Source organism: Bradyrhizobium viridifuturi (assembly GCF_001238275.1).
Lineage (GTDB): Bacteria > Pseudomonadota > Alphaproteobacteria > Rhizobiales > Xanthobacteraceae > Bradyrhizobium > Bradyrhizobium viridifuturi.
Map to the genome: position 1 here is coordinate 229,517 of NZ_LGTB01000004.1, position 57,671 is coordinate 287,187.

At 63.7% G+C, this 57,671-nt stretch carries 46 protein-coding genes, 1 tRNA gene and 4 pseudogenes (2 of these 51 running past the window's edge); 25 read left to right on the forward strand and 26 right to left on the reverse strand.

Annotated features, from left to right (window positions below; translation table 11 throughout):
• The 7 genes and pseudogenes from ntrC to mgtE all read left to right on the forward strand — a co-directional run.
• Window positions 1-1,379 carry the 3' portion of a nitrogen regulation protein NR(I) gene (ntrC, locus tag ALC15_RS06075; protein ID WP_021079341.1) on the forward strand. 64 nt of this gene lie to the left of the window's left edge, so 1,379 of the gene's 1,443 nt are visible here — the last part of the coding sequence; its start codon lies off the left edge, out of view; it ends in the stop codon at window positions 1,377-1,379.
• A 186-nt stretch (window positions 1,380-1,565) separates the two neighbouring features.
• Window positions 1,566-4,013 (forward strand): sensor histidine kinase NtrY-like, encoded by a 2,448-nt coding sequence (locus tag ALC15_RS06080; protein ID WP_050626485.1) that lies wholly within the window; start codon window positions 1,566-1,568, stop codon window positions 4,011-4,013.
• 17 nt (window positions 4,014-4,030) lie between these two features.
• A pseudogene (ntrX, locus tag ALC15_RS06085) lies at window positions 4,031-5,400 on the forward strand (nitrogen assimilation response regulator NtrX).
• A 369-nt stretch (window positions 5,401-5,769) separates the two neighbouring features.
• Window positions 5,770-6,018, forward strand: a complete 249-nt coding sequence (hfq, locus tag ALC15_RS06090) for an RNA chaperone Hfq (protein WP_006020546.1) — start codon at window positions 5,770-5,772, stop codon at window positions 6,016-6,018.
• A 91-nt stretch (window positions 6,019-6,109) separates the two neighbouring features.
• Complete coding sequence (gene hflX, locus ALC15_RS06095) at window positions 6,110-7,423, forward strand: GTPase HflX (RefSeq protein WP_050626486.1); 1,314 nt, start codon at window positions 6,110-6,112, stop codon at window positions 7,421-7,423.
• Between the two features lie 33 nt (window positions 7,424-7,456).
• A complete protein-coding gene (locus ALC15_RS06100) occupies window positions 7,457-8,632 on the forward strand; it encodes an FAD-dependent oxidoreductase (protein WP_050626487.1) in 1,176 nt (391 codons plus the stop codon).
• Between the two features lie 235 nt (window positions 8,633-8,867).
• Window positions 8,868-10,160, forward strand: a pseudogene (gene mgtE / locus ALC15_RS06105) (magnesium transporter); the annotation flags it as partial.
• 169 nt (window positions 10,161-10,329) lie between these two features.
• On the opposite strand, the gene mazG reads toward mgtE, so the two are convergent.
• Window positions 10,330-11,175 carry a nucleoside triphosphate pyrophosphohydrolase gene (mazG, locus tag ALC15_RS06110; RefSeq protein ID WP_050626488.1) on the reverse strand — a complete coding sequence of 282 codons (846 nt, stop codon included), beginning with the start codon at window positions 11,173-11,175 and terminating at the stop codon, window positions 10,330-10,332.
• A gap of 128 nt (window positions 11,176-11,303) precedes the next feature.
• On the opposite strand from mazG, the gene queC reads away from it, so the two are divergent.
• A complete protein-coding gene (gene queC, locus ALC15_RS06115) occupies window positions 11,304-12,032 on the forward strand; it encodes a 7-cyano-7-deazaguanine synthase QueC (RefSeq protein ID WP_050626489.1) in 729 nt (242 codons plus the stop codon).
• Window positions 12,033-12,312: 280 nt separating this feature from the next.
• Here queC and ALC15_RS06120 read toward each other — a convergent pair whose 3' ends face one another.
• Genes ALC15_RS06120 through nthA form a run of 3 tightly spaced genes read right to left on the reverse strand, consistent with a single transcriptional unit; the run spans window position 12,313 to window position 13,975 of the window.
• On the reverse strand, window positions 12,313-12,690 hold the full coding sequence (locus ALC15_RS06120) for a nitrile hydratase accessory protein (RefSeq protein WP_050626490.1): 378 nt from the start codon (window positions 12,688-12,690) through the stop codon (window positions 12,313-12,315).
• Window positions 12,690-13,349: a nitrile hydratase subunit beta gene (gene nthB / locus ALC15_RS06125; RefSeq protein WP_050626491.1), complete on the reverse strand. Its 660-nt coding sequence runs from the start codon at window positions 13,347-13,349 to the stop codon at window positions 12,690-12,692. The genes ALC15_RS06120 and nthB overlap by 1 nt, the downstream gene beginning before the upstream one ends.
• Window positions 13,346-13,975, reverse strand: coding sequence for a nitrile hydratase subunit alpha (gene nthA, locus ALC15_RS06130; RefSeq protein WP_050626492.1), 630 nt, complete (start codon window positions 13,973-13,975; stop codon window positions 13,346-13,348). Before nthA ends, nthB begins: the two co-directional genes overlap by 4 nt.
• Window positions 13,976-14,049: 74 nt before the next feature.
• On the opposite strand from nthA, the gene ALC15_RS06135 reads away from it, so the two are divergent.
• A complete protein-coding gene (locus ALC15_RS06135; RefSeq protein WP_050626539.1) occupies window positions 14,050-14,856 on the forward strand; it encodes an enoyl-CoA hydratase/isomerase family protein in 807 nt (268 codons plus the stop codon).
• 6 nt (window positions 14,857-14,862) lie between these two features.
• Here the strand turns inward: ALC15_RS06135 and ALC15_RS06140 are convergent.
• A pseudogene (locus ALC15_RS06140) lies at window positions 14,863-16,109 on the reverse strand (DUF763 domain-containing protein).
• A gap of 708 nt (window positions 16,110-16,817) precedes the next feature.
• Here ALC15_RS06140 and ALC15_RS06145 point away from each other — a divergent pair.
• The 9 genes from ALC15_RS06145 (at window position 16,818) to ALC15_RS06185 (ending at window position 25,905) form a co-directional block, all read left to right on the forward strand.
• Window positions 16,818-17,666: a hypothetical protein gene (locus ALC15_RS06145; protein ID WP_050626493.1), complete on the forward strand. Its 849-nt coding sequence runs from the start codon at window positions 16,818-16,820 to the stop codon at window positions 17,664-17,666.
• Window positions 17,667-17,699: 33 nt separating this feature from the next.
• Window positions 17,700-17,921 carry a hypothetical protein gene (locus tag ALC15_RS06150; RefSeq protein ID WP_050626540.1) on the forward strand — a complete coding sequence of 74 codons (222 nt, stop codon included), beginning with the start codon at window positions 17,700-17,702 and terminating at the stop codon, window positions 17,919-17,921.
• Between the two features lie 4 nt (window positions 17,922-17,925).
• Window positions 17,926-18,369, forward strand: coding sequence for a hypothetical protein (locus ALC15_RS06155; protein ID WP_244485946.1), 444 nt, complete (start codon window positions 17,926-17,928; stop codon window positions 18,367-18,369).
• 60 nt (window positions 18,370-18,429) lie between these two features.
• Window positions 18,430-19,290, forward strand: a complete 861-nt coding sequence (locus ALC15_RS06160; RefSeq protein ID WP_244485947.1) for a mechanosensitive ion channel family protein — start codon at window positions 18,430-18,432, stop codon at window positions 19,288-19,290.
• Between the two features lie 67 nt (window positions 19,291-19,357).
• Window positions 19,358-19,861: a hypothetical protein gene (locus ALC15_RS06165; protein ID WP_094193691.1), complete on the forward strand. Its 504-nt coding sequence runs from the start codon at window positions 19,358-19,360 to the stop codon at window positions 19,859-19,861.
• A 2-nt stretch (window positions 19,862-19,863) separates the two neighbouring features.
• A complete protein-coding gene (locus ALC15_RS06170; RefSeq protein WP_050626496.1) occupies window positions 19,864-20,946 on the forward strand; it encodes a YihY/virulence factor BrkB family protein in 1,083 nt (360 codons plus the stop codon).
• A gap of 340 nt (window positions 20,947-21,286) precedes the next feature.
• Window positions 21,287-22,306, forward strand: a complete 1,020-nt coding sequence (locus ALC15_RS06175) for a TRAP transporter substrate-binding protein (RefSeq protein ID WP_050626497.1) — start codon at window positions 21,287-21,289, stop codon at window positions 22,304-22,306.
• Between the two features lie 37 nt (window positions 22,307-22,343).
• The gene (locus tag ALC15_RS06180; RefSeq protein WP_050626498.1) at window positions 22,344-24,230 is read left to right on the forward strand and encodes a TRAP transporter large permease; all 1,887 of its coding nucleotides are present in this window, start codon (window positions 22,344-22,346) and stop codon (window positions 24,228-24,230) included.
• Between the two features lie 25 nt (window positions 24,231-24,255).
• Window positions 24,256-25,905, forward strand: coding sequence for an acyl-CoA synthetase (locus ALC15_RS06185; RefSeq protein ID WP_050626499.1), 1,650 nt, complete (start codon window positions 24,256-24,258; stop codon window positions 25,903-25,905).
• Window positions 25,906-25,917: 12 nt separating this feature from the next.
• Here the strand turns inward: ALC15_RS06185 and ALC15_RS06190 are convergent, their stop codons facing one another.
• The 8 genes and pseudogenes from ALC15_RS06190 to ALC15_RS06225 form a co-directional block, all read right to left on the reverse strand.
• On the reverse strand, window positions 25,918-26,388 hold the full coding sequence (locus ALC15_RS06190; RefSeq protein ID WP_050626500.1) for a MarR family winged helix-turn-helix transcriptional regulator: 471 nt from the start codon (window positions 26,386-26,388) through the stop codon (window positions 25,918-25,920).
• Window positions 26,369-27,115: a nitroreductase family protein gene (locus ALC15_RS06195; protein WP_050626501.1), complete on the reverse strand. Its 747-nt coding sequence runs from the start codon at window positions 27,113-27,115 to the stop codon at window positions 26,369-26,371. Before ALC15_RS06195 ends, ALC15_RS06190 begins: the two co-directional genes overlap by 20 nt.
• Before the next feature lie 153 nt (window positions 27,116-27,268).
• Window positions 27,269-28,075: an MBL fold metallo-hydrolase gene (locus tag ALC15_RS06200; protein WP_050626502.1), complete on the reverse strand. Its 807-nt coding sequence runs from the start codon at window positions 28,073-28,075 to the stop codon at window positions 27,269-27,271.
• Window positions 28,072-28,863 (reverse strand): TatD family hydrolase, encoded by a 792-nt coding sequence (locus tag ALC15_RS06205; RefSeq protein ID WP_050626542.1) that lies wholly within the window; start codon window positions 28,861-28,863, stop codon window positions 28,072-28,074. Before ALC15_RS06205 ends, ALC15_RS06200 begins: the two co-directional genes overlap by 4 nt.
• Window positions 28,864-28,877: 14 nt before the next feature.
• On the reverse strand, window positions 28,878-30,857 hold the full coding sequence (metG, locus tag ALC15_RS06210) for a methionine--tRNA ligase (RefSeq protein WP_094193692.1): 1,980 nt from the start codon (window positions 30,855-30,857) through the stop codon (window positions 28,878-28,880).
• Between the two features lie 89 nt (window positions 30,858-30,946).
• Window positions 30,947-31,987 (reverse strand): DNA polymerase III subunit delta', encoded by a 1,041-nt coding sequence (locus ALC15_RS06215; protein WP_050626503.1) that lies wholly within the window; start codon window positions 31,985-31,987, stop codon window positions 30,947-30,949.
• The gene (tmk, locus tag ALC15_RS06220; protein ID WP_050626504.1) at window positions 31,984-32,670 is read right to left on the reverse strand and encodes a dTMP kinase; all 687 of its coding nucleotides are present in this window, start codon (window positions 32,668-32,670) and stop codon (window positions 31,984-31,986) included. Before tmk ends, ALC15_RS06215 begins: the two co-directional genes overlap by 4 nt.
• A 1-nt stretch (window position 32,671) precedes the next feature.
• Window positions 32,672-33,930: pseudogene (locus tag ALC15_RS06225) on the reverse strand (D-alanyl-D-alanine carboxypeptidase family protein).
• A 175-nt stretch (window positions 33,931-34,105) separates the two neighbouring features.
• Between ALC15_RS06225 and ALC15_RS06230 the strand changes: the two are divergent.
• The gene (locus tag ALC15_RS06230; RefSeq protein ID WP_050626505.1) at window positions 34,106-35,041 is read left to right on the forward strand and encodes an alpha/beta fold hydrolase; all 936 of its coding nucleotides are present in this window, start codon (window positions 34,106-34,108) and stop codon (window positions 35,039-35,041) included.
• Between the two features lie 33 nt (window positions 35,042-35,074).
• Here the strand turns inward: ALC15_RS06230 and ALC15_RS06235 are convergent, their stop codons facing one another.
• On the reverse strand, window positions 35,075-36,007 hold the full coding sequence (locus ALC15_RS06235) for a septal ring lytic transglycosylase RlpA family protein (protein ID WP_094193693.1): 933 nt from the start codon (window positions 36,005-36,007) through the stop codon (window positions 35,075-35,077).
• A gap of 867 nt (window positions 36,008-36,874) precedes the next feature.
• Between ALC15_RS06235 and ALC15_RS06240 the strand changes: the two genes are divergently transcribed.
• Window positions 36,875-37,309, forward strand: coding sequence for an NUDIX domain-containing protein (locus ALC15_RS06240; protein WP_050626507.1), 435 nt, complete (start codon window positions 36,875-36,877; stop codon window positions 37,307-37,309).
• Here ALC15_RS06240 and ALC15_RS06245 read toward each other — a convergent pair.
• Window positions 37,302-37,742: an arsenate-mycothiol transferase ArsC gene (locus ALC15_RS06245; protein WP_094193694.1), complete on the reverse strand. Its 441-nt coding sequence runs from the start codon at window positions 37,740-37,742 to the stop codon at window positions 37,302-37,304. The genes ALC15_RS06240 and ALC15_RS06245 overlap by 8 nt on opposite strands.
• Before the next feature lie 92 nt (window positions 37,743-37,834).
• Complete coding sequence (locus ALC15_RS06250) at window positions 37,835-38,698, reverse strand: outer membrane protein (RefSeq protein ID WP_094193695.1); 864 nt, start codon at window positions 38,696-38,698, stop codon at window positions 37,835-37,837.
• A 240-nt stretch (window positions 38,699-38,938) separates the two neighbouring features.
• Between ALC15_RS06250 and ALC15_RS06255 the strand changes: the two genes are divergently transcribed.
• Window positions 38,939-39,028, forward strand: a tRNA-Ser gene (locus ALC15_RS06255).
• 116 nt (window positions 39,029-39,144) lie between these two features.
• Here the strand turns inward: ALC15_RS06255 and ALC15_RS06260 are convergent.
• The 8 genes from ALC15_RS06260 to ALC15_RS06290 all read right to left on the reverse strand — a co-directional run bounded on the left by ALC15_RS06260 (window position 39,145) and on the right by ALC15_RS06290 (window position 48,807).
• Window positions 39,145-40,917 (reverse strand): tetratricopeptide repeat protein, encoded by a 1,773-nt coding sequence (locus ALC15_RS06260; protein WP_050626510.1) that lies wholly within the window; start codon window positions 40,915-40,917, stop codon window positions 39,145-39,147.
• Between the two features lie 39 nt (window positions 40,918-40,956).
• Entirely contained in the window at window positions 40,957-42,357 is a 1,401-nt protein-coding gene (locus tag ALC15_RS06265) for an HlyD family type I secretion periplasmic adaptor subunit (protein WP_050626511.1), read from the reverse strand.
• Entirely contained in the window at window positions 42,354-45,227 is a 2,874-nt protein-coding gene (locus ALC15_RS06270) for a peptidase domain-containing ABC transporter (RefSeq protein WP_244485948.1), read from the reverse strand. The genes ALC15_RS06265 and ALC15_RS06270 overlap by 4 nt, the downstream gene beginning before the upstream one ends.
• Before the next feature lie 126 nt (window positions 45,228-45,353).
• Window positions 45,354-45,845, reverse strand: coding sequence for a hypothetical protein (locus tag ALC15_RS06275; RefSeq protein WP_050626512.1), 492 nt, complete (start codon window positions 45,843-45,845; stop codon window positions 45,354-45,356).
• A gap of 59 nt (window positions 45,846-45,904) precedes the next feature.
• On the reverse strand, window positions 45,905-46,141 hold the full coding sequence (locus ALC15_RS06280; RefSeq protein ID WP_128089437.1) for a hypothetical protein: 237 nt from the start codon (window positions 46,139-46,141) through the stop codon (window positions 45,905-45,907).
• A gap of 135 nt (window positions 46,142-46,276) precedes the next feature.
• Window positions 46,277-47,197: a hypothetical protein gene (locus ALC15_RS45120; RefSeq protein WP_050626514.1), complete on the reverse strand. Its 921-nt coding sequence runs from the start codon at window positions 47,195-47,197 to the stop codon at window positions 46,277-46,279.
• The gene (locus tag ALC15_RS45125; RefSeq protein WP_200914646.1) at window positions 47,194-48,312 is read right to left on the reverse strand and encodes a DUF4347 domain-containing protein; all 1,119 of its coding nucleotides are present in this window, start codon (window positions 48,310-48,312) and stop codon (window positions 47,194-47,196) included. Before ALC15_RS45125 ends, ALC15_RS45120 begins: the two co-directional genes overlap by 4 nt.
• 90 nt (window positions 48,313-48,402) lie before the next feature.
• On the reverse strand, window positions 48,403-48,807 hold the full coding sequence (locus ALC15_RS06290) for a hypothetical protein (RefSeq protein WP_050626515.1): 405 nt from the start codon (window positions 48,805-48,807) through the stop codon (window positions 48,403-48,405).
• A gap of 433 nt (window positions 48,808-49,240) precedes the next feature.
• Here ALC15_RS06290 and ALC15_RS06295 point away from each other — a divergent pair, with 433 nt between their 5' ends.
• The 3 genes from ALC15_RS06295 to ALC15_RS06305 all read left to right on the forward strand — a co-directional run bounded on the left by ALC15_RS06295 (window position 49,241) and on the right by ALC15_RS06305 (window position 56,113).
• Window positions 49,241-53,539: an FkbM family methyltransferase gene (locus tag ALC15_RS06295; protein ID WP_128089438.1), complete on the forward strand. Its 4,299-nt coding sequence runs from the start codon at window positions 49,241-49,243 to the stop codon at window positions 53,537-53,539.
• A gap of 67 nt (window positions 53,540-53,606) precedes the next feature.
• Complete coding sequence (locus tag ALC15_RS06300; RefSeq protein ID WP_050626517.1) at window positions 53,607-54,692, forward strand: tetratricopeptide repeat-containing glycosyltransferase; 1,086 nt, start codon at window positions 53,607-53,609, stop codon at window positions 54,690-54,692.
• Window positions 54,689-56,113, forward strand: coding sequence for a glycosyltransferase family 1 protein (locus ALC15_RS06305; RefSeq protein ID WP_128089439.1), 1,425 nt, complete (start codon window positions 54,689-54,691; stop codon window positions 56,111-56,113). The genes ALC15_RS06300 and ALC15_RS06305 overlap by 4 nt, the downstream gene beginning before the upstream one ends.
• Window positions 56,114-56,279: 166 nt before the next feature.
• Here ALC15_RS06305 and ALC15_RS43105 read toward each other — a convergent pair whose 3' ends face one another.
• Entirely contained in the window at window positions 56,280-56,462 is a 183-nt protein-coding gene (locus ALC15_RS43105) for a hypothetical protein (protein ID WP_128089440.1), read from the reverse strand.
• 461 nt (window positions 56,463-56,923) lie between these two features.
• Between ALC15_RS43105 and ALC15_RS06310 the strand changes: the two genes are divergently transcribed.
• A complete protein-coding gene (locus ALC15_RS06310; protein ID WP_244485949.1) occupies window positions 56,924-57,211 on the forward strand; it encodes a DUF5658 family protein in 288 nt (95 codons plus the stop codon).
• A gap of 126 nt (window positions 57,212-57,337) precedes the next feature.
• Here ALC15_RS06310 and ALC15_RS06315 read toward each other — a convergent pair whose 3' ends face one another.
• Window positions 57,338-57,671, reverse strand: partial view of an alpha/beta fold hydrolase gene (locus ALC15_RS06315; protein ID WP_050626519.1) — the final stretch only. The gene runs 587 nt beyond the window's last position; only the last 334 of its 921 coding nucleotides appear in the window; its start codon lies beyond the right edge, outside the window; it ends in the stop codon at window positions 57,338-57,340.

The window sequence follows — 57,671 nt, forward strand, 5'->3', positions numbered from 1 at the left end:
CGCTGTCGCGCGCCGGCTATGAGGTGCGCCTGACCGGCAACGCCGCAACGCTGTGGCGCTGGGTCAGTCAGGGCGAGGGCGATCTTGTCATCACCGACGTGGTGATGCCCGACGAGAACGCATTCGATCTGCTGCCGCGGATCAAGAAGATGCGGCCCAATCTGCCGGTCATCGTGATGAGCGCGCAGAACACCTTCATGACCGCGATCCGCGCCTCCGAGCGCGGCGCCTATGAATATCTGCCGAAGCCGTTCGACCTGAAGGAGCTGATCACCATCGTCGGCCGCGCGCTTGCCGAGCCGAAGGAGCGGGTCTCAAGTCCCGCCGATGACGGCGAGTTCGACTCGATCCCGCTGGTCGGCCGCTCGCCGGCGATGCAGGAAATCTACCGCGTGCTGGCGCGGTTGATGCAGACCGATCTCACCGTGATGATCTCCGGCGAGTCTGGCACCGGCAAGGAGCTGGTCGCCCGTGCGCTGCACGATTACGGCCGGCGCCGCAACGGCCCGTTCGTCGCGGTCAACATGGCGGCGATCCCGCGCGACCTGATTGAATCCGAATTGTTCGGCCACGAGCGCGGCGCGTTCACCGGCGCCAATACCCGCGCCTCCGGCCGCTTCGAGCAGGCCGAGGGCGGCACGCTGTTCCTCGACGAGATCGGCGACATGCCGATGGAGGCGCAGACCCGTCTGCTCCGCGTGCTGCAGCAGGGCGAATACACCACCGTCGGCGGCCGTACCCCGATCAAGACCGACGTGCGCATCGTCGCGGCCTCCAACAAGGACCTGCGCATCCTGATCCAGCAGGGCCTGTTCCGCGAGGACCTGTTCTTCCGCCTCAACGTGGTGCCGCTGCGGCTGCCGCCGCTGCGCGAGCGCATCGAGGATCTGCCCGACCTGATCCGGCACTTCTTCTCCCTTGCCGAGAAGGACGGCCTGCCGCCGAAGAAGCTCGATGCCCAGGCGCTGGAGCGGCTCAAGCAGCACCGCTGGCCGGGCAACGTCCGCGAGCTGGAGAACCTCGCCCGGCGGCTCGCCGCGCTCTATCCGCAGGACGTCATCACCGCCTCGGTGATCGATGGCGAACTGGCGCCGCCGGCAGTCACCTCGGGCAGCACCGCGACCGTCGGCGTCGACAATCTCGGCGGCGCGGTCGAGGCCTACCTGTCCTCGCACTTCTCCGGCTTCCCGAACGGCGTGCCGCCGCCGGGCCTCTACCACCGGATCCTCAAGGAGATCGAGATCCCCTTGTTGACCGCTGCGTTGGCGGCAACCCGCGGCAACCAGATCCGGGCCGCCGACCTGCTCGGACTGAACCGCAACACGCTGCGCAAGAAGATCCGCGACCTCGATATTCAGGTCTACCGGAGCGGCGGCTAGGGACAGGGGCGGGGCGCCAAGCCCCGCTGCAAGCCTCTACCGTTATTGAGTAGTCACAAATGGTTTTGAGGACACGGCGCCGCACGGCGGTTTGCGCCGCGGAAATGTCGCAATTCGGCAACATTGTGATATGATTGCATCAGTTCGCAATTCCAGCGGGCGATCGCTCTCAGCTCAATTGCCGGTATGACCAGCGCAGACACCACCGCCTCAACATTACACGCGCCCCCGGCCGAGCCCACCGCAAAGGCGCGGGGCTTTCCGCTGCGGCGCTGGCTGGCGCCGTTCGCCGTGGCCATCGCGCTGCTGTCTGCCTTCCTCACCTTTGTGGTGCTGACCGGCCTGACCCCGATCGAGCCGACCTCGGACGTCGTCCGTTCCTTCCTGATGATCAACGCCGGCACGATCCTGCTGCTGGTCGGGATCATCGTCCGGGAAGTCTGGCAGATGGTGCAGGCGAGGCGGCGGGGCCGGGCGGCGGCACGGCTGCACGTCCAGATCGTCGGCCTGTTCTCGGTGATCGCGGTGCTGCCCGCGGTGCTGGTGTCGATCGTCGCCAACGTCACCATCGAGCGGGGCCTCGACCGGCTGTTCTCAGGCCCGACCAAGCAGGTGATCCAGAACTCGCTGACGATCGCCAGTGCCTACATGCAGGAGCACGCCCAGCTCATCAACGGCGACACGCTGGCGATGGCCAACGACCTTGCCCATGCGCGGCCGCTCTACGACCAGGACCGCATGACGTTCCTGCAGCTGATGACGGCCGGCGCCGAGGCGCGGAACCTGCCGGTCGCGGTGCTGATGGACAAGGACGGCAAGATCGTCGCCAGCGCCGAAACCGGCGTTCGGCTGAACTACGAGGCGCCGCCGCCCGACATCCTGAAGGACATCAACGAGACCGAGCCGAAGATCTCGGTGTTCCCGGAAAACTACGTCGCCTCCGTGGTCCGGCTGCGCGCCTATGACGACATGTTCCTGTACGTCGCGCGGCTGCTTGATCCGGCGGTCGTGGCCCAGCTCAAGCAGACCCAGACCAGCGCCGCCGAATATGCCCAGCTCGAGACCCGCAGGCTCGGCATCCAGGTCGCGTTCGCGCTGATGTTCGCGGTGATCGCGCTGACCATCCTGATGGCCTCGGTGCTGATCGGCCTCAACTTCGCCAACGGATTGGTCTCTCCGATCCGCCAGCTGATGGGCGCGGCGAGCGAGGTCTCGACCGGCAACCTCAATGTTCAGGTGCCGGTCCACAAGTCGGCCAGCGACCTGGCGCTGCTCGGCGAAACCTTCAACAAGATGACCCAGGAGCTGCGCACCCAGCGCAACGAGCTGGTCGATGCCTCCGAGACCATCGACAGCCGCCGCCGTTTCATCGAGGCGGTGCTGTCCTCGGCCTCCGCCGGCATCATCGGGGTCGATGGCTCCGGCAGCGTCGGCATCCTCAACCGCTCGGCAGAGAAGCTGATCGGGCACGCCGAGTCGGAGACATTAGGTCATCCGCTCTCGGACGTGCTGCCCGAGCTCGACGAGATGATGAAGACCGCGCGCGAGGGCACGCAGCGCCTGGTGCAGGGTCAGGTCACGATCCTGCGCGATGGCAATGAGCGCAATCTGTCGGTTCGCGTCTCCGCCGAGCAAACCAGCCAGTCGCGCGACAGCTACATCATCACGCTCGACGACATCACCGAATTGGTCTCCGCGCAGCGCACCTCGGCCTGGGGCGACGTCGCCCGCCGCATCGCCCATGAGATCAAGAATCCGCTCACCCCGATCCAGCTCTCCGCCGAGCGCATCCGCCGCAAATTCGGCAAGACGATTACTGAAGAGAAGGACAAGTCGATCTTCGAGCAGTGCACCGACACCATCGTGCGCCAGGTCGACGACATCAGGCGCATGGTCGACGAGTTCTCACGCTTTGCGCGGATGCCCAAGCCCGTGATGGAAGGCGAGGACGTCGCCGACGTGGTGCGCCAGGCGGTGTTCCTGATGAAGGTCGCCCATCCCGATCTCGACATCGAGGCCGACATCAAGCAGTCGCCGCTGCCCGCGCAGTTCGACCGCCGGCTCATCTCGCAGGCGCTGACCAACATCATCAAGAACGCGACCGAGGCGATCGAGCAGGTGCCGCCCGAGGAGCTCGGCAAGGGCCGCATCGACGTCGTGGCGCAGCGCGAGGGTGACGACATCCTGATCGACGTGGTCGACAACGGCATCGGCCTGCCCAAGGTCGCGCGCGCGCGGCTGCTCGAGCCCTATGTCACGACGCGGGCCAAGGGTACCGGCCTTGGACTTGCGATCGTCGGCCGCGTCCTGGAGGACCACGGCGGCCGCATCGAGCTCAAGGACGCCTCCGATTTCCGCGAGGGCCAGCGCGGCGCCTGGATGCGTCTGCGCTTCTCCGTTACGGGCCAGGCGGCCAAGCCCGAACACAAGGCTGAAAGCAAGGAACAGAAACCGGACGCGACACCGGACAAGACCGAACCCGACAGTGAAAAAAATCCGCCGGAAGAGCCGACCAACGGCCCGGCACAGGCGACCAACAATGAACCAAAAATCCAAGAAGCAAGTAGCCAAGAGCCAAATGCGCAAGAGCCAAGAAGCCAAGAGCCAAAAATCAAAGCCGCGACGGGCGACTGACAAGGCAGGTGTAACCCATGGCAAGTGACATTCTGATTGTCGACGACGAAGCTGACATTCGTGACCTCGTCGCGGGTATTCTGGACGATGAGGCTTCTCCACGCGCACTGCGCGCGACAGCGATTCGGCGCTCGCCGAGATCGCGAACCGCCGCCCGAACCTGGTCTTCCTCGACATCTGGCTGCAGGGCTCCAAGCTCGACGGCCTGCAACTGCTCGAGCAGATCAAGAAGGACAATGCCGACCTGCCGGTCGTGATGATCTCCGGCCACGGCAACATCGAGACCGCGGTCGCTGCGATCAAGCGCGGCGCCTACGACTTCATCGAGAAGCCGTTCAAATCGGACCGGCTGATCCTGGTCGCGACCCGCGCGCTCGAGACCTCGCGGCTGAAACGCGAGGTGAAGGAGCTCAAGCAACTGGCGCCGGCGGCAAGCGTCCTGACCGGCCGCTCGGCCTGCATGAACCAGCTGCGCCAGACCATCGACCGCGCCGCCAAGGCCAACAGCCGCATCCTGATCGTCGGTCCGTCCGGCGCCGGCAAGGAGCTTGCCGCACGCACGCTGCACCATGCGTCGGGTCGCGCCGAGGGGCCGTTCGTGGTGATCAATGCGGCCGCGATCACGCCGGAGCGCATGGAGATCGAGCTGTTCGGCATCGAGGGATCGAATGGTGAGCAGCAACGCAAGGCCGGCGCGCTCGAGGAGGCGCATGGCGGCACGCTGTTTATCGACGAGATCGCGGACATGCCGCGCGAGACCCAGAACAAGATCCTGCGCGTGCTGGTCGATCAGACCTTCCAGCGCCAGGGCGGCACCAGCAAGGTGCATGTCGACGTCCGCATCATCTCCTCGACCGCACGCAATCTCGAGGAGGAGATCGCCGGCGGGCGTTTCCGCGAGGACCTCTATCACCGCCTCTCGGTGGTGCCGATCCGGGTGCCGCCGCTGTCGGAGCGCCGCGAGGACATTCCCGAGCTGATCGACTATTTCATGGACCAGATCTCGGCGGCCACCGGCCTGCCCAAGCGTCAGATCGGGCAGGACGCGATGGCCGTGCTGCAGTCGCATGTCTGGCCGGGCAACGTCCGTCAGCTCCGCAACAACGTCGAGCGCGTGATGATTCTCGCCGGCGGCGGGCCGGAGGCGATCATCACCGCCGACATGCTGCCGCAGGACGTCGGCTCGATGGTGCCGGCGATGCCGACCTCCAACAACGGCGAGCACATCATGGGCCTGCCGCTGCGCGAGGCGCGCGAGGTGTTCGAGCGCGACTATCTGATCGCCCAGATCAGCCGCTTCTCTGGCAATATCTCGCGCACCGCGGAGTTCGTCGGCATGGAGCGTTCGGCGCTGCATCGCAAGCTGAAGGCGCTTGGGGTCGGCTGACCCCGTGCCCGGGCCGGTGGCCGTGGGTTGTTTGGCGTGAAGCCTCGGCGATCACCCGCCGGGGTGGCGGGAAGCGAGCTCACGGCCGTTGGGCCGTCGGGCGAGGCGAGGGTGGGGCGGGTACAACTGGGGATTTATCCACTCTCCACGAGAATATTCGTCTCTTTCCCCGCCCTTTCTTAGAATTGCCACCGTGTTCCTACCGACTGCACCGCGAACCGGCTTGCCTAAAAACCGCGCGTGGCCTCTAATCCTACCGCTACGCCTGCCAGAGGGGGATCTCAGGGCAGGTGGGCAGCCGGAGGAGGCTCCGTCAGAGAGCCGCAACCGGTTCAATAAAAAGAAGCACAAGCTTGCGGGACAAAAACAATGGCGGCAGACCGCGCACAAAATCTACAAGACACCTTCCTTAATCACGTTCGTAAAACCAAGACGCCACTGACGATATTTCTGGTCAACGGAGTGAAGCTGCAGGGCATTGTCACATGGTTCGACAATTTCTGCTTGCTGCTGCGGCGCGACGGTCACTCGCAGCTTGTCTACAAGCATGCGATCTCGACCATCATGCCCGGAGCCCCGATTCAGCTGTTCGAAGGTGGCGAGGACGCACCGGCTTGAGAGTGAACTGATTGGAACCCTTCAATCGTGAAGGGGGCGCGACCGGACCAAGTCTAGGCCCGGGTCGGCGGGGAACGGCAGCAGCGGGCGGGTGATCGTCATCGGCCCGTACCTGCGCGTGCGCCGTGGTGACGGCGACGCGCAAACGGAGTCCTCTGTCCGCGACTATGAAGCGCGGATCGAGGAGGCCGCCGGCCTTGCCGGTGCGATCGACCTCACCGTGGTGGAATCCGTCATCGCGCCGATCAGCCAGATCCGGCCCGCGACTTATCTCGGCAAAGGCAAGGTCGAGGAGATCAACGGCCTCGTCGCCGGCAACAAGGTAGAGCTCGTGGTGATGGATTGCGCGCTGTCGCCGATCCAGCAGCGCAATCTCGAGAAGGCCTGGAGCACCAAGGTGCTCGACCGCACCGGCCTGATCCTGGAAATCTTCGGCCGCCGCGCCAAGACCAAGGAAGGCGCGCTGCAGGTCGAGCTTGCCCATCTGAATTACCAGCGCAGCCGTCTGGTGCGCTCCTGGACCCATCTCGAGCGCCAGCGCGGTGGCTTCGGTTTCATGGGCGGTCCCGGCGAAACCCAGATCGAGGCCGACCGCCGCCTGATCTCCGAGCGCATCACCAAGCTCGAAGGCGAGTTGAAGAAGGTGCAGGCGACGCGGCGGCTGCATCGCGCCGGCCGTCAGCGCGTGCCTTATCGCGTGGTGGCGCTGGTCGGCTACACCAATGCCGGCAAGTCGACCCTGTTCAATCGCCTGACGCGCGCCGACGTGCAGGCCGCTGACATGCTGTTTGCGACGCTCGATCCGACCCTGCGCGCGCTCAACCTGCCGCATGGCGGCAAGGCGATGCTGTCCGACACGGTCGGCTTCATCTCCAATCTGCCGACCCAGCTGGTGGCCGCGTTCCGCGCCACGCTGGAGGAGGTCTTGGAGGCTGACATCATCCTGCATGTCCGCGACATCTCCCATGAAGATGCCGAGGCGCAGGAGCGCGACGTCGAGGGCGTGCTGCGCCAGCTCGGCATCGATCCCGATGCCGATAGTGGCCAGCGCATCATCGAGGTTTGGAACAAGATCGACCGCTTCGATCCCGAGGAGCGGGACAACCTGCGCAACATCGCCGCGCGCCGCCCAGCGGAGCGGCCGTGCTTTTTGGTCTCGGCCGTGACCGGCGAGGGGATCGACGCGCTGCTGACAGCGATCGAGGATCGCCTCGCGGCCAAGCGCTCGACGCTGCAGCTGTCGATCGACGCCTCCGACGGCGCTGGCATCAGCTGGCTGCACCGCAATGCCGAGGTCCTGAGCAAGGAGCTGCATGGCGAGCGGTTCGACATGACGGTGCGCGTCGACGAGACCAAGCGCGACATCGTGGTGTCACGATTCGATGCTCTGCCGCACGAGACGTAGCGTCCCGGAAGTCCGCTGCGGCAAGGGGGATCGATGTTCAATCGTCGGACATTTCTCGGCGGCGGCTTGGCGAGTGCCGCGGTCGCAGGGATTTCAACGCGTGGGGCCGCCGACAACGCCGCGTTCGTCGACGCCCCCGCGCTCCGACCGGTCCTTGCGCGGCCGGACCGGATGTTTCGCGTCACTGTGTGCCTGCGTCCCTTTCGCGCCGCCGGCCCGCGGATCGAGGCGGAGTGGATCGACACGAAATACGTCGTCCACAACTATGGACACGGCGGAAGCGGCTGGTCGCTGTGCTGGGGCGCCGCGCAGGAGGCGGTGCCGCTCGCTCTGCAATCGAGCGCGCGCAAAATCGCCGTCCTCGGCGCCGGCGCGATCGGTCTGACGACCGCGATCACGGCGCAGCGGATGGGCGCGACCGTCACGATCTATGCCAAGGAGCGTTTCCCTCAGGTGCGTTCGGCACGCGCGACGGGGGACTGGTCGCCGGACTCGCGTATCGCGATGGAAACCGATGTCGCGCCGGACTTCGCCGACCGCTGGGAGCGGATGGCGCGCACGTCCTTCGCCACCCATCAAAGCTATCTCGGCCTTGCCGGCAATCCGATCGAATGGACGGATCGCTATCTGCTCTCCGACGATGCTCCCGACGCCGACGGCCGTCCGCACCGGCGTCAGCACGCCTCGGCCGACGGCCAGAGGAAATTCCTCGAACTGCGCGGCCGCGTCCGGTCGCTCACGCCGCGCTGGGACCTGCTGGCCGCCGGATCGAATCCGTTTCCCGCGCCATATGCCTGGAAGAGCGCCTCGCTCACCTACAATGTCACGGATCTCTACCGTGAACTCGAGGCGGAGTTTCAGCGCGCCGGGGGGCTCTTCGTGCCGATCGAGTTGCACGCGCCGTCCGATCTTTCGAATATCCGCGAGACCGTCATCGTCAATTGCACCGGCTACGGTGCCCGTGCGCTGTTCCGGGACGAGAGCATTGTCCCGGTGCGCGGCCAGATCGCTTGGCTGATCCCTCAGCCGGATGTCAGTTATGGCGTCTTCTACCGTAACCTCAGCGTCCTCGGCCGGCGCGACGGCATCGTCGTTCAGCCGGTCGGCGAAAACGACTATTTCGGCTTCAACGACGACAACGAAACGCCCGATTTCACCGCCGCGCGCCAGGCGGTGGAAGACGCGGCGAAACTGTTCGGCCGGGCCTGATCGGCCCTCCGGCGCGGCACCTCGCAATTTGCCGAAATATGACGGCGCCGTGACGTGGCCTCACTCCGGCACGCCTGCGGCGTGCTGCCGCACTTTCTGTTTGAAATCTCCGCCGCCTTGGTTCATTGCGCTGCTGGACGCAAAGCCGAGGCCGATCGATGCAGGACACCAGCGAAACCATCACCCACGACACGCTCGCCGGCCAGAACGGTGATCTCGCCCATGCCCGGGCGCCGAGATCGTCGACGCCCTCAACGCGCGGGAGCCGGCGGATGCGGCCAAGCTGCTGCGCTCGCTGCCGGCCGAGAAAGCGATCGAGGTGCTCGACCTGCCCGGGCTCGACAACACCTGCGAGATCCTGGCCGAGCTGCCGCAGGACACGGCGGTTTCCCTGCTGTCCGGGGTCTCCGACGACCGCGCGGCCGACATCTTCAAGGAGCTGGTCGAGCCGCTGCGCACCACGCTGCTGAACGGCCTCAACCCGGAGACCCGCAGCGTCATCTCGGGGCTATTGGCCTATCCCGAGCGCAGCGCCGGCAGCATCATGACGACCGAGTTCGTCAGCGTGCCCTCGACCTGGACCATCGCCGAGGTCCTGCATCACATCCGTATGGTCGAGCGCACCCGCGAGACCGTCTACTCGATCTTCGTGATCGACCCGGTCAAGAAGACCCTGATCCAGGCCGTGCCGTTGCGCCGCCTGATCTCGGCCGATCCGCACGCCAATGTGCTGACCGCGGCACCGGCGCGCAAGCCGCTGATGATCGCGCCGGAGGCGGACCGCATGGAGGCGGCGCGGCTGATCTCGCGCTACGACCTGCTTGCGGTCGCCGTCGTCGACGGTCCCGGCCACATCCTCGGCATCGTCACGGTCGACGACGTCATCGACGCCATCGTCGAGGAATCCACCGAGGACGCCCAGAAGTTCGGCGGCATGGAAGCGATCGACGAGCCATACCTGCGGATCGGGTTCGGCGAGATGATCAAGAAGCGCGCCGGCTGGCTGTGCGCGCTGTTCCTGTCGGAAATGCTGACCGCGACCGCGATGCAGTCGTACCAGAGCGAGCTTGAGAAGGCGATCGTGCTGACGCTGTTCATCCCGCTGATCATGAGCTCCGGCGGTAACTCCGGCTCGCAGGCGACCTCGCTGTTGATCCGCTCGCTGGCGCTGCATGAGGTGCGGCTGCGCGACTGGTGGCGCGTCGCGGTGCGCGAGCTGCCGACCGGCATCGTGCTCGGCTCCATCCTCGGCCTGATCGGCGTTGTCCGGATCACGCTCTGGCAGACGATGGGTCTGTTCGACTACGGCCCGCATTGGGTGCTGGTCGCCGCGACCGTCGGCGCCGCGCTGATCGGCATCGTCACCTTCGGCTCGCTGTGCGGCTCGATGCTGCCGTTCATCCTCAAGCGCATCGGCTTCGACCCGGCCAGCGCGTCGGCGCCGTTCGTCGCGACGCTGGTCGACGTGACGGGTCTCGTGATCTATTTCGGCGTTGCCGCGGTCATCTTGCGCGGGACGTTGTTGTAGGAGGAGGCGGCGCGATTTAAGTCGACCGTGTCCACAAACTCACTGTCGTCCCGGTGAAGGCCGGGACCCCTAACCACCGGCCTTTGTTATCGTGCTGGATCGCAGTTCCGAATTGCGGACTGCGTCCGTCGGTCACTCGCGGGACTGATACCGTCAACCAACCGATAGATCACGTGGTATGGGTCCCGGCCTTCGCCGGGACGACGGCGGATTTCGCCTCGTTCCACAGCGCATCCATCTCCTCGAGCGTCGCGCCATCGAGCGAGCGGCCCTTCGCCGCCAGCGCCTTCTCGATATAGGCGAACCGCCGCTCGAACTTGGCGTTGGTCGCGCGCAACGCGGCTTCCGGATCGGCGTCGACATGGCGGGCGAGATTGACCAGCGCGAACATCAGGTCGCCGGTCTCCTCGGCGATCTCCTGCTTGTCGTTGCGGTCGAGCGCGGCCTCGATCTCGTCGGCCTCCTCGCGGATCTTGGCGAGCACCGCGCGCGGGTCGTTCCAGTCGAAGCCGACCGTGGACGCCTTGCGCTGCAACTCCATCGCGCGGGTCAGGGCAGGCAGGCCCGCCTTCACGCTGGCGAGCAAGGACTGGTGCGCGGTGTCCTCCGCCGGCCGCCGCGCCGCGCGCTCGGCCTTCTCCTCGGCCTTGATGCGCTCCCAGGCGCTCTTGACGCCGGCCGGCTGGATGTTGCCGTCCTTGTCGGCAAAGACATGCGGATGGCGGCGGATCATCTTCCTGGTGATCGCCTCGACCACGTCGCCGAAGGCAAATGCGTTCTGCTCCTCGGCCATCCTCGCGTGATAGATCACCTGGAGCAGGAGGTCGCCGAGCTCCTCGCGCAGATCGTCGAGATCGCCGCGCGTGATCGCATCCGCGACCTCATAGGCCTCCTCGATCGTGTAGGGTGCGATGGTCTCGAAGTTCTGGATGAGATCCCATGGACACCCGGTCACCGGTGTCCGCAGCGCGGCCATGATCTCGATCAGGCGGGAAATATCGCGGGAAGGGGTCATGGAGCACCGCTGGATGAGAGGTCGAGCCGTTATGCCAAATCGGCTCCGTCGATCCCAGCAAAACGCGCCGGAATCGCGGCGCTGTCCACCGATTGGCCATAGGGCGAAGGAGTGGTAAAGCCCGTTCCATGACCGATCAGAACACTTCCGACACGGCGCTGGTGCTGTTTTCCGGCGGCCAGGATTCCACCACCTGCCTGGCCTGGGCCCTGTCGCGGTTTGCGCGCGTCGAGATGCTCGGCTTCTCCTACGGCCAGCGCCATGCCGTCGAACTCGACTGCCGCGACCGGCTGCTTGCCGGGATCAAGCAGATGCGCCCTGATTGGGCGGCGAAGCTCGGCGACAGCCACACGCTCGCGATCCCGACACTGTCGGACATCTCCGACACCGCGCTGACCCGCGACGTCGCCATCGAGATGGGCGCGGACGGTCTGCCCAACACCTTCGTGCCCGGCCGTAATCTCGTGTTCCTCACCTTCGCCGCGGCGTTGGCCTACCGGCGCGGCATCCGCCACATCATCGGCGGCATGTGCGAGACCGACTATTCCGGCTATCCGGATTGCCGCGACGAGACCATCAAGGCGCTGCAGTCCGCGCTCAATCTCGGCATGGCCAAGAATTTCGAGCTGCACACGCCGCTGATGTGGCTCGACAAGGCCGCGACCTGGCGGCTCGCGCACGAACTCGGCGGAGCAGGGCTGGTCGATCTGATCCGCGAGCATTCGCACACCTGCTATCTCGGCGAACGCGGCGCGCAGCATGATTGGGGCTATGGCTGCGGCGAATGCCCGGCCTGCAGCCTGCGCGCCAAGGGCTGGCGGGAGTACGTCGCGCAGGGCGGTGGCGCCAGTCACTGATTTACCCGACGGTACAGGTCCCAGCAGCGATCGCAGGGGCGCTCTGCAAAAATATCGAAAACAACCCCATGCAAAGGAGCCGTCGGCGGTCGACGTTCGACACGGCCCCCTTGACAAGTCGGGCAAATCAGCCGTATTTTTCCATTATTCCGAAATCGCGCAACTGACCATGCCACCCTGTAATAGCCAAGCTGCGGGACGTGGCCGATAACCATATGCTTTCGCAGGGACGACAGCTGTGAAATGCGGCGCTCTGCAATCCGCGACGGAAGAGGGACTGCTACCCGAAATCCGCTGTCGTCAGTACGATCGGTTGGCCGTGCGGGGTGCGGTCGGCGGCGTGATCCCAGGCGTCGCGATAGCGATGCAGGGTCTCATGCGTCGTGACGCCCTTGGCGGCGACGAGGTGTTCCAGCGTCGCCAGCCAATGCTGGTAGTAGGTTTCGCCGGTGTCGGGATCGCCGGCGGCCTGTGCGCGCTTGATCTGGTCGGCGAGGGCCGCCGCCCATTCGGGCCAGGTGAAGACACCGCGGTCATGCAGCGTCAACGCCATCGCGAACGCCTGTGCTTCCCAGGGCGCGCGGAACACCGGGCCGTCCTGATCGCGGGGAATGCTGGACACGGCGCTGGTCGCGCGCGCGGCGGCGCCGGCATCCATCAGATGGCCTCCAGATAAGGCTCGAACGCGTCGATCGAGACCTTGATGGTCGGATCGGAGTCCGGTCCCCACAGCTCACGTCCGTCGAACACGACGGTGTACAGCCATTGCGGATGCTCGCCGGCATCGTTGGCAGCCGTATCGGGAAAGACGTGACAGCCGTGATCGCGCTCGACCACGCCGACATGACCGCGCACGTAGCGCGGCAGCCGCGTGTGCGTAGCGGGATGGATGTTCTTCGCCCGCACCCGATCGCCGGCCTTGAATTTCGCAGCCGCAGGTGCCGTGCGGCCGAACTTGCCGCGCACCATGATGCGCTCGACATCGGCCATGGAGAATTTGCCGTGCTTGAGCGATTTCGGCAGCGCGACGGAATGTCCGGATGCGACGTCGTCTTTGGAGATATAGCCCTTGTCGAGCAGCAGGGCTTCCAGGCCAAGGAACCATTTTTTGTAATACGAGCTCGACAGATAGACCTGCGGGGGCAGGGTCTCGCGATAGAAGCGCGAGGCGTCGATGTTGAAGGCGCCCGCCGCGCCCATCGCACGGACCATGGCGAGTACGCGCGATTCCCATTCCTCATGGAACATCGGCTCATTCAGCTCGGGCTCGACCTTGCCGAACCCGTCCATGCCGCCCATGTCGTGGACGCCGTTCATGACGGCGCTCCGGGCGTCTTCGGGAATCCGGTGCCGATCATGGAATCGCGCGTCACGAGCTCGGCGAGCTGCTCCTCACTCCAGCCCTCGGTGCCTGCGGGCCGCATCGGCAGCACCAGAAAGCGCGTCTCAGCCGTGGAGTCCCAGACCCGGATTTCGGTTTCCTTCGGCAGGCTGACGCCGAAATCGGCGAGCACGCCGCGCGGATCCTTGACCGCGCGCGAACGGTACGGCGAGGCCTTGTACCAGACCGGCGGCAGCCCGAGCATTTCCCAGGGGTAACAGGAGCACAAAGTGCAGACGACCATGTTGTGGCGGCCGGGCGTGTTCTCGATCGCGACCAGATGGTCGCCGACGCGGCTGACATGGCCGAGGGTGCCGACCGCCTTGCTGGCATCCTCGAGCAGGGCCTTCTTGAAGGCGGGATCGGTCCATGCCTTGGCGACGACGCGGGCACCGTTATGCGGGCCGATCTTGGTCTCATAGGCCTGCACGATGGCGTCGAGCGCGGCGGCCTCGACATAGCCCTTCTCGGTCAGGATCGATTCCAGCGCGCGGACGCGCAGTTCGGTCTCCGACAGTTCGGAATGGTCGTGATCGTGGTGGTGATGATCATGTTCGCTCATGCCCAGAGAATAGGCGAAACCGCCGTGCTATGTCGAGGCAGGCCGTACACAACAATGCGAGCTGGGAGGTATGCGTGGCTGACTGTGTGACGATAGAAAAAGACCTCGGACCGGAGGGGCGCATCGCGGTGGTGCGGTTCGACCGCGGCGACGGTATCAACGCGCTGTCGCCGGAGGCGCTGCGGCAGCTGACCGATGCGGCGCGCAGTTTCGAGGACGATGGCGACACCTCGGTGGTGGTGCTGACCGGAGGCGCCAGGGCGTTCAGCGCCGGCTTCGACCTCAAGGACGCCGAGGGGCGTTCGCGCGCGACCATGGACATGGGCACGCTGCGCCGTCACCTGAAGCTCGGGCCCCGCCTGACGCGCGCCTGGCAAGAGATGGAGCAGGTCACGATCGGTGCGATCGAGGGCTTCTGTGTCGGCGGCGGCGTGGCGCTCGCCGTCGCGCTGGATTTCCGCGTCGTGGCGCGCGATGCGCATCTACGCGTGCCGGAGATCGCGCTCGGCATGAACATGAGCTGGCAGAGCGTGCCGCGCATGCTGCACCTGATGGGCCCGGCGCGAACCAAGCAGGCCGTGATCCTCGCCGATGACCGGATCTCGGCCGAGGAAGCCTACGAATGGGGGCTGGTGCAGCAGGTGACCGATCCCGGCAAATCCTTTGAGGCCGCGATGGCGCTGGCGGCCAAGGTCGCCGCGCAACCGCCGATTTCGGTTGCGATGACCAAGCTGACGGTCAACCGGCTGGCGCATGCGCTCGACGATCTCGCCAGCCACATGGATCTCGACCAGTTCGCGCTGGCGAGCCTGACCGACGACCACAAGGAAGGCGTCGCGGCGTTCCTCGGACGGCGCAAGCCGCGCTTCAGGGGGCGTTGACGGGCGTCACCGCCGTTTGGCGATGTCGTTGCCGGAGAGGTCGGCCTCCCAGCCGAAAACCGATCGGCCGTCGAGGCTTGGCGACCGCGCGCGCTCGTTGGCCACGAAGGCCTCGAAGGACGGGCCGGTTGCGGTCAGCTCAAGCCTGCGCGCCTGATCGTCGAGCCGCTTCAGCGCCTGCATCTCCTCGTCGCGGCCGAGCTTCGCCTGCTGCACCGCCGATTTCAGCACACCAATGGTCTCGTCATAGACCTTGATCGGCACCGGAAACGGATGACGGTCCTTGCCGCCATGCGCGAGCGAGAAACGCGCCGGATCACGGAAGCGATATGGCGTGCCGTGGACGACTTCGGCGACCATCGCCAGCGACTCGACGGTGCGGGCGCGACGCCGGGCGTGAGCAGCAATTCCGGGAAGTCCAGCGGCCCGCGCTCTGCGGCGGCGGCGAGGGTGCCGTGCAGGCGTCGGATGAACACGTCGCTCGAGCGCACATCGTGATGCGCAGGCATGATCAGGTGCAGCAGATCGCCCTGCGCCTCGATCTTCTCGGTCAGCTCGGCATATTCATGCGCGATGCCGTCGGGACCGAGCCCGGCGAGCAGATCGAGCTGGGCCTGGCGCGAGGCGTCGGCGCGGTGGTCGGTCAGATTGACGATCTCGCCCTGCGATGGGCCATCGATCGCGCTGTGCGGCTCGTCGACAAAGCTGCGCAGGCCCTCGGAATGCCAGTGATAACGCCGCGCCTGCCGCTTGCTGTCGCTCATGCCCTGCTGGACCACGGTCCATTTGCCGTCCGCGGTGACGAAGAAGCCATGCAGGTAAAGCTCGAAGCCGTCCTGGACTGCGGCGCTGTCGACCTTGGCGACCAGACGGCTGGCGCGGGTGAGGGCAACGCCATCAAAGCCGGTCCGCTCGCCCAGCGCTGTCAGCTCGTCCGGCGTCCGCCGCGAATGCCTGCCGCGGCCGCCGCAGACATAGATGCCGAGTTCGTCCTGAAACGGCGCGAGCCCGCGCTTGAGCGCGCCGATCACGCTCGTGGTGATCCCGGACGAATGCCAGTCCATGCCCATCACGGCGCCGAACGACTGAAACCAGAACGGATGCGAGAGCCGCTGCAGGAACGCGTCGCGGCCGTAGTGATGGACCACGGCCTGCGTGATGATCGCGCCCAGCGTCGCCATGCGCTCCGCCAGCCATGGCGGCACGCGTCCACCATGGAGGGGCAGATCGGCGCTGCCGGTTCGTCGGGCCATCGGTCTCCAAAGCCTCGCCAAGGCGTCCTTGAGTCGGGGGGGCAGACTATCAGGCAAACCGACGCGCCTCTGCGTCAAGTGTTGTCGTGTCGGTCTCGTGGTCCGCGGGCTCAAAAGAAAACCCCGCAAAGGCGGGGTCTCTCCCAGCTGACGTGCTGGGGATTCAGGGCTTGACGCGCCAGCTGTACCGCCGCAAAAAAGGAACAGCGTCGCCGAGACGGAATATGCTCGCCTCGCGACGCTGGCCTGATCACTGGGCCCTGAAATCCCCCAGCCACACATACGTCGCCGCTGTGATGAGAAAGTTCAAAATAAAACCCCGCCTTCGCGGGGCGGGGTTTGATGCTGACCGCCTTGGGGGCTGATAGGTCAGCAAGTGCCGGGATAATGTGCTGATCCGCAGAAGGTTCCTATGCGGGCGCTCGTGGTGGGCTTCGGCGCGGCGGGGCTTTGCTGTTTTGACCGAGCTTCATCGCCGGTCGAAGCAAGACGGACACCTTGTTCTGGCCCCACAGCGCGGCGGCGCGGCCCCGCCGATTCAGATTTCCGCAAGGTGCCTAAGCATCCGGCTAGGAACTTTGACTTGCCGGCCAGATTGTCAGGACGAATTGAGCGGAGGAGCTCGCATGAACCAACTGATCTATCTGGTGGGACTGATCGTCGTCATTCTCGCGATATTGTCGTTCTTCGGATTGCGGTAGGCGCGTCATGGACAACGAACATGGGCTTGCCGTGTCGGCCGACCATTCGACCGGCCTTTGGCTGCAATGGAGCCCGGTGTTTGCCGGCGCGTTGGCTGCGTCGGCGTTATCCGTCATCCTGATCGGCTTTGGTGCAGCAGTCGGGCTAGGCGTGAGTTCAAGCTCGCCGTCATGGCGCGATGCATCGGCCGCGCTCGCCTTGCTGTCCGGGCTGTATTTGATCCTGCAGGCGATGGTGAGCTTCGGCGTCGGAGGCTACATCGCCGGCCGCGCACAGCGTGTGATCGGTGCGACGCCGTCGGACGTGATCGAAAGCCGCGACGGACTTCATGGTCTGACGGCTTGGGCGCTTGCCGTCATCGCGAGCGCAGCATTGGTTGCGCTGGTCGCCCTGCCGGCTGCGCGACCTGTCGTGCAGAACCGTTCGTCCGCGACAGCCGCGGAGCCGCTCCTAAGCGCCGAGCTTGACCACCTGTACCGGTCGCTCCGGCATCCGGCCAATATCGATATCGGCTATGAGCGCGCGGAAGCAGGGCGCATCCTGTTGACCAGTTCCGGCCACAGCGGCGTCAGCAATGAGGACCGCAGCTATCTGATTCAGCAAGTTGCAGCGTCGACGGGGCTTGCCGCCACGGAAGCCGAAAAGCGCGTCGACACCGTGATCGGCGATGCCCGGACTGCAATCGCGCGGTCGCGGCGAAGCGCGGTGATCCTGGCGTTCTCGATTGCGGCAGCTCTGCTGTTCGGCGCGGTCGCCTCTTGGGCCGCCGCCTGCGCGGGCGGCCGGCATCGCGATGGCGCGAGGCTGCCGGAGTGGATGGGTGGCACGCCGAGGACGGTCGTGCCGGTGGCGTGATGTAGTGATGAATGTGCTTCACGGGAGACAATGATGGCAGTGCTCTTAGTCATGGACCACACCGGCGATACGAGGCAGCATTTCGATCCGAACGACAGCGAACAACTGGCTTGGGCAAACGCGCGCTTCAATGAGCTGACGGCGGACGGTTACACCGCGGCCGTGCGAAGATCGTCCGGCGAAGCGGCGCTGATCCGCACGCTGGATCCGACCGCGGACGAGACCCTGTTCTATCCCAGGCTGGTCGGCGGCTGATCTCATGATGGGCCGTCTGCGTGACGTGTCCTTACTGTCGACGCTTCGGCGCGCCGCCGGCACGTCGTACGCGACCTTGGGTGCGATCCGCGATCGCTGGAATGCCTATGAGAAGATCGAGGCACGCGGGATCGCGTTGTTGTCCGCGTGGCTCTCTCCGGAGCAGCGGTCGCAATTCGAGAAATACAGGCGTTTCGACGTCGTCGGCTCCGACTCCGGCAAGCGCTACCGGATTTGCTACGGGACATCGACCAACGTTTACGAGATGGACGGTCGGGATCGCGTTGTGCTGGGGTGGTGCTTCCGGCCCGTCGGCGCGCTGGTGCCAGGCGACGTGATGCTCGCGCAGAAGATCGCGTTGGAGACCAACGAGCGCGTGACACTCATGGTGGCGCAACCTTTTCCTAGCTCCCTCCCGCCGCGTGCCGGCTTCGGCCCAGCCGGCTAGGCATTCGGCCCGCCGGCCAAGCCACCGGGAACGCGATTTTCTCCGGTGCGTTTGGCTTGCTTGCGGCGGCCGCGCCGGTCGGCTTCGCCAAATGGAGGGCAGATGGTGCTCAATCTCGAAACACTGAAGGCGACACTGGTCCTTTACGGTCTCAATGCCGTCTTTGCGATCCTGCTTCTGGTTCTCGGATGGTATGCCTCGGGGATCGCGCAGCGCTTCGTATCGCGTGTGCTTACGGCAACGCATCGGGTCGACGCTCTGGTCACGGTGTTCCTGTCGAGCCTTGCCCGCTATGCAGTGCTCGCGGTGGTCGGTATCGCCGTGCTGCAGCTGTTCGGCATTCAGACGGCAAGCCTTGTTGCGGTGCTCGGCGCGACGTCTCTGGCCATCGGGCTGGCCTTGCAGGGGACGCTGTCGAACCTCGCCGCCGGCGTGATGCTGCTGTTGTTCAGGCCGTTCCGGATCGGCGATGAGGTCGAGGTCGCCGGAAAGGCCGGCAAAGTACAGGCTCTGTCGCTGTTCATGACGGAGCTGATTACGGGCGACAACACCCAGATCCTGCTGCCTAACGGTTCGGTGTGGGGCAGCGCCATCATCAATCACAGCACCTATCCCGGCACCGGTGAGGTGAAGGTATCGTTCCCTGTCCGCGCGGGGCGACCGATCGAGCGCATCGGCGAACAGATTCTGACGCAGCTGCGCCAGGATTCCCGGATCGAGCCGCGGCCCGCGCCCGAAGTGCATGTCTCCAAGGTAGTCGACATCTCCGATGCCGTACATCCCATCGTCGAGCTGACCGTCAGCGCCAAAGCCAAGCCAGCCGACGCCGACGCGGTGAAGCAGCGGCTCATGGACCTCGTCAGCACGATGCTTGCTGACGCAAGCGCCACACGGCCCGAGCCGTCACGCGCGGCCGGGTAGGGAACGTCGGTGATCCTGCCGGGTTGTCGGATGCCGATCCGCAATGGATATCGCCACGGAAAGTCCCATGAGCGCCCATACCCGTTCGTCTTCGCTGAGCCTGATCTTCCGCTCCTATCTTGCAGACCTGCGGCAATGGATCGGGCAGGTGATGACCGGCTACGCGCTGGCATGCGCCTTCATGCTGGTGGGCGCAGTGTCGCTTCTGGTTGCGATCGGGATAGGCGTTGCGGCCGGCTTCCACGCGCTCGAAGTGCGTTACGGCATCTGGATCGCATACGCCGTAGTCGGCGGCGCGTTTCTGTTCCTTGGGCTGGTGGGGCTGGTCGCGGGCCGCGTGCTGCTCGCGCGTCCCGCGCCGGCCGCGCCGCGCCCGAGCCGGCAGGCCGCGGTGCTCAAGCGAGCCATTGCAGTGCCCGTCGCGGCACGCCTGATCGCGACCTCCCGGTCGGCGGCAGGGACGAGCGCCGATACCACCACTCAGGCGCTGGCCGCCGGAGCTGCTCTGCTGTTGGTCGGCTGGTTTGCCGCAACGCGGTTCAGGCGTCGGCCGGACGCGATCCAGGAGTAGCGATGGCTCCGCGCTCCAGTTGGTCCGACGACCTGATGCTTGCCGGCGCAACGGCACTGGCGACGCTGGCGATCTATCGACACGTATGCCGATCCGAGCCGTCGGTCGAACGGGAGCAGGGCGCCGCTCCCGCACTCGCAGAAACGCAGGATCGCGGACGGCTGGCTGAGACGCCGCTGCAGATTCCGGCCGCCGGCTGGAAGGACGTTCTGCTGCGCACGTATCAGCAGATCGACGAGGACCGGCTGCTGGCGACCGCCGCCGGCGTCGTGTTCTATGGTCTGCTGGCGATCTTTCCGGCCATCACCGCGCTGGTCTCGAGCTACGGGCTGTTCGCGGATCCGTCGACGATCTCGTCCAATCTGCAGAGTCTCGCGCTGATGCTGCCGGAAGGCTCGTTCGCCGTCGTCCAGGACCAGGTCGCCCGGGTGCTCGCGAAGGGTAGCTCCACGCTCGGACTGACCTTTGGGATCGGCCTGCTGATCGCAATCTGGAGCGCCAATGCCGGCATGAAGGCGGTCTTCGACGCGCTCAATGTCGTGTACGAGGAGGAAAAGCGCGGCTTCATCAAGCTCAATCTGATGTCGCTCTCGTTCACGATCGCAGCCCTCATCTCGATCATGCTGATGGTCGGGGCAGTGGTCCTCGTTCCGCTTCTGCTGCAGCAGCTTGGCCTCGGGATTGGTGCCGAACTCATTGTCCGGTTCGGTCGGTGGCCCATCCTGTTGCTCCTGCTGCTGGTCGCGCTTGCGGTGCTCTACCGCTATGGCCCAAGCCGAACCGAGCCGCGCTGGCAATGGCTGAGCGTCGGCGCCGTCGCGGCAGCTGTGCTGTGGCTGATCGGTTCGTCGCTGCTGTCCTGGTACCTTGCGAACTTCGGCAATTACAGTGCGACCTACGGCTCGCTGGGCGCCGCCATTGGCTTGATGACCTGGATGTGGATGTCCGCGATCATCGTGCTGTGCGGGGCCGAATTGAATTCGGAGATCGAGCATCAGACAGCAATCGATTCCACAGCGGGGCGCCGCAAGCCACTCGGGGCACGCGGCGCAAGAATGGCCGATACCGTCGGCAGGGCTTCCTAGCAAGGAGGCCGTTCGACAAAAGCGCAACACAGCGTCAAGCGCCCCGGATACCTGTATCCGTAATTCGCATAAGGTATATTATGGAATATTTATATCTACAATTAGATCAGATATTTAGTGGGAAATCTTCGCACCCGACCGCAGCATGGCGTCGGTCCAGACCTGTCGGATCGCACCGCGATCAACGCGCACGCGTCTCGTCAGAAAGCCGATATTGCCGAGGCGTACGGACGCTGCAATAAGCCCCAGCTGTGCAGAGATCGCTGGTGACCCCGCGGCATCAGGTCCGTATAGGATGGCATCTCAGAACAACAACAAGCCTCTCGAGGGAGCAACACCAATGAGCTTTTCACGACGCACGCTACTGAAGGTCTCCGCCGCTTCCGCCGTCCTGGGCGGAATTGGCGCGCCGTATGTGGCGCGCGCCCAGTCGGCCGAGTTCTCCTACAAGTTCGCCAACAACCTGCCGGAGTCGCACCCGTTCGTGGCGCGCGCCCGGGAGATGGCCGCGGCGATCAAGACCGAGACCAACGGCCGGTTTGACCTGCAGGTGTTCCCGAACAGCCAGCTCGGTTCCGATACCGACATGCTGAGCCAGGTGCGTTCCGGCGGCGTCGAGTTCTTCACGCTGTCAGGCCTGATCCTGGCGACCTTGGTGCCGGCGGCCTCGATCAACGGTATCGGCTTCGCATTCCCTGACTATCCCACGGTCTGGAAGGCCATGGACGGCGAGCTCGGCGCCTATGTGCGCGGCGAGATCAACAAGGCCGGCCTCGAGGTCATGGACAAGATCTGGGACAACGGCTTCCGCCAGACCACCTCGTCGACCAAGCCGATCAACGGTCCTGACGATCTCAAGGGCTTCAAGATCCGCGTGCCGGTGTCGCCGCTGTGGACCTCGATGTTCAAGGCGTTCGATGCGTCGCCCGCCTCGATCAATTTCAGCGAGGTCTATTCGGCGCTGCAGACCAAGATCGTCGAGGGCCAGGAAAACCCGCTGGCGCTGATCTCGGCTGCGAAGCTCTACGAGGTGCAGAAATACTGCTCGATGACCAACCACATGTGGGACGGCTTCTGGTTCCTGATGAACCGCCGGGCCTGGGCGGCTCTGCCTGATGATATCAAGACCATCGTCGCCAAGAACGTCAACGCGGCCGCCGTCAAGGAGCGCGAGGACACCGAGAAGCTCAACGCCACCGTGAAGCAGGAACTGGCCGGCAAGGGCCTGGTGTTCAACCAGCCGGAAGTCGGGCCGTTCCGCGACAAGCTGCGCGCCGCCGGCTTCTACGCCGAGTGGAAGGGCAAGTACGGCGAGAAGGCCTGGGATCTGCTCGAGAAGTCCGTCGGCAAACTGTCCTGATCGATCAAGCGGGAGGCTTGCCAGCGGGAGATTTGCTATGGCTCATGTCGAGATGACGCCGGCCGTGGCCGGCGAGGCGGCGTCACAGCCCCCTCGCCGCCGCTCTGTTCTCGGTTCCATCGAGGCGGCGCTCGGATGGCTGGTGGAGATCCCGGCGGCGATCCTCGTCGTCGCCGAGGTCGTGATCCTGTTCGCCGGCGTGGTGTCGCGTTACGTGCTGCATGCGCCGCTGATCTGGTCCGACGAGCTGGCGTCGATCCTGTTCCTGTGGCTCGCGATGCTTGGATCGGCGGTGGCGTTCCGCCGCGGCGAGCACATGCGGATGACGGCGCTGGTCGCGAGCGCCGGGCCGCGGCTGTGGGCCTATCTCGACGTGGTCGCGACCTGCGCCGCGCTGGCGTTCCTGATCCTGATCCTGCGGCCGGCCTACGAATACGCCTACGAGGAAAGCTTCATCACCACGCCGGCGCTGCAGATCTCCAACACCTGGCGCGCGGCGGCGCTGCCGGTCGGCACCTGCCTGATGGCGCTGTTCGCGCTGCTGCGGCTGGCGCGGGTCGGCAACATCAAGACCTTCCTGCTGGCGGCGCTGACCGTGGTCGCGTTGATCGCCGTGTTCTGGCTGGCGCAGCCGCTGCTGCGGCCGCTCGGCAACCTCAATCTGATCATCTTCTTCGTCGGCGTGGTCGGCTTCTGCGTGTTCGCGGGGGTGCCGATCGGCTTTGCCTTCGGCATGGCGATCTTCGGCTATCTGGCGCTGACGACGCGGACGCCGCTGATGGTGCTGGTCGGGCGGATGGACGAGGGCATGAGCCACCTGATCCTGCTGTCGGTGCCGCTGTTCGTCTTCCTTGGCCTGCTGATCGAGATGACCGGCATGGCGCGGGCGATGGTCGCATTCCTGGCGAGCCTGCTCGGGCATGTCCGTGGCGGCCTGCATTACGTGCTGGTCGGCGCCATGTACCTGGTGTCAGGCATCTCCGGATCGAAGGCCGCCGACATGGCGGCGGTCGCACCGGTGCTGTTCCCGGAAATGAAGCAGCGCGGCGCCAAGCCGGGCGATCTGGTCGCCCTGCTCGCCGCCACCGGCGCCCAGACCGAAACCATTCCGCCGAGCCTGGTGCTGATCACCATCGGTTCGGTCACCGGCGTCTCGATCTCGGCGCTGTTCACCGGCGGCCTGCTGCCGGGCGTCGTGCTGGCGATCACGTTGTCGGGGCTGGTGTGGTGGCGCTACCGCGGCGAGGACCGCAGCCACGTGCAGCGCGCCACCGGCAGCGAGATCGGCAAGGCGTTCGTGTTCGCCCTGCCCGCATTGGCCCTGCCCTTCGTAATCCGCTACGCCGTGGTCGAAGGCATCGCCACGGCCACCGAGGTCTCGACCATCGGCATCGTCTACGCCTTCGTCATCGGCCTCCTGATCTACCGCAAGTTCAGCTGGCGGCGGCTGTTGCCGATGCTGATCGAGACGGCGTGCCTGTCGGGCGCTATCCTGTTCATCATCGGGACCGCGACCGGCATGGCCTGGGGCCTGACCCAGTCCGGCTTCTCGCGGGCGCTGGCGGCGTCGATGACCGGGCTGCCCGGTGGCTCGGCGACCTTCATCGCGGTCTCGATCCTGGCCTTCGTGATCCTCGGCAGCGTGCTCGAGGGCATCCCGGCGATCGTGCTGTTCGGGCCGCTGCTGTTTCCGATTGCGCACCAGGTCGGCGTCCATGAGGTGCACTATGCCATGATCATCATCCTGGCGATGGGCATCGGGCTGTTCGCGCCGCCGTTCGGCGTCGGCTATTATGCCGCCTGCGCCATTGGGCGCGTCGATCCGGCCGAGGGTATCCGGCCGATCTGGGGCTACATGCTGGCGCTGTTGATCGGCCTGATCATCGTCGCCATGTTCCCCTGGATATCGATCGGTTTCCTTTAAAGCACCTTGCGGATCGGATAGAGCCATGAGTGCAGCTCAAAACCAGTACTCGATCGGGCTGGACAAGACGCCGGCCAACTACGTGCCGCTGACGCCCCTGAGCTTCCTGGCGCGCTCGGCGGCCGTATATCCCGACCACATCAGCGCGGTCTATGAGGGCCGCAGCTTCACCTGGAAACAGACCTACGAGCGCTGCAAGCGCTTCGCGTCCTATCTCGCAGGCCGCGGCATCGGCCATGGCGACACGGTCGCGGCGATGCTGCCGAACATCCCGGCGATGAACGAGCTGCATTTCGCGGTGCCGATGACCGGCGCGGTACTGAACGCGCTCAACATCCGCCTCGACGCGGCGTCGATCGCGTTTCAGCTCGACCATGGAGGCGCCAAGATCATTCTCGTCGACCCCGAATTTTGCCACGTCATCGCGGAAGCGCTGAGCCAGATGAAGGGCGCAAAGCCGTTCGTGATCGACGTCGATGATGCCGCGTTTAGTGGCGGCAAGCGGATCGGCGAGATCGAATACGAGGCGGCGGTCGCGCAAGGTGACGCGTCTTTCGTGGAGCGGCCGCCTGCCGACGAATGGGATGCAATCGCACTGAGCTATACGTCGGGCACGACGGGCAACCCGAAGGGCGTGGTGACGCATCATCGCGGCGCCTATCTCAATGCGGTCAGCAACATCCTCGCCGGCAATCTCGGCCAGCATCCGGTTTATCTCTGGACGCTGCCGATGTTCCACTGCAACGGCTGGTGCTTCCCCTGGACCATCGCGGCGACCGCCGGCGTCAATGTCTGCCTGCGCAAAGTCGATCCGGCCAAGATCTTCGAGCTGATCCCGCAGCACGGCGTCACCCACATGTGCGGCGCGCCGATCGTCTACAACACGCTGATCAACGCGCCCGACGCACCGAAGGGCGGCAAAGCGAAGCCGGTCATTGGCTTGATCGCGGGCGCGGCGCCGCCGGTTGCGGTGCTCGAAGGCGCCGAGCGCATCGGCATCAAGCTGACCCATGTCTACGGGCTGACGGAAGTCTATGGTCCCGCCTCGGTCTGCGCCGAGCAGCCGGGCTGGGACGAACTGTCGGCCGATGCGCGTGCGCAGCTGAAGCGGCGTCAGGGCGTCTCCTATCCGCTGCAGGAGGGCGTCACGGTGCTCGATCCCGAGACCATGCGCGAGGTGCCGCGCGACGGCGAGACCATCGGCGAGGTCATGTTCCGCGGCAACATCGTGATGAAGGGTTATCTGAAGAACGAGAAGGCGACGCAGGAAGCCTTTGCCGGCGGCTGGTTTCACACCGGCGATCTCGGCGTGCTCGACGAGCACGGCTATGTCATCATCAAGGACCGCTCCAAGGACATCATCATCTCCGGCGGCGAGAACGTCTCCTCGGTCGAGGTCGAGGACATCCTCTACAAGCACCCGGCCGTGCTGTTCGCGGCTGTCGTCGCCAAGCCCGATCCGAAATGGGGCGAAGTGCCCTGCGCCTTCATCGAGCTGAAGGACGGCGCCAACGCGACCGAGGCAGAGATCATCGCCTATTGCCGCGAACATATGTCGGGCTTCAAGACGCCGAAGTCTGTCGTGTTCGGGGCGATCCCGAAGACTTCCACGGGCAAGATCCAGAAATTCCTGCTGCGCAACGAGGTCGGATCGGCCAAGGCGATTTCGGCCTGAGCTGCGCGACGCTCAGTCCTCCGCGAGGCGACCGAGCAGGTCGTACAGGAGCTTCTTCTGATCGGACTTGAGCGGCGCCAGCGTCGTCGCGGTGCATGCGATCTCGATCGGGATCAATTGCTGGACCAGCGCTGTGCCGGCCGTGGTCAGGTCGATCAGGATCAGCCGCTTGTCGGTCGGATCGCGCCGGGTCGCAACCAGCCGACGCTTCTTCAGCCGCAGCACGACGTCGCGGATATTGGCGGGCTCCATCGCGACCAGGCGTCCCAGCAGGTTCTGCGACAGCGCCCCGCGCTCATAGAGCCGGGCCAGCGTCGCATATTGCGGCGCCGTCAGATCGAAGGCGCCGATCCGCTCCACCAGGTTGGACGACGCGCGCTGATAGGCCTTGCGCAGCAGGAAGCCGACCTGGTCCTCCAGCCTGTAGTCCGTCGCGAGCCGCCTGGCTGGCGCCGCCTCTGCCTTAGTCGACGTTCTCGGCATCCCGGTACATCACCTTGTGGCGCGTGGTCGAAACCCATTCGTCGATGTCGGCTTCGGTCATGAGATGCTGATCATCGAACCTGTTCCAGTTGCGGATGTCTGCGAGGCTCTTCTTCCAGCGCTTGTAGGGCGGCTTGGCCGGCGGCCCGAAGCACATGATGTCGAGCACGGATAATTCATCGGGAATGCCGAGCAGCGGCTTCATCGCCTGCTGCGCCTTCTCCTGCCCGATCGCCGTCACCCACCAGACATTATAGCCGAGGGCGGCGGCCGCGAGATGCGCCGACATCGTCGCCGCCGCCACGCTCTGCAGCAGAATGCGCTCGGCATTCTGCTTGTACATCGTGTCGAGCGCGGAGCCGTCGTTCAGCACCGGAAACGCCTTGACCCAGCGGAAGTCGCTGGCGACGACGATGAAGCCGGGAGCAGACGCGAGGCCACGATAGTCCGGCGTCGGAAACTTCATCTTGAGCCGGGCGCGCGCGACCTGCTCCTCGCGGAAATACTCCGTGATCCTGTTCTTGAGGTCCTGGTCGGTGACCACGATGAAGTGCCAGGGCTGGGCATTGGCTCCCGACGGCGCGTGCCGGGCGGCCTCCAGGATCATGTCGTAATGCTCTGATGGCATCACGTAACTGGAATCGAAGGCGCGTGTGGTCAGCCGGTTTTTCACGACATCCATCAGCGCGTCGTATCGCGTGCGGTCCGTGTAATCGCGCGCAACCATTGGAGCCTCCCGATATTGTTATGATCATAACGATATCGAAGGCACGCAAAAGTTCAATGCCCGACGGCGGGTATCGGGCGCTCACCGCGACGGGTGGAACCGCGCGCGTCTGATCGACACGCGGGTTCAGCTGGCTCAGCGCTATTTGAGTTTTCAGCCCGCCCGATCGAGCGTCAGCCGCATGCCGTCATAGGCCGGGATCACGCCGGCCGGCAGGCTCTGCCGTAGCACCTCGTAGTCGAGGTCGGAATGCATGTTGGTGATGACGGCGCGCTTCGGCTTGAAGCGCTCGATCCACGACAGCGCGTCCGCAACGCTGAAATGGCTGGGATGCGGCGCATAGCGCAGGCCGTCGACGATCCAGAGATCGAGGCCTTGCAGGGCCGGCCAGCTCTCCTCGGGAATGTCGTGCAGATCGGGCGTGTAGGCAGCATCGCCGATGCGGTAGCCGAGCGCCGGAATCCGGCCGTGCTGCACCAGGAAGGCCTCGAGCTTCAGCGGACCACCCTTCCCCGTGACCGTATGGCTCTCACCGGCCTCGATCGAATGCCGGGTCAGGATCGGCGGATAGTCGCTGCCCTCCGGCGAGATGAAGCAATAGGAGAACCGCGCCATGATGTCCTTGGCGGTCGACTGGTTGAAGTAGACCGGGATGCGGCGCCGCTGGTGCAGCACGACCGAACGCAGATCGTCGATGCCATGGGTCTGGTCGGCATGCTCATGGGTCAGGAACACCGCGTCGATATGCTCGACGTCGGCGTCGATCAACTGCTCGCGCAGATCGGGCGCGGTATCGATCACGACCCGCGTGGTGCCGTGCTCCATGGTGCGCTCGGCCATGATCGAGCAGCGGCGGCGGCGGTTCTTGGGATTGTTGGGATCGCAGGCGCCCCAACCGAGCGCCGGGCGCGGCACGCCGGCGGAAGAACCGCAGCCCAGGATGGTCAGTGTCAGTGTCATGCAGCAACCTTCGGTGCCGGCACCTTGGAGAACAGTCGGAAGAAGTTCTCGGTGGTCTGCTGCGAGATCTCCTCCAGCGAGACGCCGCGGGTTTCGGCGAGCACCTTGGCGACCTCGACAACATAAGATGGCTCGTTGCGCTTGCCGCGATATTTGCCGGGCGCGAGATACGGCGCATCGGTCTCGACCATGATGCGGTCGGCCGGCAATTCGGCCGCCAGCGCGCGCAGTGCGTCCGACTTCTTGAAGGTCAGGATGCCCGTGAACGAGATCGACAGCCCAAGCGCGATCGCCTTCATCGCGAGCTCGCGGCCGCCGGTGTAGCAGTGCAGGACCGCCTTGAACGGCCCCTTCGCGACCTCATCCTCGAGGATGCGGCCGCAATCCTCGTCGGCCTCACGTGTGTGGATCACGAGCGGCAGGCCGGTTTCGCGGGCCGCGGCGATGTGCGCGCGGAAGCCGCGCTCCTGCGCCTCGCGCGAGCCGTGCTCATAGAAGTAATCCAGCCCCGCCTCACCGAGCGCCACGACCTTCGGGTGTTTGGTCAGCTCGATCAGCTCGGTTGCCGGAATGCCGTCCTCTTCATCGGCATGATGCGGATGGGTGCCGACCGAACAGTAGACGTCCGGAAAGCGCTCCGTGATCGCAAGCAGGCCGCCGAGCCGCTTCACTCGGGTCGAGATCGTCACCATGCGGCCGATGCCGGCCGCCTCGGCGCGTCCGACGATCCCGTCGAGATCGTCGGCGAAATCAGGGAAATCGAGGTGGCAGTGACTGTCGACCAGCATGAATTTCGAACCGCTCATTCGGTCTTCGGTTCCACGTAGCGCGGAAACACGCCGACCGGTGCCGGCAGCGCCGTGCCCGGCTTGATCCGCTCCGCGATCGCCGTGAAGTTGCGAGCCTCTGCTGCTATCCCGAGGCTGTCGAGCATCTTGCCGCAGGACTCGGGCATCACGGCCTGCGCCATGATCGCGATCTGGCGCACGACTTCGGCGGTGACGTAGAGCACCGTCTTCTGGCGCGCCGGATCGGTCTTGGCCAGCGCCCACGGCGCCTCGCCGGCAAAGTAGCGGTTGGCCTCGGCGACCACGGCCCACACCGTGTTGAGCCATTGATGGATCTGCTGCGTGGCCATCGCGGTCCGCGACGTCTCCAGCATGGCGTCGGCCTGCGACAGGATCGCCTTGTCGTTGTCGCTGAACTCGCCCGGCTCCGGCAGCACGCCGCCGAGCTGCTTGGCGATCATCGACAGCGAACGCTGCGCCAGATTGCCGAAATCATTGGCGAGGTCGGCATTGATGCGCGCGACGATGGCCTCGTGGTTGTAGTTACCGTCCTGGCCGAACGGCACCTCGCGCAGGAAGAAATAGCGCACCTGGTCGACGCCGTACTGATTGGCGAGATTGAACGGATCGACCACGTTGCCGACCGACTTCGACATCTTCTCGCCCCTGTTGAACAGGAAGCCGTGGGCATAGACGCGCTTCTGCAGAGGAATGCCGGCCGACATCAGGAAGGCCGGCCAGTACACCGCGTGGAAGCGGATGATGTCCTTGCCGATGATGTGCACGTCGGCCGGCCAGTAGCGCCAATGCTTGTCGCTCTGGTCGGGATAGCCGACGCCGGTGATGTAGTTGGTCAGCGCGTCGACCCAGACATACATCACGTGCTCTGGATCGTTGGGGACCTTGACGCCCCAGTCGAACGTGGTGCGCGAGATCGAGAGGTCCTTCAGCCCGCCCCGCACGAAACTCATGACCTCGTTGCGGCGGGAATCCGGGCCGATGAAATCGGGCTGGCTCTCATAGAGATGCAGGAGCTTGTCCTGGTAGGCCGAGAGCTTGAAGAAATAGCTCTTCTCCTCGACCCACTCGACCGGCGTGCCCTGCGGGCCGCGGCGGACATTGTCCTCGCCGACCGTGGTCTCATCCTCGGCGTAATAGGCCTCGTCGCGCACCGAGTACCAGCCGGCATAGGCGTCGATATAGATGTCGCCGTTGTCCCGCATGCGGCGCCAGATTTCCTGCACCGACTTGTGGTGCGCGGGTTCGGAGGTGCGGATGAAGCGGTCGAACGAGACGTTGAGCCGCTCGTCCATCTCCTTGAAGCGCGCAGCGTTGCGGGTGGCGAGCGCGTGCGGCGTCAGGCCCTCGCCCTGCGCGGTCTGGATCATCTTCTGGCCGTGCTCGTCGGTGCCGGTCAGGAAGAACACATCCTTGCCGTCGAGCCGCTGGAAGCGCGCCAGCGCGTCAGTCGCGATCGCCTCATAGGCGTGCCCGATATGCGGCTGGCCGTTGGGGTACGCGATCGCGGTCGTGATGTAGTAGACGTTGCCGCGGTCTGCGGCCGGCGCCGCGACGGGGGCGGATACAGGGGCTGCCGCGGCCGGCCTGGGTGGCTTCGGCGCGCGAACCGCTGCCGGTCTCGGCGCCTTCTCGGCGGTCGGAGCCTTCGGCACAGCGGGCTTCTTTGCAGCCGGTGCGACGGCCGCTGCGGCGGCCTTCTTCGGCGCGGTCTTGGTGGCCTTCGCGGCAGCTTTCTTGACCGTCTTCTTGACCGTTTTCTTGACCGTCTTCTTCGCAGCCTTCTTCACGGTCTTTTTGGCTGCCTTCCTGGCTCCCGGCTTCTTGGCCTTGCCGGCCTTCTTCGTCGCCTTGGTGACGCGCCCGCCCTTCTTGGCCGCGCGTGACTTCGCCGTGGCCTTGCTGGTCGCGCGGGCGGGCGATGCCTTCTTCGTCTTCTTGGCCTTCTTCGACGATTTCTTCTTAGCGGTCGCCACCACGGAATCCTTTGCAGATCGAAACGAGTTTGTCGGGAGTTTTGTCAGATGGATGTGTTGTCGGACAGATGTGTTTTGAGACTTGACGTCTATCGGGTCGCGTCAGCGAGCATCGAAAACACCGAGAAAACCAGCGGCTTGCGCTCCAGATTGTAGGCTTCGGTATCGCGCGCGGCGCGGACGATCTTTTCCCATACCTCCGCCAGCCGTGCAAGGCGCGGCAAATTGGCGTTGGCGTCGCCGGTTCGCATGCGCTCGCTCATCCAGCGATCGATGCCGTCGATGAAGGCGGCGAGCGCGACGCGGTCGCTGGTGCCGAGCGCGTCGCCCAGCGCATGCAGCTCGCGCGGATCGACGCTCGGTAGCGTTGCCAGCAACGCGGCCGTACGTTGTTGCAGCTTGAGTGCGTCGCCGCCGAGCAGCGACAGCGCCCGCCCGCCGCTGCCCTCGGATGCCGCCGCGGCCTCGAGCAACGCAGGATCGTCCGCTGCAATGTCGGTCGCGGCTGCGGCCGCGCGCACCACGTCGTCCGTCTCCAGGGGCCGCAGCAGCAATTTGCGGCAGCGGGACAGGATCGTCGGCAGCACCCGCGACGGCGCGTGACTGACCAGGAGGAACAGCGACTGCTGCGGCGGCTCCTCGAGGATCTTCAGCAGCGCGTTCGCGGCGTTGGGATTGAGCTCGTCGACGGTGTCGACGATGCAGACGCGCCAGCCGTCGACCGCAGCCGTCGAGCCGAAAAACGAGATGGTCTCGCGCGTCTCGTCGACGGTGATCACGGTGCGCATCACGCCGCGGTCGTTGAGGCCGCGCTCCAGCACCAGCAGCCCGCCATGGGCGCCCGCCGTGATCTGCCGCGCCACCGGATCGGAGGGATCGACCCGCAGCGTCGGCGCCGCCTGAACCTGAGACGATTTCGGATTGCGGAACGCCAGCACGAAGCGGGCCATGCGGTAGGCCAGTGTCGCCTTGCCGATCCCCTGCGCGCCGCCGATCAGCCAGGCATGCGGAATCCGCCCGCTGCGATAGGCATCGAGCAAGGCGGCCTCAGCCTCGCGATGCCCGAACAGATCGGACGTTTCGCGCGGATGGCGGGCAGTGCTCTCCTGTTCGACCTTGCGCGCGCTCATGCCGGACTGTCCGCCGTGAGCGTTGCGCGCAGATGCTCGCGCAGCGCGGCCCATATCGTGGCTGTGACCGTGTCCGGATCGGGCGTGGCGTCGATCAGGACGCAGCGCTCGGGGTCTTCGGCCGCTATCCGGCGGTACGCGTCGCGCAAATCCTGATGGAACTTGATGCCTTCGGCCTCGAAGCGGTCGGCCGTGGCGGTGCCGCGGCGCGCGGCGGCGCGTTGCAGTCCGACCTCGACCGGAACATCGAGGATGAAGGTCAGATCGGGCTTGAGATCGCCGATGGTGACACGCTGCATCGCATTGACCAGTTCGGGCGACACCTGCCCGAGCTGGCCCTGATAGGCGCGCGTGGAATCGAAGAAGCGGTCGCACAGCACCCAGATGCCCTGGTTGAGCGCCGGCAGGATCACGGTGCGGACGTGGTCGTCGCGCGCCGCGGCAAACAGCAGCGTCTCGGCCTCCGGCCCGAGCAGCTTGCCCATTCCGGACAGCACGAGGTGACGGATGATCTCCGCGCCCGGCGAGCCGCCGGGCTCGCGGGTCACGATCGCGCGCAGCTTGGCGGTGTCGAGCCGCTCAGCGAGCTTGCGGATCTGGGTCGATTTCCCCGAGCCCTCGCCGCCTTCAAAGGTGATGAAGCGACCGCGCAAGCTCGGCCGTTGGACTGCTGCTTCCGCCATGTCAGAGCTTCTCGACTCCTGCGCGGAACATGCCGATGACGAGCTCCTGGGCACCGTCGAGCGCGCGGCGCATCGTCGATCCCGTGCCGACGGCATCCGCCGCGTAGACAGGCGTCTCCATCGCGACGTTGGCTCCGCGCCAGACCCGGACCACGCCGATCTGCTGGCCGGCGGTGATCGGCGCCTTGACCGGGCCGTTATAGACGACGCGCGCGAGCAGCTTGTCATTGCCGTTCTTCGACACCATCACCTTGATCGGATCGGGGCTGACCAGCTTGACCGAACGGCTCTCGCCGCCGAACACCCGGGCGTAGCGACCGGCTGGTTCGCCGCGATCAGCACCCGGGTCTCGAAGCTGCGGAAGCCCCATTCCAGCATCTTCTTGGCCTCGGTCGCGCGATCCTCCGAATCCTCGAGCCCATTGACCACGACGATCAGCCGCGTGTCGTTCTGGACGGCGGAACCAACCATGCCGTAGCCGCCCTCCTTGGTGTAGCCGGTCTTCAACCCGTCGGCGCCGGGCAAGGCGTTGAGCAGTGGATTGCGGTTCTGCTGGCGGATCTTGTTCCAGGTGAACTCCTTCTCGCCGAACAGCTTGTACCTGTCCGGGTAGGCCAGGATGATGTGGCGCGCCAGCACCGCGAGTTCCCGCACCGTCATCTTGTTGTTCGGGTCCGGCAGCCCGTTGGAATTGCCGAAGGTCGACTTGGTCATGCCGAGCTCGCGGGCGCGCTTGGTCATGAAGTCGGTCGCGAACGTATGCTCGTTGCCGGCAATTCCTTCGGCAAGCGCGATGCAGGCGTCGTTGCCGCTCGGGATGATCGCACCGTGCAGGAGATCGTCGACCGAAACCTTGCTGTTGATCGCCGCGAACATCGTCGAGGTTCCGGACGGCGCCCCGCCGCGCCGCCAGGCGTTTTCACTGATCCGGTACTCGTCGGTCAGCTTGATGTCGCCCTTCTTGATGGCGTCGAACACCACCTCGGCGGTCATCAGCTTCATCATGCTGGAAGGCGCGCGCAGCTCGTCGGCGTTCTTCTCGAACAGGACGCTGCCCGAGGAGGCCTCGACCAGGATCGCGGTCGGCGCGTCGCCGTCGAACCCGCCCTCTTCCTTCTTTGCGCCCTGGACACTGTTGTTGGCGGCATAGACCACCCCGCCGCAGCCGATCGCCGCCACGACCGCGGCCGCGATCAGGCCACGCCAGCAACGCCCGGCGCGAGCTAGCAACGTGCGGGGAATTGCGGTTGGGGCTGCCATCGGCGATGTCCTGAAAGACTGCGTTCTAACAGCTGGAAGTATCGCAAACAACTGAGGTTTCGCCGCTTGTACACGGCCGGCTGGATTGCCGCCCGCGCTGAACGCCCATATCCTTGTCAGTAATCTCTGGAACCAGCTAACGACAACAGAACCGGCAAACAAGGCGGAAACGCGAATGTCATCCTCCCGCATCATTTCCGCCAACGGCATCGACATGTTCGTGCGCGAGGCCGGGCAAGGCCCGCTGGTCGTGCTCTGCCATGGCTGGCCGGAACTGTCCTACTCGTGGCGGCACCAGATCGCAGCGCTGGCCGCGGCAGGCTTCCGGGTCGCAGCACCGGACATGCGCGGCTTTGGCCGAACCGCCGCGCCGGCCGATGTCGGTGCCTACACGATCTTCGATACCGTGGGCGACATGGTCGCGCTGGTGGCTGCGCTCGGCGAGAAGACAGCAATGATCGTGGGTCACGATTGGGGAGCGCCCGTGGCCTGGCACGCGGCCCTGTTCCGTCCCGACGTCTTCACCAAGGTCGCCGGCCTCAGCGTGCCGCCACCGTTTCGCGGCCGCGGACGTCCGCTGGAAACCCTGCGCGAGAGCGGCATCACCAATTTCTATTGGCAGTACTTCCAGCCTCCCGGCGTCGCGGAGGCCGAATTCGAGCGCGACATCGCGCACACCATGCGGCTGGTGCTCGGACGCGGCGTCTCCGATCCGAGTTCGATGTTCGTCGACGAGGCCAAGGGCTTCCTCGGCAAGCTGCCGGCCGGAATGCCGCTGCCGGCCTGGATCACCGAGGCCGACATCGCCGAATTCGCCGAGAGCTACCGGCAGTCCGGCTTCCGCGGCGGCCTGAACTGGTATCGCAATATCGACCGCAACTGGGAGCTGACCGCGCCCTGGCAGGACGCCCAGATCCATCAGCCGTCGCTGTTCATCGCCGGCTCGAACGATTCGGTGATCACCGGGCTGATCGGCGCCAAGCGGGTCGCAGACATGGAGCGCGTGCTGCCGAACCTCAAGCAGAAGCTGATCATCGAGGGCGCCGGCCACTGGATCCAGCAGGAACGCCCCGACGAGGTCAATGCAGCGCTGATCGCGTTTCTGAAATGATCAGGCCAAGGGCCTGATTCGCAACGATTTGACTCAGTAGAGCCCGCGTCCGCTCAGCACTTCAGCCGGTCCACGTGCGTCGATCGGCACGTAGGCGGCTGCCGGGCTCGGGGCAGCGGCATAGCGCGGGTCGCTCTCGTAGGAGACTTCGCGCGGATTGTTCAAGGTGCGGTTCCGTGACCGGCTTGAGGCCGACATTTCGGAGGTCGCGCTGACCGAAGCATAATCGGCCTGGGTGTTGCCGAGGCTGTAGGGCCGGCCCTCCGGCAACGGAACTTCGCCGCGGACACGACCGGACGAGGACGACATCTCGGGCACGAATGGCCGTGCCGAGGCGACTCGGACCATCGATGGTGACGGTGCCGGCGTGCCGGTCCGCAAGGTCGCCATCAGCTGGCGGTCGTCGGAGCCCTCGAGCGGCGCCCGGCCGACATATTCGACGCGGACGCGAGCTACACCATTACCTTTGAAATCAAGCAGTTCGGCGGCCTTGTTCGAGACGTCTATGAGGCGGTTGCCGTGATACGGGCCGCGGTCGTTGACGCGGACGATGAGCGACCGGCCGTTGCTCAGATTGGTGACCCGCGCGTAGCTCGGCATCGGCAGGGTTGGATGGGCGGCCGTCAGCGAGCCCATGTCGAACACCTCGCCATTGGCAGTCAGGCGGCCATGGAAATCATCGCCGTACCAGGACGCCATGCCCTCGGCACGGTAGTTCTCGTTCTCCTCCGGCACATAGGTGCGGCCGGCGACGACATAGGGCTTGCCGATGCGATAGGTCCCGCCGCCCTTCGGTACCGGGTCGCCCAACGCGACGACACGCGGGCTCGACGACACGCCGTATTTCGGATCGACCCGGCTGGCGAACTTGCTGGAGGAGGCGCAATTGGCGAGGACGAGGCACGTCGCCACCGCAACGGCACCACGCGCCGTCCGGATCATCGAATCTGGCCGTCTAGTCCCCATCTGCCCCAAGTACCATTCTGCCGGACCCGCGCCCATTTCGTGGCATCGGGATCATTTTCTTCAAGGTGCGGCCCACCTCCGCACCAGAGCTTGACGATATCGCAACCGGAACACGGCGGAAATGGGGAGAGCCTTAACCCTATGGCACTTTGGTAAACCGCCTGTTGCGCTTCCTCAGTTGTTCTACGGAGCTCGGCCAGCCAAAACGCCCTCGCCTGTCCCGCTATCAGACACACTGTTGCAGCAAATCATCAGTGGGTCGGCATCTTGAATCCCAACAATTGAATCTTTTTGACTGTGCAAGGCTGCAATCGTTTTCTCTCCCGCGTGGGGCGCAAAGGAAGTTTGCGATGATCGAGACGGTTACAGCGGTGATGGGCCTGGTGAGTGCGGCGATCTTCTTGGCGCACGCCGTGGAAGGCTATCGGTACCGGGCCTGACAGTCCGTTGAAGGCGGAAAGACGCGTCACCTCTTTCCAGGAGAGAATGTTCGGAAAGCTTTAATCAATTCGGATGAGCATCGGTTGAAGGCAGGTGTATCATGCGTAATCACGATTTGGTCTCCGACGGATTTCTAACCCTGACCGCAGCGAGCCTCGTGCTGCTGTGCTCCAGCCTGCTGGCGTTCGCTTTCGGCTGAGCGTGTGATGCCCTGGGGCGCCATCTGCGCCCGGGCGACGAGCCTCGACGACCCCTCACCTCATCCCTAGCCGATCTGACGTCGGCGTCAGCGCCAAGTCCTGATGATACCTGGCCAGGTGTGCGCCTGGCGACCTGATCCGCGTGGGGTGCCACGCCGTCTTCTCGCAGCCCCAGTCCTGACGCACCCTCCACAGTCCCAGCATTCCCAGCAATCAGGATCGGCGAATGACCGGCGCGGTAAGAGAGGGAACGTCTGCACTGCTCGTCAGCACGGACGGCCAGTTGCTCCTGCAATTGCGTGACGACCTTCCGCACGTTTCCGATCCCGGCAAGATCAGCCTCTTTGGTGGGCGGCGGGAGGGCACCGAGACCTTCCTGGAATGCGTCGTTCGCGAAATCCACGAGGAGATCGGCCATTACGTGCCGCCCGAGCGTTTTGAGCTGATCGGGAGTTATTCCGGACCAGATCCCTCGACACCGGGCGGCACCCTCCGCGGCGAGGTGTTCCTCGCACGCGATGTGCCGATCGACCAGCTGAGGGTCACCGAAGGCCGCCTCGAGATCGTCGCGGTCGAAGACCTCGAACGTCTCAGCGGCAGACTGGCGCGCCCGGCGGAGTATGCGCTGGCGATCTTCCTGAAGCGCAGGCCGATCAACTGAGCGAAGAAACCAGCGCTCGGACGTGAGCGTCGAGCATCGCGAGCGCGACTGAAGGATGCGCCACATCGATATCGTCGACGTGCCAATACGTCACCCTGCCCGCCACTTCGGGGAACCGCCGCTCGATCAGCGGGCGGTGCTCTGCCTCCTTGAGTGCGATCACGAGGTCGACGTCGTCGAAGTCGGCCAATGAACATGGCCGCGGGTGGCGCGTTGCGCCCTCCGGAACGATCCCGCCTGCGCGGAGACGATCATCGGCGAAAACGGACATCGGTCCGACATTGTCCGGCGAGCCTCGCTCGGCCGCGCCCCTGGAGAATGCGCGCCACGCCAGTTGTCCCGCCCTCGCGAGATGATTGAATAGCTCCTCCGCGTATCGGCTTCGGTAGTAGTTGCCGGTGCACAGGAACAGGACGCGCTTCATGGCCGTCATGATGGTCAAAGGCGGTCCTCGCGGTCAACACCGTCGCGCGCTGGGCACCGAGAGAACTTCGGGTAAACTCGACGTCGCTCGGCGGCGGCCGATCAGTATTTCGCGAGCGGCGGGCCGCTGAATCTGTAATTCACCCCGACCCGCACGATATTGTCGGTGAACCTGGTCCCAAACGACGCGTTGACGAAATTGGTCGTCACAGTCGTGAAGCCGGAGTTTGGTGGCGGCAAGGAGTTGGTGACCGTGGTGGTCGCCGACACCGGCGCGCCGGCGAACCTGCCGAGATCCATGTAAAGATATTCAGCCTTGATCGACCAGTGGCTGTCGAGCGCAACCTCGCCTCCCGCCCCGACCGTCCACCCGGTGTGGGTGGCACCCCAACTGGATGGGAGCGAGGGTGCATTTGCGTCGAAATGGCCATAGGCCAAGCCGCCGGTTGCATAGAGCAGCAGCTGCGGAGCAGCCAGAATGCCAGCACGGCCGCGGAAGGTGCCGAACCAGTCCAGCCTGTAGTTGGCATTGATCAGCAGTGGTCCGGTTGCGCATCCCGTCGCCGAGCATAAAGCTCCGTCGGCGCGCTGGTCCGAGCCTTGGATGTCGGCCTCAAGACCAAGCAGCCAGTTCTGCCATTGCCAATTGTAGCCTACCTGTCCGCCCCCGATCATGCCGCTCGGGTTGGAGCTGCCCACGATGGGCTGGGGAGCAATTCCCCTGACCGAGGGCGGTTCGACGGGAACGCCGCCGGGAAAGAACACTTCAAACAAGGATAGTCCGGAAAGGGTTCCATCGTCGCGCTCATGGCCCCAGCCGTATCCGACGTTGCCGCCGATATAGAGGCCGGTCCAGTTGTAAGCAACGGGAGCGATCGTGGGTGTCTTGATCGACAAATCGGCGGCCAACGCGCCTTGCGTCAGCAACGAGCCGGCTACCGCTGTTACGACGACAATCCGTATCATCAGCTGGCGCCCCGAGAATAAGCAATCCCGAAAGCGATACTGATAGCGCTTTTTGCAAGCGTAGTCCGTCACAGAAACGTCACACCTTTATAGAGCTCGCCGCCGAGCCTTCGCGATCTCGGCGGAGCGCAGCAGTCAACGGCACCTGCCGGATGTCTCAAGCGCTTTGGGACCGGTTTGGGACCAACTTCGCGTTGCGTTCAGAGTCCCCGTACTGTAAGCGACTGAAATTCTTGATCCGGAAGGGTGGCCGAGTGGTTTAAGGCACCGGTCTTGAAAACCGGCGTGCCCGCAAGGGTACCGTGGGTTCGAATCCCACCCCTTCCGCCATAACGTCCATCCTCTGCACGACGTTGATGGCGTTGGGCTCTGCCGCAAGCAGTCAAAAAGCTACGGTTGGAATCCACGGTTATCGATTTGATCGTTCAAACTTCCGCGTCTGCTTGCTAGACGGCCATTCTTGAAGTGGCCGCCGACAGCTCGGCGAGCTCGGACTCGGCCTCCAGAATGCCCTGCGCTACGGCACTCTCAAACCAATGCCGCGCCTCGCGAACGTTCCTTGGTTCCGCAGCTCCTGCTCGCAGATAGCGCCCGAGCATGAGCTGCGCGTGGCCGTGCCCCAGTTCGGCGGCGGCTCGAAACCAGTGTGCGGCTCTAGCCCGGTCGATCGCGGCTCCATGACCTCCACTGTGGATCGCGCCAAGCGCGAACATCGCGCCACTATGTCCCTTTTCGGCAGCTTGCTCACAGAGCTTGATTGCCTTCGCGACGTCCGTCTGGCCGCCGCGGCCGTTGACCAGCATTTCGGCCAGGGCCGCTTGACCGTCCGCGTTACCGGCCTCGGCGGCAAGTGCAAACCATTCGCGTGCGGCCTTCAGGTCTGCCTGGACACCACGTCCTTCGCTCAACAGCCGACCAAGCATGTACTGAGCTTCTGGCAGGCCCTCTGCCGCCCGCCGCAGCCAAATCGCAGCTTGCTGCTCGTCTCGCTCCGCGCCGACCCCCTGAAGCAAGCACACTCCAAGATTGAAGGCCGCGGCGAGGTCGCCACCGGCGGCGGTTTTCCTGAACCAGTCGGTTACCGGAGGCCGCCCACCGGGCATTGCGAGACCCGCGAGTAGCTGCTGAGCGAGAGCGATCTGGGCGCTGCCGTCTCCAGCGTCGGCCGCTGCGTGCAACCATCTTGCGGCCTCCTCGGCGTCGATGGGCACTCCCGCGCCGGTCATATAAAACGAGCTCAGGGAGCGAGCCGCGGTTGCGCTGCCGGCCTCCGCGGCGCGCCGATACCAGTTCGCGGCTTCAGCATAGTTCGGCGGCATCGCGCCGCCCTTGGTGTAGAGATGGCCGATCATCTCGGCCGCGCGAGCATCTCCGGCGAGCGCAGCGCGTCTCAACCAGGATTCTCCGAGTACCGGATCCGGGGTCACGGTCCTGCCTTCGATCAAGGCTGCTCCCCATTTCATCTGGGCGGCGCGGTGCCCGAGCTCTGCGGCCTTTCGAAAATGCTCGGCTGCATTGGCTGGATCCTTCTCGATGCCGGTTCCCTGTTCGGCGAGAACGCCGAACATGTAGAGAGCCGACGGAATCCCGGTCGCGGCTGCGGCACGAATATGCTCGGCGATCTCCGCCTTGCGTTCGGAGAGCCGGGCGTCACCGGCTAACGCCAGCGCGTAACCGAGGTGGCCCTGCGCGCAGCCGCCGGAAGCCGAACGTTGATAGCAGTCGCGCGCCTCGTCCGGATTGCGCAGATGCTCCGGACCATAGGTCAAGACATAGCCGAGCAGGGCCAAGCCTTCGGCCGAGCCAGCATGCGCCGCCATACGAGCCCATTTGTGCGCAGCTTCGAAATCGGGGGCGGCGCTGCTGGCGACATTCGTTGCAATCGCAGAAAAGAGCCGCGCTGCGCCCTCGCCGGCGCTCGTCTCCGGAGCGGACGCCAGCCCCTGCACGAGCAGCGCCGCGAGCAAGCATTGGGCCTCGGCGCTGCCATGCAAAGCCGCCTGCTCCAGCCAGCGCACAGCCTCGGCCGGGCTGTAAGGCACACCTGATCCCTGCAGGTAGAGCCGACCGATCTGATATGCAGCCTCGGGCAAGCCCGCCTGGGCGGCCTGCGCAAGCAGTGGCAGAGCTTCCGTGAACTGCTCTTTCTCGAGCAACCCCAGGCCGCGGCGCAACGCGGCCGTGGGCGAGGCTTTGCCGATCAGTCGATCAAACAGCATATGCAAATCGCTTTGTCGTCCGTCGCAGACTGTTGAGGTTCAGGGCTCCCGCATCGCTTCCTGGGTCACCGGCAGCATCAGTCCGAGCAGATATTTGAGGACTGTGCGTTGCCCGACCTTGATGTCCGCCGTCACGGGCATGCCAGGCACCAGCTTAAAGCCGGCAGGCACGTCGTGCAAAGCCATCCGGTCGAGGCTGATCCGGCCGCGATAGAACGGCTCCGTCGTCGCGGCTGCGGGAATTGCGCTCGTTGGATTGCGCGCTTCAGCTTGCGCATTGAAGGCATCGGGGCTCACTACGCGGACGGTACCCTCCGCCATGCCGTATTGCGAATACGGAAAGGTATCGAATTTAATCGCAACCGGATCGTTGACGTGGACAAAGCCGTTGTCCCGGCCGGGAATGTTGGCTTCCACCTCAAGCGGCGCATCCGTGGGCACCAGCGTGATGAATTGCTGTCCCGACTGCATCACCGATCCGACCGATACTTTCGAGACGGCCTGGACGATTGCATCCACATTGCTGCGCAGCTCGACCAGCTTCCGGCGCAGCTTCGCTTTGGCTACAAGCTCGCGGGTGTTCGCCGCCTTGACCGAACTCTCCTGCAGCTTCTGCGACGTTTCGGCCTTCCAGCCGCGGATGAAGCCATCCCGTTCGGAGGCGAGCGCGGATTGGTCGCGCTTGGCGCCCTCGCCGGTCGCGACGGCGTTGGCGAGAGCGCGCTCCATTTCCACACGGGTATCCTTGGCGATCAGCGAGTTCAACCGGCTGCCGGTCTGGGTCGCCTCCAGCTTCCTGCGCATGTCCTCGATGCTCTGTGCGACATCAAGACGTTCGCGATAGCCGGCAGCGTCCGAGTTCGAGCGGGCGATCACCGAATCGAGCTCTTTGAGCTTCTGATCGTAATTCTGCAGTTTCAGATCGAACTGCGCATGGCGATGCTCGAAGATCGAGGCCTGCAGCATCCAATGTGGATCGCTGCCGTCAAACTTGAACGCTTGGCCATCGGCTTCCGCACGCAACCGCGCGACTTCAGCGTCGAGGCTGCTGGCCTGATCTTCGAGCGCGACGAGGTCGGCTTCCGCAAACGTCGGATCAAGTCTGGCGAGCACGTCGCCTGCATGCACGCGTTGTCCTTCCCGCACTTCGATCGAACGCACGATCGAGGTCTCGAGCGGCTGCACCAGAATCGTTGGCGCCTGCGAGACGACGATTCCTCGCGCCGAAACCACCTGATCGACCGGCAATACGCTGGCGACCACGATCAGGGCAAGCACCATGCTGGCCACCAGCCAGACCATGTGTTGCGCCGAGCGCGGGACCGGGGTGTTGATGATAGCCGTCGAGGGTTGCTGAAACTCGAGGATGATCGGCAGGGTCGGATCATTTTTCCGCGAGCCGAACAGGGTCGGCAATGACGGCGTATGGACGTCGCTCATTGATCGGGTGCCCCCGTGACCAAGCGCGGCGCAGCGCTCGGCTTTGGCGCCGTGATATGACGATTTTGCTGATTCCAGAGCTGGCGATAGATTGCACAACGCTCCACCAGGACGTCATGCCTGCCGTAATCGACGATACGCCCCTGGTCTAACACCAGGATGTGATCGCAATCGACCAGAGACGACAGCCGATGTGAAACGATAATCATGGAGCGGCCGGTTGCGATCCGCTCCAGGTTGGCGGTGACCACCGCTTCGCTTTCCGGATCGAGCGCACTTGTTGCCTCATCCAGAATGAGAATCCGCGGGTCGGTGATCAGGGCCCGCGCGATCGCAAGACGCTGACGCTGACCGCCTGACAGGTTGGGTGAACCTTCCTCGATATAGGTATCGAAGCCGTTCGGCATCCGCTCGATGAACTCCTCCGCGCCGGCGAGCCGCGCGGCGTACACGGCATCCGACAGCGTCAGGCCGGGGCGCCCCGCGATGATGTTGTCGCGGATCGAACCGCGAAACAAAAAGTTCTCCTGCAGCACGACGCCCAGGCTCTGGCGCAGATGGCGCAGATCTACATCGCGCAAATCTACGCCGTCGATCTTCACGAAGCCCTTGTAGTCGCGATTGATCCCTTGCAGCAGACGGGTAATCGTCGACTTGCCGGAGCCGCTACGTCCAACAACTCCGAGCGTCGTTCCGGCCGGCATCGCGAAGGTAACACGGTCCAGCGCCGGCACAGTCGTATTGCTGTAAGTGAAGGTAACGTCCTGAAACGAAATTTCGCCGGCGAATTTTGGCCGCAGCCCGGCCGATCGCGCATTGCTCTCGGTCGGCCGGTTGAGCACCGACGCCGCCTCGCCGATGGCCGCACCGATCTCCTCGTATTCCTCGATCAAGCGCGCCAGCCCGACAAGCGGCTGCGCGGCCCGGCCGGACAGCATCAGGAAAGCGAACAGGCCTCCGACCATGTAGCCGGAAGGATCATTCATGGCGATGTAGGCACCCAGCATCACGGTGCCGATAACCATGATACGCTCGATCGGCGTCACCAGCGTCTGAGGCCAGTTGGAAAGCTTGCTGAACGCGAGCTGCCACTTGCCGACCTCGGCAATCCGCTCGTCCCACAACGATCGGCGCTGCGGTTCGAGCGCCAGGGCCTTGACCGTCTTGATGCCGACGATGGTCTCGCCCAGCGTGGCCGACTTCCATGTCTCGGCCGTGGTTACTCGGGAATACATCTCACGCATCGGCCTGAGGTAAGCCAGAATGATCAGCAGGATCATGAAGGCGCAACCGAGCACGATGCTGGCTAGAATCGGGCTCAGGTAAAACAGGAACGGCAACAGGACGCAGAGCGTCATCAGATCCAGGAACGTGGTCAGCAGGCGTCCGGTCAGGAACTGCCGCACTTTGTAAACCTGGGCTATGCGAAACATGGTCTCGCCCGCAGGATGTCTCTCAAAATAGTCGAGCGGCAAGCGCAGCAGCCGATTGAAGACATGCAGATTGAGCCGCGCATCAAGACGCGCGCCGACCACCGCGATGATCAGGCGGCGGGCATGACCCAGGATGGCCTCGTACACCACGACCACCGCCATCACCGTGGCCAGCAGGATCAAGGTCGAGGTGCTGTGGAATTGCAGCACCTTGTTCACCATCGTCATCACCAGCAGCGGAGGGAAAATGGTGAGGAAGCTGATGGTGACGGAAGCTATTCCGATGTCGCGCAGCGATCGATGTTCCTGCAGCACCAGCTCCGACAACCAGCGCAAGCTGAACGGCGCGTCGGCCGCGACGTGTCCGCGATTGGCGCGTACCAGGATCGCCTCGCCCTCCCAGACCTGAGCGAGGCGCAACTCATCGACCGCGACAGGCCGTGCCTCCGGTGGGGCGCCGGGGTCTCGCATCAGCAGGACGCGTTGCTCGGCATTGACGCCGACCATCAGCCCGGCACTGCCATCCTTGAACAGCAGGACCACCGGTTCGTCGCTGCTCATGCGCAGCAAGTTGCGCCAGCCGGTGCGAATGGCGCGTGACCACAGCCCTGCGTTTTGCGCCCACTCCGACATCGACGCGGCCGATGGGAGCGATTGTGATGCGTCACCTCTGAACTCGTTGACATCGAGTTCGACGCCGTGGTGACGCGCCACCTGGATCAAGGCCTGCAAGCGGAGCTGGCGCATCGGGTTTGAGCTACCATCGGCGGCCTCGCTCGGCGCGGCGGGACCGATCCTCAGAACTGTTTGGCCCGTGTTGTCGACGCCCGGCTCCCGCGTCGATCTGCCGGAAGCCTCCTTTGTCCACGCAGAAGCGAAACGGGAGGCGCGCCGCGCGATCTGCGGCCTTATCCCCGCAAGCGCCGCGCCCAAATGGCTAGTAGTGAACTCGGCCCCGTCACGCAGCCGACGAACAAGGTGTGTCCAGGCGTCGCGAGTTGCCCGGCCAAGCTCACGCCTGCCCTTGCGCGGGGCGAGAGACCGACGTTGCGGCGGCCGCGAAGGTGTTTGGTCCGCTTGCTTCGAGCCGTGCCAGGCGCGCTTCGCCGGCGGGCCTTGCGCAATCCTTGCTTCCGTGAGCGCGACGGTCGCAATTTTGAACTGGGCATGTCGCCGGCCGAATGACGACGCCTCAGCGCGTGCGCTGGCCTCGACCTGCATCACCGCTTCGTCAAATGCGCGCGCCTCTCCGTCGGCCTCCTCCTGTGTAAGGTCGTGGCGTTCCTGCAGACGATTGGCGAGCAACGACCGGCCGCGACAATAGAGGTCATGTCGCCCTGCTTCGTCGCCAGGGCTCAAGCCGGCAATAGCCTTTTGCAGCAAGCGAACAAATTTGTTTTCGCCTGCCTGGTCGCTTCCACTACCTGGGCCGGCCAATATAAATCTCCGATCGAAATATGCGGTATTTTTTCACTATGCCTCGGCGAAATCAACGTTTTTGAGCCGGACCGGCTCTGGAAGTCCGGTCTTTGGTTTACGTCACGCGCCCGGATCTCGCCGCGTTCAGGCGAGTCCAAACAATTGTTCCAGACGAGACGGCAATGCTCCACCCGCCCCGATTTCCGTACAACTCCGTTTCCAGCGCGCGAGATAGGCATCAACCGGAAGCGAGCTGCGTTCCGGCCAGCGATTGAGTGCGCCGATATCCTCGATACAAGCGCGATCGCTCTCGTAGACGGCCAGGATGCCGTGAATTGCCGGCCCGCGCGAAACCGACTGCCCTGCTTCCAGCTGCTCCCGGTTCGTATGCAGCCACGATGCTGCGCTTTCGGATGAACCCGCGGAACTATTCGGCTTGTCGAGTTGAAGCAGGTCGATCCGGTATTTCCGGATCGCGCCGGCAAAGGCTTGATCGTCGGCGAACGGCGGCGATCGTTCCCAACTGTCGGCGAGCAGCCGGAGCCCATGAATGGAAAAAGTCTCGACCAAGGCTTCTTCAAGCCATTGGGTCGGCGGCTGCGGTTTTGCCGAGAACTGCCAGCTGTTGGCGAACACATGCCCGAGCTCGTGGCCGAACTGATAGGCAGTCTTGCACCAATCGGCAGCTCCGACGTTCAGGATGATCGAAGCAGCCTGCGGCTGATCACGATGCAGCCAGACGGCGGGCGGGCCTGATGATGGTTCTCGATCAGCAGCTTTGCTGGCTGACGATCGGACAACAGGCGAAGCTTGCCGAGATTGACGGCCCTGACCCGCGTCAATACGCGCAACGTCGCCTCGCCGTAGCTCCAATCGCCGAGCAACTGGATCGGCACGGTCAGCAGATTGTTCGTGCTTGCACGCGCGGACACGGTGCTCCCGCTTGCAACAAGTGTGGCCGTCGTCAGCTTCAGGAAGCGACGCCGGCCAATTGCGCTCGAACCTAACATCATCTGGCTGACCAGGAACGGGCGCCGTAGCGCCCGTTCCGCTGCTCCTCGCAACCGCTAAGAGTCGTGCTTCGGCATGTGGTCGATCCACCCTGGCCGCTCGTCGACGTGGCCGACATTTCCAACGCCGCTGCTGTGGTTCGGATCGTTCGCCGAGCCTGTGCTCGACTGATTGATCCTGGCCAGCAGGCTCTCGGCCAAGCTCTTGATGGTGGTCAGGTCCGCCACCAATTGCTTGCCGCCGGTGGCTTGCTCGAGGGAATGGACGGCCTGGTCCAGTTCCGCCAGCTGCGTCTGCAGGAACATTGCCTTCAACGGGCCGACGACACTGTTGTGGTCGATCGACGTCGTCAGCGTCGAATCGTGGCCACCATCATGCGAGCCAGTGTGACCATGCCCGCCGGTGTCACCGGTCGCTCCGGTTGCGCCTGTCGCTCCGGTTGCACCAGTCGAACCCGTCGCTCCGGTCGCACCGGTGGCACCCGTGCTACCGGTCGCGCCTGTCGAACCCGTCGCTCCGGTTGCACCCGTGCTTCCAGTGCCGCCCGTTCCGCCCTTCGGCGGATCGAGCGTCCACACCGTGTAGGTATGACCGTCGAAGGTCGCCGTGCCGCTGTTGGAATAGAACCCGGCACCGACCTGGTTGCTGCTGTCGATGGTGACCTTTCCACCATCGAAGAACAGCTGACCGCTGCCATTCCACGACGGCAAGCCGGCACCGACACCTCCGATGCTGTCACCGGCATTGAAGTGCTCGACAGACGGGTTCTTGCCCGCATTGTTCGACACCTGCAGCAGATCGAGAGAGTTCACGGTTCCCGGCGCCATGTTGATCGTCAAGCCGCCGTTGTTCGTTCCCTCGATCACGACCGTCGCGTTGTAGACATCGATCGTTCCGGACAGGTTGCTGCCTGTCACGATCAGCGTCTCGTTCGCAGCGACGATCGTAGCGCCACCGGTCGGACCACCCGTGGTCACGACGGGGACCCCTGAAGGTCCGGTCGCGCCGGTCGCTCCGACAGGCCCGGTTGCGCCGGTCGCACCGGTTGCGCCTGTTGCACCGGTCGAACCGGTAGAGCCCTTCGGCCCCGTGGCTCCGGTTGCACCGGTGTCGCCAGTTGCGCCGTGGCTCCGGTCGCTCCGGTTGCGCCTGTCGCACCCGTGGCTCCGGTCGCACCTGTGGCCCCGGTTGCGCCCGTCGGACCGGTTGCACCTTGAACGGTGCTGAAGCCGGTGCCAGCAGAAGTTACTGCGTAGGTGCTGCTGTGGTTTCCAGTACCACTCAGGGTAGCGCCAGTATTGCTGACCGTCCCATTTGTAATCGTGGCAAGAGTTGAGATCGCACCGGTGCGATTATTCTGAAAATAGATGGTGTAGGTGTCTGAAGAACTTGAAGCAGTCGGAAGTACAATGGTTTCGCTGAAATTCTCATTGCTACCGGTGAAAGAGCTTACCGGCAGGATGAAGCTACCGATAATGGTATTACCAGTAGTTGCGTCGACAACGTAAATTGTAACACTGTTGTCGCCAGAAGTGTTGTCGAAGCCGGAAGTGCCCTGTGTCAGAGTTCCGCTTATTGTGAGATCTGTCGTTGCCGCTAGCGTGCCAGCGTAAGCCTGTTGCCCGCCTCTGGTTAGCGGGGCTTGCGAAGCCTTCGACAAGACCCACTCGCCCCCTAGCCTTTCAGCGCCCACTTTTCCGGTTGCACCGAAGATATCGACGCCCGTCAATTCGCGGAGCGCCTCGATAAAGCTCTCGCCAAGGGTCCCGGCGGACGTGTCACAGCTCCAAAGTCTCAGATCACCGTCAAGGGATAAAGTTCGGCCAATTTCGCGAAGGTCGTATTTGTAGTTCGCGATCGTTTCGCGTGACCACTCCCCCGCCGCGAATAGAACCTTGCCCGGCGCGCCGTGCGCGACGATGTGGATCGCATCGAGCCCGTCGATCCCCTCGAGCGCTTCGGCCATCTGCTGTGCGGCAGGCCGGCGGTGATCAAGCACGAGGGCCTGGACCTCTGGCCGCAAGTGCTGCAGCAGCGTGTTGAGATCCGGAATGAATGAATCGACAAAAAGAAATTCAGACTTGCCGCCCATCGGCCTGGTCCTTTCGTCAAAAACACATGTTGGGCCGTGCGCTGTTGGCGCCCGGCCCGAAATCAAAAAAGAAGCCGCCTGGCAAAAAGCTCAGGCGGCGTGTCCGCTTGCTCCACCCGACGGCGGAGTGTCTAAATCACTTCGTACTGCAAGAAACTCGGCGGGTTTGAACTCGCCGTTAGATTGAAACGTGCCGATGTCGTAGGCGCCTGACAGGCGCGCAACCTTGAGCCGGATCTCGACGCGGTTGAATTGGTTCGATGCATCGGGAAGCGTAACCTGCGACACGATCGCCTTGCTGTTGCGATCGATGATGAAATACGTGATGTTTCCCGTCGTCTGCCCGCGCGGCAGGTTCCCGGTCACCAGGATTTCGTGAAGGCCGATTGCGGAGAGTACACCGGCATATGAATCGATTCCGGTAGCCGTGATCGGCGGTCGGGCATGCTCGCGTTTCGGAGAAACCTTCGGCTTACCGGCGCAATCATTCGACATGCAATAACTCGACACGCTGCCTGCGATCTCTCCGAGCCAAAACGCCGGAGCAAAATCGTCAGTTTGAAAAACCCACTCCAAGCAGCACCGGCAGCTGCGTTGGTTCCAAATCTCAATAGCAATCAACAGCAATAAAAATTAACCACGAAAGGCAATCCTTCCGGAGGCCGTCAATTTAAAGCGGATTAGAACAAGCACCGCAAGAGATTTTTAATTAATGCTCACGTGAGGGAACTCCCGAACAAATACGGTACCGCCTCGTCAACTCGCGTGATTCACCGTAAAGGACCTTTGCTCTCCTCCTTCGGCGAATTTGGATTAGTGTGAGAATATCGAGGGATGCGGACGAAGGTTGCTCGTTCGTCTCGATCAGGCAGGCATATTTCGTCGGTCTGGCGCAGGGGATTTAACCGTAAATCATAGAGTTCGCGCAGTGTCAGACGCCAAGCGGCTTTGCCTGAACATGATCGTCAAGAACGAGATGGCAAATCTGCAACGCTGTCTCAATTCCGTCGCAAAACACATCAGTTGCTGGGTGATCGGGGATACCGGCTCGAGCGACGGCACGCAGGATTACATCAAGCGCTTCTTCGCCGAACGGCAGATTCCCGGCGAGTTGCACAGCTTCCCGTTTCACAATTTCGAGCAGGCCCGCAATGCGGCGCTCGATCACGCCTACGCGTCGTCGCTCGATTACGACTACCTGCTGTTCGACGACGCCGACATGGAACTGGTCGTCGAGGACGCGGATTTCCGCAGCAAGCTAACCGGCCCCGGCTATCGCTTGCGGCAATCGACATCAGGTGGCCTGAGCTATTCGAATACACGCATCGTTCGCCGCGATGCCGGAGCACGCTATCACGGCGTCACGCATGAATATATCGACGTGCCCGGCGGCGTCGAAGAACTGAGTGGCGTGTCGTATGTCGACCATGCCAGCGGATCCAATCGCGTCGACAAATTCGAGCGCGACATCCGTCTGCTGAAAACGGCGCTCGAGAAGGACCCGAAGAACGCCCGTTACTGGTTCTATCTCGCGCAATCCCTTCGCGATGCCGGCCGTGCCGCCGAAGCTGCCGATGCATATGCCAGACGCGCCGACATGGGCGGTTGGGATGAAGAAGCCTGGATGGCGCGCCTGCAACAGGCCCGCTGCCTGCGCAGCCTCGGCGACGAAGGTGGATTTGTCAGCAAGGCCCTGCAGGCGTTCAACCAGCGTCCGCAACGCGCGGAGCCGATTTACGACCTCGCAAGGTTCTACCGGGACAGAGGGCAAAACCACGCGGCCGCGCTGTTCGCAGAGTACGGGCTGACAGTTGGATATCCGAGATCGGACATCCTGTTCGTCGAGGACTACGTCTACAGGACCGGACTGCTGGAGGAATATTCGATCGCCGCAAACTACGCCGCGGACGCGGAGCGAAAAAATCGTGGCTTCGCAGCGTGCAATTATCTCGCGCTCAATCGGGAGATTGCCGACGCGCCGCGCGAACTGGCGTGGTCAAATCTGCATTTCTATGCGCAGCCGGCACACGCCGTCCTGCCTTCGTTTCAGTCGAAGCGCATCGATTTCTCCGCGCCTGACGGCTACGTCCCGCTCAATCCGTCGGTGACGCGATTGGGGGACCAGATCCTCGTCGCGCAGCGAGCCGTCAACTACGTCATGACGGAGGATGGTCTCCAGTATGAGACCTCGAACGAGGAGCCGATCAAGACCCGCAACTTCCTTCTCCACCTTGACGACGATCTGTCGGTCCGCTCCAGCAGCGAAATCCTGGCTCCAAGCGATTTGCCCGCGCCGGCCTTCCCAGCGGTCCAGGGCTTCGAGGACATGCGGCTGTTCGCCTGGCGCGGCGCCCTGTGGAGCAGCGCCTGTATCCGCGAGCTCACGCCGGAAGGCTGGTGCGAACAGGTATTGGCGCGCCTTCAGGAGGATGAGCGCGGCAGCTATCGCTTGGTCGAGTGGCGAAAAATTCAGGCCGACGGTCCGAAACGAGATGAAAAGAACTGGATGCCGCAGGTCGCCGGAGACGACCTGAACTTTCTCTATCTCTGCGATCCCACTCGCCTTGTAAACGCCGAAGGCAAAACGCTGCAGGAGCACGATTCGCCGATCTCAGCGGCGCGCTTTCGCGGCGGATCGCAACTGGTTCCGTTCGATGATGGCTGGCTCGCCTTGATCCATGAGGTGCAGTGGCGCCCGGCCGAACGCAGGCGCTTCTACTTTCACCGATTCGTCCGTTTCGATCGTTCCAACAATATGACGGCGGTCAGCTGCCCGTTCTATTTCAACCGGAAAGGCGTCGAATTCGCAGCCGGGCTCGCGTGGCATCCGGACCAACGGCGGCTTGTGGTGTCCTTCAGCGTTGCCGACTCCGAAGCGTGGATCGCGACCGTCGAAGCTTGCGACATCCGTCGCGTACTGGAGCCGACGAACAACATCTGGGATGGCCGCACCCGCAGCCGGCCAGCCATCCCCGTTGATCCTGTTGTCGAGTCCGTGGTGATGGGGCAGCCGGTCCGGTTCGTCGTGACCAATCCGTCCGACGCGATCATGAAGTTTCATCAGCGCGGGCAATTTTACGAAGCCGAGGAACTGCAGCTCATTTCGAGTCACTATCGGGGGACCGGAGCCTTCGTCGACGTTGGCGCGAACGTCGGCAATCACGCGGTATACATCTCGAAGTTCACCAATGCTCCAAGGATTATCGTCTTCGAGCCCAATGAAGTCGCCGCGTCGATCCTGAAGGCGAACTGCAGCCTGAACGGATGCCGTAACGTGGACATCAACCACCTCGGTACCGCGCTCGGCGCGAAACGCGGGAAACTGCGCAAGGAAACTCCTGACCCCGACAATCTTGGACACACCTGCTTCATCGCTGACCCACTCGGCGAGGTGAACGCAATTCCGGGCGATTCAGTGTTGCTCGATGAGCCGGTCGAGTTCATCAAGCTCGACGCCGAGGGGATGGAATTTGAGATCCTGGAAGGATTACGGGAAACGATCAAGCGGTGGCGCCCGACCATATTCATCGAGATATGGGACTTCGCCAGCGCGGCTTTCAAAGACTGGTGCGACCAGCACGAATACCGCACGATCGGGAGCTACCAACGCTATTCCGGCATCCAGAACTACCTCATTGCGCCAATCCCGATCGCGAAGGATGGCCCCGTCGAGCCCCAATCAACCAATGATTTCTTCGGGAGTTTTGCCCCCTTCCTTCGCCAAGCCGATTCGATAGGAGCGCGTCTCGGCTCGACCAGAGCCTTTGATGAGCGAATTGCTCCGCTGCTCGGAGACGGGTCAGGGCCGCTGCCGCAGATCAATCTATTTTACGAACCGATGTCGGATCAGCACCAAACGCTGATCGCCGCAACTTCGTCGATGCGCGACGCCGGGCATGCCGTTCGCGTCTGGACCTATTCGGCTCATAGGCTCGCGTTCCTTGCGGCACGCGGCATCTCGATCGGGAATGCGTCGGACATCGTGCCGAAGGCGCTGTTCGATCGAGCCGCGCAACGATCGGAAGTGCGCTTCTTTAGCGATATATTTCGCTACGCCCTGCTCTACGAATACGGCGGCCTCTGGATGGACGCCGACGTCATCCTGCTCAAGCCATTCCCGTTCATCGGCGACTACTTCTTCAATCTGCAGTGGCGCGGCGGACACCGCGGGCATTTTATCTGCGGCAACGTGATCTATGCAAAGCCGTTCAGTCGTCACTTGCGCGCGTTGTACGAGCGCTCCATCAACTGCTTGTACGAAACAGCCCCGATCATGTTCGGGGATATCGGACCCCGATTGCTGTCCGACTACATCGCCTCCCCCGATGGCGAGGAACTGCGGGCCAGCGTCTTCAGTCCCGTGTTCTTCAACGCGATCGATTGGACGGAGGTCGATGTCTTTCAGCGACCGGCGACGGAGCTGGCAAGCTACCTCCATGACGACCGCATATTCGGCTTGCATCTATGGACCGCACGCAATCAGAGCCGCGCAGAAAACCCCGGCTCCCTGATCGCCTGGCTGACGAAATCCGAAGATGGCCCGCTTGCACTGGCGGATTTGGCAGACCGCTTCAATACCGACAAGAACCGGCATACCGGCAACAGGCACGGCTACGCGCGGATTTATCAGCGCCTGCTGTCGAGCAGGCGCTTTTCGTTGCGCCGGATCATGGAGATCGGACTTTGCCGAGGCCTTGCGGAGGGCAAGCAGACGGAAGTCCCGTCGGTCGCCCTGTGGCAAAGCTTCTTCCCGTTCGGTCAGGTCATCGGCGTTGATCTGACCGACTTTTCGGCGCTCAACAATGAGCGGTTCAGGTCTGAAGTCTGCGATCAGTCCAATCGAGAACAGCTGCGTGCGCTGGCCAGTCGGCTCAAACATGAAACGTTTGACGTCATCATCGATGATGGCAGCCACGCCTCGCGCGACGAACAGCAGACCTTGGTTGAACTGTTTCCTTTGCTGGCCGACGGTGGCTGGTATTTCATCGAAGATCTGGATTGGCAGCCGCCGGGCGAGGATCCGGCCAGGATTGCACTAACCAAGACACTGCTTCGCGAGATGAAGCAGCACGGCGAAGTCCGCTCGCTGGATCCCTTCGGCGTGGCCAACCTTGCTCACCAGTTTGCTGAGATTCTTTTTTTCGACAGTCACTATGAGCTGGCCAGAGCCAGGCTGATGGGCGGGCTCGTCGCCATCCGCAAGCGGGGCGGATCCCGCGTGGTATGAGCACCGTGAACCATCAGTCGGCCGTCGGACGCTCTGCATTAATCTGGCGATTTGCTCAGGAGTTCGCTTGAAGGTTGCCGTCTACACTATTGCGTTGAACGAAGCCGCGCATGTTGAACGCTGGGCAAACTCGGCGGCCAACGCTGACTATCGAATTGTAGCCGATACCGGCAGCAGTGATGACACGGTCGAGCGGCTGGAACGTGCAGGAGTGATCGTTCACCGGATTGCGATCCGCCCTTGGCGTTTCGACGTTGCTCGAAATGCGGCGATGGCGCTCATTCCATCCGACGTAGAGATTTGCTGTTCGATGGATATGGATCGATACCTCGAACCGGGATGGCGGGAGAAGCTCGAGGCCGCGTGGGCACCGGATACGACAGCCCTCTTCTGCCGCACCGTCTACCGAACGAATCCCGACGATCCGGCAATCTTGCGCGGTTGGCCGACGAAGAATTTTCATCATCGCTGGGGCTATCGATTCAAGCGTCCGGTTCATGAAGCTCTCTCCTATTCCGGCAAGGAAATCACCAAAGAGTGCATCGATATCGTTATGTGCGAGGTGCAGGACCATTCAAAGGATACGCGACAACAGTATCTTCCGCTGATGGAAGTGGCGCATAGAGAGGATCCTGACGATGCGCAAATCTGCTTCTGGCTCGGTCGGGACTATATGTGGGCGAACAGAAGCGACGAGGCGACCGCCCTGCTTTCGCGCTACCTGGAATTGCCCACCAGCACGTGGGGCGAAGAGCGCGCCGAGGCGATGCGCTATCTAGCGCGAACTGCACCGACCAGGAAGATGTACTGGCTGGATCGAGCGCGGCTGGAAGCCCCACACCGGCGCGAGATCTGGCTGGACCTCGCTGAGCAACTTCATGCCGAAGCAGATTGGACCAATCTCTTCTGGGCGTGCACGAACGGCATAGGAAAGACGCATCGCACCGGCAGCTATCTCGATGACGAGCACAGTTGGGGTTTCCGGCTATACGACCTCGGCGCGATCGCTGCTTGGCACATGAACATCATGGATCAAGCTGTCGTATGGGGGCGTGCCGCCCTCGATCTAGACCCTCGCAATCAGCGGCTCATCAACAATCTGGAGTTCTTTGTTAAGCGCCGAAGCGTGATGAATGCGGGGAACGCGACGTGACTTCTGAATGTTCGCAAGCCAAATTCTTCACGTCATTCGGTACGATCACATATGTCGACCCGGCAACGGGAGCGCTCCGGCACGGTTCAAGCGGACAGGTCCCCGATAATCTGGTCCTGTTAGTGCCCCCGGATCCGGCGAGCCGCTACTGTCGCGTGCGCTACACGGCAGACGTCGCGAAGCCGTCCGAGGACTTTGGCTTTGGTCGGCATGGCCTCAAGCCGATACTGGACAAGGACAGCACGGCGCCGTCGCTGGAACTGATCCGCTTGGAGCGCGGGCTCTTCTGCCTGAAACTGGGAAATGCTTTTCTCTCGGCGTATCCCGGCGGTGACTTCGGCCTGGCGGAGACCTGCAGCACGTGGGAGCTGTATCTCACCTCCCAAGACCTGGGACCTGATAGCTTCCCCGCGTCAGACTACCGATCTCAAGGTTACGCAAGCAGAAACATTCAGGAATATGTCGTTCATCCGACGGTCCGAGTTCGAACGGGTGTGAAACCGCGGAAAGCGAGGCTATTGGCCTTCGGGTATCCAGCTTGGTCTCATGGGCGGGTCTACTATGACCTGAGCAAGCATTTGTACGAGAATGGCTACATCTTAGACATCCTGAACTGGCAGCATAACCACGCGCAACACTTTGACGCGCTTCAATCGTACTATGATTGCTTCGTTACCGCGCTGGACGGTGTCAGCGTGTTGGTCGATACCTACAAGGTACCGTACGAACGGATCATCGCGGTGTCCCACCACGAGTTCGACATCCGGATGCTCATCGAAAAGAAGGGCATCGAAGTCTTCGAGAAATTCTCCAACTATGCCGTCGTGAGCGACTATGTCTACTGCGCCTCCCTCATGGCCGGCGTATCCAGGGTCCCCATAGTCGCCTCTCTCGGAGTCGACTACGAAACCTTCCACTCCCCGATTGCTGAGCGTTTGGACGCGGTCGGCTACGCTTCCTCCATGGCGACAACGACATACGGAGTCGAATGGAAGCGGGGTGTGCTCGCTCAATCGGCCGCGACGGCCGCCGGGCTACCCTTCAAGGTAGCCGGTTCGACAGCCAAACAAACGTCATTTCACGACATGCCGGAGTTCTACCGATCGGTCGGCGCCATCGTTACAAGCTCTATCAGTGAGTCTGGCCCCTTGCCCGTCTTGGAGGGAGCTGCCGCGGGACGGCTTGTCATCGGCACGCCCGTCGGCCATTTCCCGCAGAAGGCCTATCAGGGCGGTGGTATCATCGCTCCCATTCAAGCCGACAAGTTTGTGTCCTTCACTACGGCGACTCTGACGTTCTACAAGGAGAACCCTTCAGCCTATGTCGAGAAGTGCCAATCGATCCAAGAGGTCGCAAGAAACTTCGATTGGAAGTTCTCAATACAAGACTGGGTTGATCTAATTGAAGGGCGAAGACTCTGAGCACCGGCACTCGTGCACTTTGAAATCAGCTGCAAGATCGCGCCGTACCTTTAACGGTAGAATTTACAAGGTTACCCCCTTAACCCAAGCAAGAGCAGCCCGGTCAGATCGGCTCGACCGGAGCTTGCTTGACAGTTTGCGGCGTCCCTCTCGCAAGAGAGCAGCGTCAAGTCATAGCGGCCAGACGCGTGCACACGAGATCAATATGACCTCGCGGCGTATATAGACTGCTCGCATAAACATTTGGCAATTGCAGATGGTTCGCGCGTTGATCAATCAGATCAAGTTTCGTGTTCAGCGCGCTGACATCGATCTTCACTCCTTGCGCCTCCATCTCGCTCTCGATCAACCTGATCTCGTCATAGAGCCGCCTGATCCGGAGCTGCCATCTTGGTTTGCAAAAGGGTCAGCAGGACACCCGTAGCGATCGCAGCGGTCTCCAGCCCGAAGACAGCGGACTGCGATCCTGGATCCGTGCACCAATCAGCGGCGCTACGTGCGCGGCGCGGTTGCCTATCTGGTGGTCCAGAACGATACTGCATTCTGGGGATACGCGGTTCATCAGCCGAATATGCAGGCCCGCGGCGGACTAACCTCGAACGCGTCGCTGGCCGTGGCCAAACCGTAGCTGTTTGACGCAGTGCCGCGGAAAATCGAATTGATTCAGTGGGGTTGACAAGACATCCCTTCCGCCATGCATACCGCCTCCGCAGGCAGGCTCGTTGCGCGCCCCTTCCTGAACCAACAATTAACGAATCAGATTGATTGATAGGTGCATTGCCCGTTCGCGCCCGGCACCGAGAGGTTGAAATGAATTGGGTCAAGGCACTGCTGCTGCTTTCCGTACTGCTTCTGGGATGCGCCGATCTTGCCACCACCAATCGAATTCTGGAGCTCGGGTTCGGCGAAGCGAACCCGTTCATGCAGATGGCCCAGGCCTGGTTCGGCGTCTGGTGGCTGATCCCGAAACTGGGCTTGACCTATCTCGTCATCGCGCTGCTGTGGCGCAGTGAAAGCCTCACCAAGATTGCCCTTGTCGTGGCGTTCTGCTCAACGCCCGTCATCAACAATCTCGTCATCCTCGCCGGCGCGAGCTGAGTCATCGCGCGCCGACTGAGCCGGCGATGCGATCGTCCCGCTCGTTGTCGTGAGCAGGCATGACTCAACCAATGTCCAAGATCGCTGCCGCGTGGTCAGACTCCCGTTCTCTTGCTGGGCCCACCGTCAGGTCTGCGCGATGAACTCCGCGATCAGGCCTGCGATTTCCCGCGGTGCATCCTCGAAGCAGTAATGCCCGACGCCGGCAAGGCGCCTGACCGGCGCGGCCGGGAAGATTGCGGAAAACAGCGGCAGGAAATGGTCTGCATGCAGCGTGCGGTCCGCTTCGCCCCAGATCGCGAGCGCAGGCTTGCTGCGGATCGCGCGACCGGCGGCCGGAGTCGGTGCCTCGAATTGGTGCGCCCCGGTCGCAAAGCCCTTCGCCCATCCGATCGCACCGAGGCAGTCGGCCGGGCGCGCGAAAGGTGAGCCGTAGGCGGCGAGCCATGCGTCGGTGATG

Bases quoted from the DNA above. Each gene is read 5' to 3' on its own strand.
- ALC15_RS06080 (WP_050626485.1), top strand. From the start codon at position 1,566: ATGACCAGCGCAGACACCACCGCCTCAACATTACACGCGCCCCCGGCC.
- hfq (WP_006020546.1), top strand. From the start codon at position 5,770: ATGGCGGCAGACCGCGCACAAAATCTACAAGACACCTTCCTTAATCAC.
- ALC15_RS06100 (WP_050626487.1), top strand. From the start codon at position 7,457: ATGTTCAATCGTCGGACATTTCTCGGCGGCGGCTTGGCGAGTGCCGCG.
- mazG (WP_050626488.1), bottom strand. From the start codon at position 11,175: ATGACCCCTTCCCGCGATATTTCCCGCCTGATCGAGATCATGGCCGCG.
- queC (WP_050626489.1), top strand. From the start codon at position 11,304: ATGACCGATCAGAACACTTCCGACACGGCGCTGGTGCTGTTTTCCGGC.
- ALC15_RS06120 (WP_050626490.1), bottom strand. From the start codon at position 12,690: ATGGATGCCGGCGCCGCCGCGCGCGCGACCAGCGCCGTGTCCAGCATT.
- nthB (WP_050626491.1), bottom strand. From the start codon at position 13,349: ATGAACGGCGTCCACGACATGGGCGGCATGGACGGGTTCGGCAAGGTC.
- nthA (WP_050626492.1), bottom strand. From the start codon at position 13,975: ATGAGCGAACATGATCATCACCACCACGATCACGACCATTCCGAACTG.
- ALC15_RS06145 (WP_050626493.1), top strand. From the start codon at position 16,818: ATGGACAACGAACATGGGCTTGCCGTGTCGGCCGACCATTCGACCGGC.
- ALC15_RS06150 (WP_050626540.1), top strand. From the start codon at position 17,700: ATGGCAGTGCTCTTAGTCATGGACCACACCGGCGATACGAGGCAGCAT.
- ALC15_RS06155 (WP_244485946.1), top strand. From the start codon at position 17,926: ATGATGGGCCGTCTGCGTGACGTGTCCTTACTGTCGACGCTTCGGCGC.
- ALC15_RS06165 (WP_094193691.1), top strand. From the start codon at position 19,358: ATGAGCGCCCATACCCGTTCGTCTTCGCTGAGCCTGATCTTCCGCTCC.
- ALC15_RS06170 (WP_050626496.1), top strand. From the start codon at position 19,864: ATGGCTCCGCGCTCCAGTTGGTCCGACGACCTGATGCTTGCCGGCGCA.
- ALC15_RS06175 (WP_050626497.1), top strand. From the start codon at position 21,287: ATGAGCTTTTCACGACGCACGCTACTGAAGGTCTCCGCCGCTTCCGCC.
- ALC15_RS06180 (WP_050626498.1), top strand. From the start codon at position 22,344: ATGGCTCATGTCGAGATGACGCCGGCCGTGGCCGGCGAGGCGGCGTCA.
- ALC15_RS06185 (WP_050626499.1), top strand. From the start codon at position 24,256: ATGAGTGCAGCTCAAAACCAGTACTCGATCGGGCTGGACAAGACGCCG.
- ALC15_RS06190 (WP_050626500.1), bottom strand. From the start codon at position 26,388: ATGCCGAGAACGTCGACTAAGGCAGAGGCGGCGCCAGCCAGGCGGCTC.
- ALC15_RS06195 (WP_050626501.1), bottom strand. From the start codon at position 27,115: ATGGTTGCGCGCGATTACACGGACCGCACGCGATACGACGCGCTGATG.
- ALC15_RS06200 (WP_050626502.1), bottom strand. From the start codon at position 28,075: ATGACACTGACACTGACCATCCTGGGCTGCGGTTCTTCCGCCGGCGTG.
- ALC15_RS06205 (WP_050626542.1), bottom strand. From the start codon at position 28,863: ATGCTGGTCGACAGTCACTGCCACCTCGATTTCCCTGATTTCGCCGAC.
- ALC15_RS06215 (WP_050626503.1), bottom strand. From the start codon at position 31,987: ATGAGCGCGCGCAAGGTCGAACAGGAGAGCACTGCCCGCCATCCGCGC.
- tmk (WP_050626504.1), bottom strand. From the start codon at position 32,670: ATGGCGGAAGCAGCAGTCCAACGGCCGAGCTTGCGCGGTCGCTTCATC.
- ALC15_RS06230 (WP_050626505.1), top strand. From the start codon at position 34,106: ATGTCATCCTCCCGCATCATTTCCGCCAACGGCATCGACATGTTCGTG.
- ALC15_RS06235 (WP_094193693.1), bottom strand. From the start codon at position 36,007: ATGGGGACTAGACGGCCAGATTCGATGATCCGGACGGCGCGTGGTGCC.
- ALC15_RS06240 (WP_050626507.1), top strand. From the start codon at position 36,875: ATGACCGGCGCGGTAAGAGAGGGAACGTCTGCACTGCTCGTCAGCACG.
- ALC15_RS06245 (WP_094193694.1), bottom strand. From the start codon at position 37,742: ATGACGGCCATGAAGCGCGTCCTGTTCCTGTGCACCGGCAACTACTAC.
- ALC15_RS06250 (WP_094193695.1), bottom strand. From the start codon at position 38,698: ATGATACGGATTGTCGTCGTAACAGCGGTAGCCGGCTCGTTGCTGACG.
- ALC15_RS06260 (WP_050626510.1), bottom strand. From the start codon at position 40,917: ATGCTGTTTGATCGACTGATCGGCAAAGCCTCGCCCACGGCCGCGTTG.
- ALC15_RS06265 (WP_050626511.1), bottom strand. From the start codon at position 42,357: ATGAGCGACGTCCATACGCCGTCATTGCCGACCCTGTTCGGCTCGCGG.
- ALC15_RS45125 (WP_200914646.1), bottom strand. From the start codon at position 48,312: ATGGGCGGCAAGTCTGAATTTCTTTTTGTCGATTCATTCATTCCGGAT.
- ALC15_RS06290 (WP_050626515.1), bottom strand. From the start codon at position 48,807: ATGTCGAATGATTGCGCCGGTAAGCCGAAGGTTTCTCCGAAACGCGAG.
- ALC15_RS06310 (WP_244485949.1), top strand. From the start codon at position 56,924: ATGAATTGGGTCAAGGCACTGCTGCTGCTTTCCGTACTGCTTCTGGGA.